The sequence below is a fragment of the Allokutzneria sp. A3M-2-11 16 genome (assembly GCF_024213555.1).
Lineage (GTDB): Bacteria > Actinomycetota > Actinomycetes > Mycobacteriales > Pseudonocardiaceae > Allokutzneria.
Genome location: NZ_JANAVO010000026.1, coordinates 1 through 42,277 on the forward strand (window position 1 = coordinate 1; position 42,277 = coordinate 42,277).

32 protein-coding genes and 2 pseudogenes are annotated in these 42,277 nt (G+C 70.0%); 26 read left to right on the plus strand and 8 right to left on the minus strand.

Annotation, left to right across the window (positions count from 1 at the left end):
* From NLX83_RS39040 to NLX83_RS39055, 4 genes and pseudogenes are all read left to right on the plus strand, one after another.
* Nucleotides 1-249 (plus strand): annotated as a pseudogene (locus NLX83_RS39040) (HNH endonuclease); the annotation flags it as partial.
* Between the two features lie 19 nt (nt 250-268).
* Nucleotides 269-811 carry an NUDIX hydrolase gene (locus tag NLX83_RS39045; protein ID WP_308209480.1) on the plus strand — a complete coding sequence of 181 codons (543 nt, stop codon included), beginning with the start codon at nt 269-271 and terminating at the stop codon, nt 809-811.
* A gap of 69 nt (nt 812-880) precedes the next feature.
* Nucleotides 881-1,153: a hypothetical protein gene (locus NLX83_RS39050; RefSeq protein WP_254240334.1), complete on the plus strand. Its 273-nt coding sequence runs from the start codon at nt 881-883 to the stop codon at nt 1,151-1,153.
* Nucleotides 1,150-1,380, plus strand: coding sequence for a hypothetical protein (locus NLX83_RS39055; RefSeq protein WP_254240335.1), 231 nt, complete (start codon nt 1,150-1,152; stop codon nt 1,378-1,380). The genes NLX83_RS39050 and NLX83_RS39055 overlap by 4 nt, the downstream gene beginning before the upstream one ends.
* On the opposite strand, the gene NLX83_RS39060 is transcribed toward NLX83_RS39055, so the two are convergent.
* From NLX83_RS39060 to NLX83_RS39075, 4 genes are all read right to left on the minus strand, one after another.
* Nucleotides 1,367-1,831: a DUF4352 domain-containing protein gene (locus NLX83_RS39060; protein ID WP_254240336.1), complete on the minus strand. Its 465-nt coding sequence runs from the start codon at nt 1,829-1,831 to the stop codon at nt 1,367-1,369. The two genes, NLX83_RS39055 and NLX83_RS39060, sit on opposite strands and share 14 nt — an antisense overlap.
* The gene (locus NLX83_RS39065) at nt 1,831-2,277 is read right to left on the minus strand and encodes a hypothetical protein (RefSeq protein ID WP_254240337.1); all 447 of its coding nucleotides are present in this window, start codon (nt 2,275-2,277) and stop codon (nt 1,831-1,833) included. Before NLX83_RS39065 ends, NLX83_RS39060 begins: the two co-directional genes overlap by 1 nt.
* A 90-nt stretch (nt 2,278-2,367) precedes the next feature.
* Entirely contained in the window at nt 2,368-2,769 is a 402-nt protein-coding gene (locus NLX83_RS39070; protein WP_254240338.1) for a VOC family protein, read from the minus strand.
* Nucleotides 2,766-3,593 (minus strand): helix-turn-helix transcriptional regulator, encoded by an 828-nt coding sequence (locus NLX83_RS39075; protein ID WP_254240339.1) that lies wholly within the window; start codon nt 3,591-3,593, stop codon nt 2,766-2,768. Before NLX83_RS39075 ends, NLX83_RS39070 begins: the two co-directional genes overlap by 4 nt.
* A 121-nt stretch (nt 3,594-3,714) precedes the next feature.
* Here NLX83_RS39075 and NLX83_RS39080 point away from each other — a divergent pair, with 121 nt between their 5' ends.
* The 9 genes from NLX83_RS39080 to NLX83_RS39120 all read left to right on the plus strand — a co-directional run bounded on the left by NLX83_RS39080 (nt 3,715) and on the right by NLX83_RS39120 (nt 14,422).
* A complete protein-coding gene (locus NLX83_RS39080; protein ID WP_254240340.1) occupies nt 3,715-4,674 on the plus strand; it encodes a ParB/RepB/Spo0J family partition protein in 960 nt (319 codons plus the stop codon).
* Nucleotides 4,675-4,862: 188 nt separating this feature from the next.
* Complete coding sequence (locus tag NLX83_RS39085) at nt 4,863-5,474, plus strand: NAD(P)-dependent oxidoreductase (RefSeq protein WP_254240341.1); 612 nt, start codon at nt 4,863-4,865, stop codon at nt 5,472-5,474.
* Nucleotides 5,475-5,909: 435 nt separating this feature from the next.
* Nucleotides 5,910-6,758, plus strand: coding sequence for a helix-turn-helix transcriptional regulator (locus NLX83_RS39090; RefSeq protein ID WP_254240342.1), 849 nt, complete (start codon nt 5,910-5,912; stop codon nt 6,756-6,758).
* 165 nt (nt 6,759-6,923) lie between these two features.
* Nucleotides 6,924-7,739 (plus strand): helix-turn-helix transcriptional regulator, encoded by an 816-nt coding sequence (locus NLX83_RS39095; protein ID WP_254240343.1) that lies wholly within the window; start codon nt 6,924-6,926, stop codon nt 7,737-7,739.
* A gap of 205 nt (nt 7,740-7,944) precedes the next feature.
* Complete coding sequence (locus NLX83_RS39100) at nt 7,945-10,638, plus strand: aldehyde dehydrogenase family protein (protein WP_254240344.1); 2,694 nt, start codon at nt 7,945-7,947, stop codon at nt 10,636-10,638.
* Nucleotides 10,635-12,335, plus strand: a complete 1,701-nt coding sequence (locus tag NLX83_RS39105; protein ID WP_254240345.1) for a thiamine pyrophosphate-binding protein — start codon at nt 10,635-10,637, stop codon at nt 12,333-12,335. The genes NLX83_RS39100 and NLX83_RS39105 overlap by 4 nt, the downstream gene beginning before the upstream one ends.
* Nucleotides 12,336-12,360: 25 nt before the next feature.
* Entirely contained in the window at nt 12,361-13,608 is a 1,248-nt protein-coding gene (fabF, locus tag NLX83_RS39110) for a beta-ketoacyl-ACP synthase II (protein WP_254240346.1), read from the plus strand.
* Nucleotides 13,605-14,030 carry an FAS1-like dehydratase domain-containing protein gene (locus tag NLX83_RS39115; RefSeq protein WP_254240347.1) on the plus strand — a complete coding sequence of 142 codons (426 nt, stop codon included), beginning with the start codon at nt 13,605-13,607 and terminating at the stop codon, nt 14,028-14,030. The genes fabF and NLX83_RS39115 overlap by 4 nt, the downstream gene beginning before the upstream one ends.
* Entirely contained in the window at nt 14,027-14,422 is a 396-nt protein-coding gene (locus NLX83_RS39120) for a MaoC/PaaZ C-terminal domain-containing protein (RefSeq protein ID WP_254240348.1), read from the plus strand. Before NLX83_RS39115 ends, NLX83_RS39120 begins: the two co-directional genes overlap by 4 nt.
* Before the next feature lies 1 nt (nt 14,423).
* On the opposite strand, the gene NLX83_RS39125 is transcribed toward NLX83_RS39120, so the two are convergent.
* The 3 genes from NLX83_RS39125 to NLX83_RS39135 form a co-directional block, all read right to left on the minus strand.
* Nucleotides 14,424-15,548: an HNH endonuclease signature motif containing protein gene (locus NLX83_RS39125; protein ID WP_254240349.1), complete on the minus strand. Its 1,125-nt coding sequence runs from the start codon at nt 15,546-15,548 to the stop codon at nt 14,424-14,426.
* A 279-nt stretch (nt 15,549-15,827) separates the two neighbouring features.
* Nucleotides 15,828-17,111, minus strand: coding sequence for an MFS transporter (locus NLX83_RS39130; RefSeq protein WP_254240350.1), 1,284 nt, complete (start codon nt 17,109-17,111; stop codon nt 15,828-15,830).
* The gene (locus NLX83_RS39135) at nt 17,054-17,818 is read right to left on the minus strand and encodes a response regulator (RefSeq protein ID WP_254240351.1); all 765 of its coding nucleotides are present in this window, start codon (nt 17,816-17,818) and stop codon (nt 17,054-17,056) included. The genes NLX83_RS39130 and NLX83_RS39135 overlap by 58 nt, the downstream gene beginning before the upstream one ends.
* Nucleotides 17,819-18,077: 259 nt before the next feature.
* On the opposite strand from NLX83_RS39135, the gene NLX83_RS39140 reads away from it, so the two are divergent.
* The 13 genes from NLX83_RS39140 (at nt 18,078) to NLX83_RS39200 (ending at nt 41,974) form a co-directional block, all read left to right on the plus strand.
* Nucleotides 18,078-19,853 (plus strand): fatty acyl-AMP ligase, encoded by a 1,776-nt coding sequence (locus NLX83_RS39140; RefSeq protein WP_254240352.1) that lies wholly within the window; start codon nt 18,078-18,080, stop codon nt 19,851-19,853.
* Entirely contained in the window at nt 19,850-24,463 is a 4,614-nt protein-coding gene (locus NLX83_RS39145) for a type I polyketide synthase (protein WP_254240353.1), read from the plus strand. The genes NLX83_RS39140 and NLX83_RS39145 overlap by 4 nt, the downstream gene beginning before the upstream one ends.
* Nucleotides 24,460-32,106: a type I polyketide synthase gene (locus NLX83_RS39150; protein WP_254240354.1), complete on the plus strand. Its 7,647-nt coding sequence runs from the start codon at nt 24,460-24,462 to the stop codon at nt 32,104-32,106. Before NLX83_RS39145 ends, NLX83_RS39150 begins: the two co-directional genes overlap by 4 nt.
* Nucleotides 32,103-33,674, plus strand: coding sequence for a beta-ketoacyl synthase N-terminal-like domain-containing protein (locus tag NLX83_RS39155; protein ID WP_254240355.1), 1,572 nt, complete (start codon nt 32,103-32,105; stop codon nt 33,672-33,674). Before NLX83_RS39150 ends, NLX83_RS39155 begins: the two co-directional genes overlap by 4 nt.
* 5 nt (nt 33,675-33,679) lie before the next feature.
* Nucleotides 33,680-34,513 carry a 3-hydroxyacyl-CoA dehydrogenase family protein gene (locus tag NLX83_RS39160; RefSeq protein ID WP_254240356.1) on the plus strand — a complete coding sequence of 278 codons (834 nt, stop codon included), beginning with the start codon at nt 33,680-33,682 and terminating at the stop codon, nt 34,511-34,513.
* A 25-nt stretch (nt 34,514-34,538) separates the two neighbouring features.
* Nucleotides 34,539-34,793, plus strand: a complete 255-nt coding sequence (locus NLX83_RS39165) for an acyl carrier protein (RefSeq protein WP_254240357.1) — start codon at nt 34,539-34,541, stop codon at nt 34,791-34,793.
* A complete protein-coding gene (locus NLX83_RS42175; RefSeq protein WP_254240358.1) occupies nt 34,790-35,863 on the plus strand; it encodes an acyl-CoA dehydrogenase family protein in 1,074 nt (357 codons plus the stop codon). The genes NLX83_RS39165 and NLX83_RS42175 overlap by 4 nt, the downstream gene beginning before the upstream one ends.
* Nucleotides 35,864-35,867: 4 nt before the next feature.
* On the plus strand, nt 35,868-36,893 hold the full coding sequence (locus NLX83_RS39175) for an HAD-IIIC family phosphatase (protein ID WP_254240359.1): 1,026 nt from the start codon (nt 35,868-35,870) through the stop codon (nt 36,891-36,893).
* Nucleotides 36,890-37,615 carry a 4'-phosphopantetheinyl transferase family protein gene (locus NLX83_RS39180; RefSeq protein ID WP_254240360.1) on the plus strand — a complete coding sequence of 242 codons (726 nt, stop codon included), beginning with the start codon at nt 36,890-36,892 and terminating at the stop codon, nt 37,613-37,615. The genes NLX83_RS39175 and NLX83_RS39180 overlap by 4 nt, the downstream gene beginning before the upstream one ends.
* Entirely contained in the window at nt 37,612-38,823 is a 1,212-nt protein-coding gene (locus NLX83_RS39185; protein WP_254240361.1) for an ATP-grasp domain-containing protein, read from the plus strand. Before NLX83_RS39180 ends, NLX83_RS39185 begins: the two co-directional genes overlap by 4 nt.
* The gene (locus NLX83_RS39190) at nt 38,820-40,367 is read left to right on the plus strand and encodes a LuxR family transcriptional regulator (RefSeq protein ID WP_254240362.1); all 1,548 of its coding nucleotides are present in this window, start codon (nt 38,820-38,822) and stop codon (nt 40,365-40,367) included. Before NLX83_RS39185 ends, NLX83_RS39190 begins: the two co-directional genes overlap by 4 nt.
* Entirely contained in the window at nt 40,360-40,800 is a 441-nt protein-coding gene (locus NLX83_RS39195; protein ID WP_254240363.1) for an ASCH domain-containing protein, read from the plus strand. The genes NLX83_RS39190 and NLX83_RS39195 overlap by 8 nt, the downstream gene beginning before the upstream one ends.
* Nucleotides 40,801-40,987: 187 nt before the next feature.
* A complete protein-coding gene (locus NLX83_RS39200; RefSeq protein ID WP_374118866.1) occupies nt 40,988-41,974 on the plus strand; it encodes a trypsin-like serine peptidase in 987 nt (328 codons plus the stop codon).
* A 54-nt stretch (nt 41,975-42,028) separates the two neighbouring features.
* Here NLX83_RS39200 and NLX83_RS39205 read toward each other — a convergent pair.
* Nucleotides 42,029-42,277, minus strand: a pseudogene (locus NLX83_RS39205) (HNH endonuclease); the annotation flags it as partial.

Sequence of the window (42,277 nt, forward strand, 5' to 3'; positions counted from 1 at the left end):
CCCAGGTGCACCGCGGTCGGCTGCCAGCAGCCCGCACACCGCTGCGACCTCGACCACTGCTGCCGCTACGACGGCACGAACACCACGGTGAAGAACCTGCGGCCGAAGTGCAGGCACCACCACCGGATGAAGCACGAGTCCACCTGGCGCTGCGAGAACCTGCCGGACGGGCGCCATATGTGGACCACACCGAGCGGGGACGGCTACGAGACGGAACTGGAGCCGATCGCTGAACCCGCGCCGTTCTAAGGCGCGGACAATCGGTGGCGTGAGCATCAGGACGGTGTCATCCAGAGTCGTGTACGAGAACCCGTGGCTGTCGCTGCGCGAAGACCGCATCGAACACCTCGACGGGTCGGACGGCCTCTACTCGGTGGTCGACAAGCCGGACTTCGCGGTGGTCATCCCGTTGGAAGACAACGGGTTTCACCTCGTGGAGCAGTATCGGTACCCGGTTCGGAGGCGGTCGTGGGAGTTTCCCTCCGGGTCCTTCCCGCCGGGGATCACCGGCGCACCGGAGGACATGGCGGTGGCGGAGCTGGCCGAGGAGACGGGGCTGGTGGCGGGGCGGATGGAGGAACTGGGCTACCTCCACTGCGCGAACGGGATGTCCGGGGTCGGCGCCCACGTGTTCCTGGCGACGGACCTGACCGGGGGAGAGCCGAACCGGGAAGCCACCGAACAGGACATGCGCCAGCAGTGGTTCCCCCGCGCGGAAGTGGAGCGCATGGTGCGCGGCGGGGTGATCACCGACGGGCCGACGCTCGCCGCCTACTTGATGTGGACCCTGCACGGCAGGGGCGCGGAGTGAGACGGCGGGACGGTGCGGTTCAATCTGCCGCACACCTGACGAACCGGGCTAGCTCAAGGAGATCGCGCCGTGAACGTGCCGGAGCTGGTGCGTCGCCTCCCCGAGCTGGGGCTGGCCGAGGACGCCATCGGGGCGGGGACGCTGGTCCACGACCGGCTGTGCATCGCCCAGGACCCGGAGTCGGGGACGTGGGCGGTCGGCTTCATCGACCTCAACGGGCGGCCGGGGCGGTGGCGGGCCTTCACCGAGGAGGCGACGGCCTGCTGGTACCTCTACGGGGAACTGGCGGCGGACCAGGTGTGGCGCGGGGAACTGGGGCGCGGGACGGGAGCGGGCCGGTGAAGGCGGTGCTGTTCGAGCGGAACCTGGTCCGGCTGGGCATCGAGCCGTTCGACCCCACCCAGAAGGCGGCGAACCGCTGGCACGTCGAGCAGGCGGGATCGCGGTGGCTGGTCCGCTACCTGGACGCCAGTGGCGCGCCCGCCTTCTCCGCCGACCTCCCGGACAAGGACGCCGCGTGCACGTACGTGCTGGGCAGGCTGGTCGCGGAGCGGCTCAGCCGAGGGTGACGGTGGCATCGGCGTCCGCGCCGGGGGCCCCGCGCGCGAGGAGCGCGAAACCGGCGGTTCCGGCGCTGTGAGCGACAGGGATCTCGAAGACGGCGAGGCCGGAGGCGGTGGCGCCGGGCTGGATCGGGCCGTCCGGGGTGTCGGGGCGGTGCCCGCTGAGCGGGGTCGGCGGGTGGGTCCGGCCGGAGGGATCGCGCAGCTCCAGCTGGAGCAGGGCGGAGAACTGCTCGGTGGTGCTCGCCCGGTTCGCGATCTCCACCCGCACCCCGACGTAGTGCTTCCCGTCGTCGGGCGGGAGCCCGTCCTCCGACGGGGCCAGATCGGTGAACCCGGCGGTCTTGATGGTGAAGTGCTCGTCGAACGGCGTGCCATGGCCGGTCCCGGACGGGGCGGGCTCCGCGCAGGCGACGACGAGCAACAGCAACAGGAAAACGGCGCCCCTGAACAACATCAGGCGTCTCCTACTCTGTCCATAGTAGACGTCCACTGTGGACGATCAGTGCCGCTCGGCAGCCAGAGCAGCACGACCGAGGTGACGGCGAAACCGATGTTGAGCAGGTGGAGCACCTGGAAGAGCGGCACGGCGGAGCCGATCACGTCGAGGACGAGCAGGGTGCCCGCGGCGAGCACGCACAGCGGGAACACGATCCTGGCCCAGGGCCGCGCGGTGCGCAGGGACGGCACGAGCGCGAGGTAGACCGCGGCGATGACGAGCCAGTGCACCGCCCGGTCCCACAGGGCCGGGTAGTCGGCGGAGGTCACCAGGCGCCTGCCGATCGTCAGGATCATCAGGGCGGTGACGATGCCGGTCAGCGCGGAGACGGCGGCGAGCGCCGCACCGCCCGGCGCGGTGCGCGGGCGGTGCGGCGCTGCCGTCCGGAGCGCGTTGGAACTCACGAGGACGCCTTTCCCGAACTTGGCAGGCTGCGGAAGCTAGCCAAGCCAACGGGATTCGTCACCCGTGGTGCGCGCGGTCGAACGCCGCGGTCAGCTGCCGCGGTAGGTGCCGAACGACCAGAGGTTGCCGTCGCGGTCGCGGAGGTCGAAGGTGTGCGAGCCGTAGTCGGTGTCGTAGGGCTTGCGCAGCACCTCGACGCCCTCGGTGGCCTCGGCCCGCTCCCACACCCGGTCGATGGTGGCGGCCTCGGCGGCGACCACGTACACGCCCTGCGGGCCGAGCGAGCCCCAGTCCCCGCTCTTGCCGCGGCTGCCGAACATGACGCCGCCGCCGTCGGGCCAGCGGGCCTCGGCGTGCACGACCACACCGGAGTCGTCGCGGTGCAGCACGGTCACGGTGAAGCCGAAGACCTCGGTGAGCAGGTGGACACCGGCGTCCACGTCGGTGAAGCCGACGCTGGGCCAGACGGTGGGAGGGTTGGGAGTACTCATGCCGGTGATCCTGCCGCGCTCCGGGCGGGCTCGTCTTGAAGGAATGGGAACTCGTCGAGCATCCACTGCCCGACGCTGCACCCCGCTAGCGCGCGCCACTCCCTGGCCAGGTGGGACTGGTCGGCGAAACCGCACCGGAAGGCGATGTCGGCGAGCTGGGGCGGGCTCGGGGAGGTGAGCAGCCCCCGCGCGGCCTCGAACCGGGCGATGCGCGCGGCCTGCTTCGGGGTGAGCCCGGTGGCGACGCGGAACCGCCCGGCGAGGTGGCGGCGGCTCCACCCCACGTGCTCGGCCAGCGAGTCCACCCGGACCCGCCCGCCGCCGCCGAAGATCACCCGCCACGCCTCGGTCACCTCGGGCGGCAGCGCCCCGCCCCGGTCGCCGAGCCTGCGCAGCAGCGCCTCGTCGAGCAGGGCGAAGCGGTCGGCCCACGCGGGGGTCTCGCGCAGCCTTTCGACGAGCAGCATCGCGCCGGGGCCGAACACCTGGCCGAGATCGATGATCCGGTCGAACAGCTCACCGGCGGGCAGACCGAGTAGCGTGCTGGAACCCAACGGTGTGAGCCCGTACTGCAAGCCCTCCTGCGGGCGGGACGCGTCGATCAGCGCCGGTCTGGTGTGCAGGCCGCCGACGAGGCCGTGCGCCGCCGCCGGGCTGACCAGTCCGTCCACTCGCAACGGTTCGTGCAGATCCACCACCAGCGTCAGGTGCCGCGACGGCAGGCCGCGGTGCAACCCGGTCGGGTTGGCGGGCACGTGGTAGCCGTGCGCGGACGAGACGAACGGCCGCAGCGGTTCGGGTGGGAGGTGGACGAGCACCGGCACCCCCCGATCATCCCCCCGGCCGCAGGCCCGCGCAGCCGTGCAAGTCAGGTGTGAGTCGCGTGCAAGCCCGGGGTCCTAGTTTCTCGCCCAGCAGGACAACCGCAAGGGTGAGGAACGTTTGATGGAGCGCGAGTTCGGTTCCCGGAAGGCCGTCGTGTCGCTGGTCGCGGTCGACGAGCTGCGTCCGTGCGTGGAGTCGCCCCGGGCGGCCGGGGAGAACCTGGACCATGTCCGTGCCCTCGCCGAGTCGGGGGCCGCGCTGCCGCCGATCCTGGTGCACCGGCAGACCAAGCGCGTCATCGATGGCATGCACAGGTTACGGGCGACCAAGGCCCGCGGCCAGGACCACATCGCCGTCACCTACTTCGACGGCAGCGACCACGACGCGTTCGTGCTCGCCGTCCGCGCGAACATCGCGCACGGCCTGCCGTTGACCGTCGCGGAGCGCTCGGGCGCCGCCGCGCGGATCATCGCCTCGCATCCGCAGTGGTCGGACCGGCGGATCGCCGCCGTGGTCGGCGTGGCCCCGGGAACGGTGTCCTCTCTGAGGAAGCGCACGGAGTCGGGGTCGGCGCGCGCCGAGGCGCGCGTCGGGCGCGACGGGCGGATCCGGCCGATCAACAGCTCCGAGGGGCGGTTGCTGGCGCGGGAACTGCTCACCGAGCGGCCGGAGGCCAGCCTGCGCGAGATCGCCAAGGCGGCCGGGATCGCCCCGTCCACCGTGCTGGACGTGCGCGAGCGGATGCGGGCCGGGCAGGACGTGCTGCCGGACCGGCTGCAGAACCGGGCCCGCCGCCCGGAACCGGTCGAGGCCGCGCCCCCCGTCGTGGACTGGGAGCCGGTGCTGCAGAACCTGCGCCGGGACCCGTCGCTGCGCTTCAGCGAGGTCGGGCGGCTGCTGCTGCGCTGGCTGGACTCCGGGCCGCAGCGGCAGGGCGAGCTCGCCAGGGTGATCGACAACGTGCCGCCGCACTGCGCCGTCGCCGTCGCCGGCCTCGCCCGCGCGGCCGCCTCCTCCTGGCGGGAGTTCGCCGACCGCCTCGACCGCAGGGCGGCCACCGCCACCAGGCACTCCTCCTGAGCTGAGCCCTCCGGCGCAGCCGGCTCGTCCGGCTTCGTTCGACCGTTCGGCCGAAGTTCTCCGAACGCTCCCCGTTCGCCTGTCCCACCGGTATGTGCGACACATTCCTCCTGGTCCGGTATGAGAAGGTCCCGGAGTCGGTGCGCGTCATTGGGACGAATCGCGGGCACCGGGAACAGGAGCGTGGAATGAGGCTGGTCGTTCTGGGGGCGAGCGGCGGGCTCGGCCGGGCGGTCGTCGAACTCGCCCTGCTCGACGGGCACTCGGTCACGGCCTTCGTCCGGGACGGCGCCGCCTTGGGGCCGCCGAGCGCCGGACTGTCGGTCGTCGTCGGTGACGTCCTGGACCCGGCGTCCCTGGAAGGCCTGTTCATCGAGGTGGACGCGGTCGTATCGGCGCTCGGGTCGCCGGGCAACGGGCCGAGCGTGGTGCGCTCCCTCGGCTGCCGCAACGTGGTCGACGCGATGGAGCGGCAGGGGGCGGGCATGCTCGCCGCCGCCTCGGTCGCCGCGGTGGAGCCCGGCGTGAACCCGATGGCGCTGACCTCCGCCATGGCCCACCGCCAGGTCCTCAAGGACGTCCGGGGGATGGAGGAGGCCATCACCGAGAGCACCCTCGACTGGGTGATTGTTCGCGCTCCCAAGCTCACCGACGGCCCGGCGACGGGCAACTACCGCTTCGCCAAGCGCAGGCCGCCGCTGGGCGGGGTGATGATCTCGCGCGCCGACATGGCCGAGGCGATGCTGTCCTGTGTGCACGGTCCCGGGCGCCGGTACGGCACGGTCGCGGTGGCCTACTAGCCCTCCACTGTGGATGGTCCGGCGGAAGGTCGGGGTCCGAACGGCCCGCAAACGTCGGCACGGATCACTTTCTCGATCCTGCACCGCGCATCAGCTTCTTCATTTCACTACGACCTCCGTTCGGCCCAGTGCCGCGAGCGCCGTCACCGGCGTGGTCCCCGCGCGGGGTCGGACCTGGTGATGGTGCTTCCCAACGCCTGTGTGGTCCACTGTGGACGGACAGGGTCGCGGCGGGCCGCCGGCCCGCTGCCTGCAGACGGCCGAGGGAAAGTTCTCCTCCGGACTTGACTGACACTTGTCCTCATTTGATCGTTTTCTGCTGTGCGGCAATACTTGTATGTGGATGTTTGATTTGCATTCAACGGATCGGATTTTCGACATAGGATTCCGTCAAGCACGTTGTCGCCCCTTGCGAGCCGCCCACGGGAGCAGACCTTGCAGACCATTGGCTACGGCGAGTTGGGACCGGTCAAGCCCTATCACGCCGTGGTCGTCGACTCTCCAGGATTCCGTTCCACCAGGCACGACCGCGAAGGTTTCGTGGAAATCATGTACGTGCTGGCCGGCAGCGGCCGGCACTATTTCGCCGACCAGCGCGATCCGCTCACGCCCGGGCTGCTCTACCTGCTGCTGCCCGGTATCCCGCACGCGATCGAGTCCAGCGGGCGGGAGCCGGTGCGCTTCGTCAACATCGCGCTGCCCTCGGCGACCTGGGAGTCCCTGCTCGACGCCGCGGGCGTGGCCGCGGCGATGCGCCACCCCGCGGGCTGGGCGCGGCGCCGGGTCCCGCCGGACCAGGCGGGCGCGGTCGAGGGCGAGTGCCTGCGCCTGGCGCAGGCCTACGAACGCACCCCCAGCGGCGTCGACCTGCTGCGTTTCGCCGCGACGATCTTCCCGCTGCTGGCGAGCAATCGGTTGGCCGCGACGGTGCCGGACTGGCTCACCGCGGCCTGCGCGGAGTTCGACCGGCGCCGGGACTGCTGGAACCAGGGCGTCGGCCTGCTGGTCGAGCTGTCCTCGGTCAGCCACGAGCACCTGGACCGGAGCATGCGCCGGTTCTTCGGCGTCACCCCCTCGCAGTGGGTGGAGCAGCGGCGCATGCGGCGGGCCAGGCTGCTGCTGCTCACCAGCGACCTGGCCATTGCCTCCATCGCCGTCGAGTGCGGCTTCGGAAACATCTCTTACTTTTCCCGCCGGTTTTCCGGCACCCACGCCATGTCGCCCCGCGAGTATCGGAACAGGAATCGTCCGCTGCTCGGTGACCCGGGAATTTTCACCGCCTGACTACAATCATGAGGCGATTATTAACCGCGCGTGAGCGCGGTTCGTTGGCGTTTCCGGGTCTGGTTGGCGGTGCAACTACTGATCAATCCAGTGCTTGTTCGGATCTCCGCTGTGAAGTTGTCTACAGATGCCTTGTGGCACATTCGGCGAGGGTTGGTGGAATCGATGTCACCGAGCACGGAGCAGCGCCGCAGCGAGCTCGGAGCTTTCCTGCGGATGGCCAGACGACGGGTGAGCCCGGCCGCCGAGACCGCCTCGGGCAGGCGCCGCCGCACGCCCGGGTTGCGCCGGGAGGAGGTCTCCGCCCTCGCCCGGGTCTCGCTCACCTGGTACACGTGGCTGGAGCAAGGGCGGGACGTGCGCGCCTCGGAGAAGGTGCTCGCCTCGGTCAGCGAGGCGCTGCGGCTGAGCCCGGCCGAGCGGGACTACGTGTTCCAGCTGGGGCGCCCGGCGGTGGCCGGGGCGGGCGCGCCCAGCGGGGTGGCGGCCGTCGCCGAGCTGGAGGCACTGGGCGCCGGCATCGGGGTGCCCGCCTGCGTGACCGACCTGAGGTGGAACGTGCTCACCTCCAACGCGGCCGCCGACTGGCTCACCGGAAGCGGCGGAACCGAGCGAAATGTAATGAGGTTACTATTCCTGAATGCCAGCGTGAGGTCCCAGATGTTGAATTGGCGAGAGGTTTCACGGGGGTTGGTGGCACGGTTCCGCTCCTCCTACGCGCTGTGTCCCCATGACGGTGAGTTCGTGGAGTTGGTCGCTCAGTTACGGGCGTCGTCGGAAGAATTCGATCACTGGTGGGGAGAGTGCGTCGTGGACGGCCGTTCGGCGTCGGTGATGCGTTTCCGGCACTCGGCGGTCGGCCGGCTGGATTTTCACTTCAACCTGTTGCGCAGCTTCGGCGGTGACGCGTACGTGCTGTTCTACGTCCCGGCCGACGCCCGGACGCGTGCGGTGGTCGAGTCGGTCGCCTCGGTGCGCTGACGGGTCATTCCCCGTACTAGTACCTTTTCCAACAGTAATCATTATCGAAATGTGACCGCTGGTAGATCCTTCGTATTCGACATTGACACCCGCTTCCGGTGGTGCTTACTCTCCCCGGTGCTCGGCCACATTGTGTGACCACCTTCTTCTTGTGCTCATCTCGGAAAGTGTCCTTCCATTTTCACGGAGAGTGGGGCCGGTAAACATGCTTGTCGACGAACACGACCGGAAGAGCTCCCGCGCCGAGGTCGGCGGACACTGCCGCGCGCTCGCCGAGGCGCTGCGCGGGCAGGGTGTGTCGGAAAAGGACCGGGTCGTGCTGTCGGCGCGCAATTCCGGCGACCTGGTGCACGCGCTGCTCGCCCTGATCGACATGGGCGTCTCGATCGCCCTGGTCGACCGGAGGCTCCCGCAGGCCGCCTGCGCGGAACTGGTCGCGGAGTCCGGGGCCCGCTGGTTCCTCTCCGACCACGAGGAGCTCGACGACTGCTTCGACCGGGTCCGGGTCGGCTGGATCCGGCTCGGCGACCTCACCGCGACGGCCGCGACCGCGGCGCACGAGGACGCGGAGCTGGACTTCGGCCGCTGGGCGGCCCGCAAGGACGGGCTGATCGTCTGGAGCTCCGGCAGCACCGGGGCGCCCAAGGGGATCGTCCGGTCCGGGGCGTCGGTGCTGGACAACGTCGAGCGCAGCCAGGAACGCATGCGCTACACCGAGTCCAGCCGCCTGCTGCCGCTGCTGCCGTTCACCCACCAGTACGGGCTGTCCATGCTGCTGCTGTGGTGGCGGGCGCGGGCGGACCTGGTGATCGCGCCGAGCAGGCGCATCGACCTGGCCGTCGAGCTGATCGCCCGGCACGCGGTCACCGTGGTCGACGCGGTGCCCGCGCTCTACTACACGCTGCTGCGGATCGTCGACAGCCGCCCGTCGACCCTCGCGCGCCTGGACTCGGTGCGGATGTGGTGCGTCGGCGGCGAACCGCTGAGCGAGCAGCTGCGGCAGCAGTTCGCCGAGCGGGTCGGCAAACCGCTGCTGGACGGCTACGGCAGCAGCGAGGTCGGCAACATCGCCCTGGCCTCGCCGGAGAACCCGGTCCACTGTGGACAGCCGCTGGCCGGGGTCGGGATCGAGGTCCTCGGCGAGGACGGCAGCCCGGTCCCGCCGGGCGTGATCGGCGAGATCGTGGTCAGGACGCCGGACATGATGGCGGGCGTGCTCGAACCGGGCGGGCGGGTCCGGCCGCTCGGGCGGACCGTGCACCACACCCAGGACGTCGGCACCCTCGACGAGCACGGCAACCTGCGGGTGCTCGGCCGCAAGTGGGCGGTGCACCGCTTCGGCCACACCCTCTACCCGGACGCCATCGCCGAGAAGGCGGGCGCCTGCGGCGTCCCGGTCCAGGTGTTCCCGGTGGCCGACGGCGTGCGCAGCACCCAGCTGGTCTTCGTCGTCGCCGACCCCGGCGGCCGTCCCTCGGCGCACTGGCGGCGGGTCATCAACAAGTACGTCGCGGAGTACGAGCAGCCCAACCGGGTGGTCGTGCTCGACGGGTTCCCGCTCACCAGCAACGGAAAAGTCGACCGGCGCGCGCTGCAGGACGTGGCCGCCGCGGCGGTCGCGCTGGAGGGCGTGAAGGGTGTGCTGCCGGTCAGCGGCGGGCACGCCCAGTCCGCCGTCGACACCTCGGCCATCCCGTTCCCCGAGCGCCTCGAACAGCTCTCGCTCGTGGTGAACCTGTTGCGGGAACGGCGTTCCGAGGTCATGGAGCTGCTCACGGAGGTGAGCAACTACAAGACCGCCTACTCCGAGATCGACGCGTCGATCGCCGCACTGGAGGGGGCCGCCGCCGAGGTCTCCCAGCACGCGCCGCCCCAGGTGGAGCAGATCAGCGTGCTCATGCCGTCGAACATCCCGCTCTACGGCTACGTGCTCTACCTGGTCGTGCCCAGCCTCTACTGCAGGCGCCTGGTCTTCCGGCCGTCGCGGCGGATCGCTGACCTGACCCGCAAGCTGCACGAGCTGCTCGGCGGCGTGCACGACCTGCCGATCGTGCTCAACGACCTGGACCAGCGCGAGTTCCTGGACGGCGACGGCGCCAAGTCCGACGTGCTGGTGTTCACCGGCGCCTACGAGAACGCCGAGAAGATCCGCACCGGGCTGCGCTCCGACCAGCTGTTCCTCTACTTCGGACAGGGCGTCAACCCGTTCGTCGTCGGGCCCGGCGTCGACATCCCGAAGGCGGTCGACGGCCTGCTGCGGGTGCGGATGCTCAACTCCGGCCAGGACTGCTTCGGCCCGGACGTGGTGTTCGTGCACGCCTCGGTCAGCGCGCAGTTCTGCAACCTGCTGTGCCGCCGCGTGGACGCGTTGCGCTTCGGCCAGTTCGACGACCCGACCGCCGACTACGGCCGCATGTTCTACCTGGACGCGCTCGACGCCTCCCTGGAGTACCTGCGCCGCAACCGCGAGTACCTCGCGGCGGGCGGGGAGGTGAACCTCGTCGACGACTGCCTGCGGCCCACCGTGCTGATCCACCCGGCCGACACCAGGATCGTGCCGCCCGAGCTGTTCGCGCCGATCTTCAACGTGGTGCCGTTCACCACGCAGGAATGGCTGCACTCGATGATCGAGCACCCGTACTACGCCGAGCGCGCCCTCGCGGCGACGGTCTTCGGCGCACTGCCCGAGACGGTGGAACTGTTGCGGCGCAGGCACGCGGTGAGCGTCGACGAGACCCTGATCGAGATCGAGAACGGCAACGCGCCCTTCGGCGGGCTGGGGATGCGGGCGAACTACGCCGCGCTCGGCAAGCGGCGCTACGCGGAGCCGCTGCTGCTCAGCAAGGCGGTCGCGGACCACCTGTCGGCGCCGGTGACCACCACCGGGCGGACGGCGTGACGGCTTCGATGACGGGTTCGGTGAAGGGCTCCTGGCGGGCCGCGGTCGCGGTGCTCGGCGAGGCCGGGGTGAGCGAGATCTTCGGGCTCCCCGGGGACGACCTCGCCGCCCTGGAGGCGATCGCGGAGTCGGAGATCCGGTTCCTGCTGTGCCGCGACCAGCGCAACGCCGTGTTCATGGCGACCGGCTACGCGATGCAGTCCGGCGGGCTCGGGGTCGCGTTGGTGGGCAAGGGGCCCGCGGTCACCAACACGATCACCGGCCTGCTGGAGGCCGCGTGCTCGGCCGCCCCGGTGCTGCTGCTCTCCGGTGGCACGCCCGTCGAACACCGGGGCAGCGGCGCGTTCCAGGAGCTCGACCAGCTCTCGATCGTCCGGCCGATGGTGAAGTGGGCGGCCAGGGTCGACCACCCCGCGCGGCTGGTCCCGATGCTGCGGCGGGCGATCCTGGTCGCCCGCACGGGTGCGCCGGTCTACCTCGAACTGCCGGATCACCTGCTGGCCGAGGACATCCCGGTGCGGCCGGAGGAGATCTCGGGGGTCGAACACCCCGACTCCGTCACCGTCGCCGAGGATTCCCCCGCGCTGCGAGCGCTTCGCGCGGCCACCAAGCCGATCGTCCTTGTGGGCGGGGGAATGCGGCACCGCAACCGGGGTGCGCTCGTGGAGCGGTTCGCGCAGACCTTCGGTGCCGCGGTGCTGTGCACGGCCAGCGGACGCGGCGCGGTGGACGAGTCCTTCCCGCTGTTCTGCGGGCTGTCCGGGCTGTACCTGCCGACGGAAGCCACGTCGCTGCTCGCCGACGCCGACTGCGTGATCACGCTCGGCAGCAGGCTTGAGGAGACCGCGGTTTTCCAGTGGCCGCACCGCATCGGTGCCGAGGTTCCGGTCATCCAGGTCAACACCGACGCCGCCGAGTTCGCGACCGGCTACGGGGGTCCGAAGGTGCTCGCGGACGGCCGCGAGGTGCTGCGCGCCTTCCTCGCCCACGGGCCCGTCGAGCCGCGCGCCTCGGACTGGCTGGGGCGGGTTCTTCAAGTGCACCAAGACATCCTCGGCGCGCACCAGGCGTTGCTGCGGACACAGCGCGCGCTGCCGGAGCTGCACATCGCGGAGGTGCTCGACGCACTCGACGCGGTGCTGCCCGCTGAGCGAATCCTGGTGCAGGAGAACGGTTTGCAGGACATGTGGTCCTACCGGTTCCCGATGTACCGCTGCTCGGGGGGAGCCGGTTCGATCGTCCCCTCGGAGCAGACCAGTCTGGGCTTCGGCGCCGCGGCGGCGCTCGGGGTGCGCAGGGCGGCGATGGACCGTCCGGTGGTCGCGTTCGTCGGAGACGGTGCCTTCGACATGGTCGACTCCGACCTGACGACCGCGATCGCCCACGGGGGTGGGCTGTTGTACGTGGTGCTGCGCAACGGCGGCTACGGCTGGCTCCAGGCACAGCTGGACCAGAAGACGCCCGCGCTGCCCGGGTTCACCTTCGCCGAACCGGCGTCGGCCGGGAGCGCCGCGCCGGATCTGCCGGGGCTGCACCAGATCACCGTGACGGACAAGACGGAGTTGATCGCCGATGTGACCGAGGCGTGGAAGCAGTGCGAGGCGGGCCGCGTCGTCGTGCTCAACGTCCCGGTGCGCAGGGAGGACGCGCTGTTCGGCGCGGGTGGTGACTTCCCCGATCAGCCAGGACCGGCCTGAGACCGGTCCGGAAGAGGAGCCGACGATGTCAACACAGGACACGCGGGCCGTGATCACCGGGTGGGGCGCGGTGACGCCGGTCGGGCTCACCGTGGACGAGACCTGGCAGGCGCTGCTCGCCGGGACCAGCGGGATCGGCCGGATCGACCGCATCGACACCACCGGCCTGCCCACCGACCTCGCTGGGGAGGTCAAGGGCTTCGAACCGAAGAAGTACCTGGAGCACAAGCAGATCCGCCGGATGGACCCGTTCGCGCAGTACGGTTTCGCCGCCGCCACCGAGGCGTTGCGGATGGCGAAGCTGGACATCGACGACGCGAACTCCGAACGCGTCGGGGTGCTGCTCGGCAGCGGTTACGGGCCGATGGCGTCGATGTCCGCGCACACCCTGATGCTGCACGAGCAGGGCGCGCGCAAGGTGAGCCCGCTCGTCCCGGTCATGTGCGCGATCGACAGCGCCCCGGGCGAGATCAGCCTCGCCTACGGGGTTCGCGGCCCGACGAGGGCGATGAGCAGCGCGTGCGCGTCGGGAACGGACGCGCTCGGCGAGGCGCTGCGGTGGATCCGCGCGGGCGTGGTCGACGTGGTGATCACCGGTGGCGCCGAGCACATCCTCACCAGGATGGACATGGCGGCCAGCGGGAACGCGAAGGCGTTGTCCAGCAGGATGGACGCGCCCACCGAGGCGTGCAGGCCGTTCGACGAGGACCGCGACGGCTTCGTGATGAGCGCGGGCGCCGGGGTGATGGTGCTGGAGTCCGAGCGGCACGCGCTGGCCAGGGGAGCGGTGGTGCTGGCCGAGGTGGCCGGTTACGCGTCCACTTCGGACGCCTACCACTGGACCGCTCCGCACCCGGAGGGCCGGGGCACCCGCGCGGCGATGCGGGGCGCGCTGGCCGACGCGCGGGTGGAACCGTCCGATGTGGACTACATCAACGCGCACGGCACCAGCACCGTGTTCAACGACCGCGCCGAGCTCGACTCGATCTGGGCCGTCTTCGGCGATCGGACCGCGGAGATCCCGATCAGCTCGACCAAGTCGATGACCGGCCACATGATCGGCGCGGCCGGTGCCGTTGAGGCGATGGTCGGCGGCCTGGTGATCAACCACGGTGTCGTCCCGCCCACCATCAACTGCCACCGGCCGATCGACCCCAGGGTGAACTTCGTCGCGCACCAGGCCCAGGAGCACGCCGTGGACGTGGTGATGAGCAACTCCTTCGGCTTCGGCGGCCACAACGCGGTGGTCGTGCTGCGGCGCTGGCAGTCGTGAAAGGCTTGCGGCTGGCCCCGTTCACCACCCGGGTGGGGCGGGACCGGGTGCGGCGCTTCGCGTTGGCCGTCGGGGAGCAGCGGCCCAGCCACGTCGACGTCGCCGCCGCCCGCGCCGCCGGTTACCCCGACCTGCCGCTGCCGCCGACGATGCTGTTCGGCATCGAGGTGGAGCACCGGGGTGATGAGGTGCTGGAGGCGATGGGGTACGACCCCAATCGGGCGCTGCACACCGAGCAGCGGTTCACCTACCACGCCGACGTGTTCGCGGAGGAGGAGCTCGTCTTCTCCTCCGTGATCACCGACGTGTACAACCGGAAGGCGGTCTCGATGGACTTCGTCGTGCAGGACACCTCGGTCGCCCGGGACGGCGTTGTCGTGGTGGAATTCCGCCACGTGCTGGCGATCGGGGACGCTTCTTGACCACCACGGACACCATCCCCTCGCTGACCGTCGCGCCCATCTCCCGGGAGACCCTGGCGTTGTACGCGGCGGCTTCCGGGGACGACAACCCCATCCACCTCGACCCGCACGTCGCCGTGGCGGCCGGGCTGGACGACGTCATCGCGCACGGGATGCTGTCGATGGCTTATCTGGCAAGGGTCGTCACCACGTGGATGCCCCAGCACCGCCTGCGGTCCCTGCGCGCCCGCTTCGTCGCCCCCACGCCGATCGGTGCTCAACCCACGTGCACCGGCCGGATCGCCGATGTGTCCGATGTGGACGGAGAGCGGCGGGCTCGTGTGGTGCTGACCGTGCGCTTGTCCGATGGGACCACCACTGTTCGCGGCGAGGCCGTCATCGCCCTGGAGTGACTTAGAAGGGTGCGGGTTCGGCGATGGGTTGGATCTCGGTTTCGTAGGTCTTGCCCCTGGGTGTGGTCCACCTGTGTCGTCCGTCGTCCAGGTTTTCGCACTTCCAGTTGGATTCGTGCTTCATCCTGTGGTGGTGGCGGCACTTCGGGCGGAGGTTGTCGACCGTGGTGTTGGTCCCATCGAAGGGACAACAGTGGTCGATGTCGCAACGGTGTGACGGCTGGTTGCAGCCGACTGCGGTGCAGGTGGGGTAGCGGGCCTGGAGGAGTTCACGCATCTGTGCGGTGGGCCTGTAGGTGGTCTTGCCGATCTGTTCGGCGATGCCGGTCATCGGGTCGGTCTTGATCCATTTCCAGACACCGTTGGCGGCAGCCGTGCGTGCGACTTCGGCGGGGATGGGTCCGTATCCGGCGAGTTCAGCGGGGTCGTCGGTGAGGCCGAGTGCGGTGGTGAGGGGCATGGTGATGTGCACACGCACCTCACCTTGCGGTGTAGCGGTTTCGTTGCCCAGTACGAGGTCTGTGGCGACGTCGGCGCGTTTCTGGTCCAGGGTGCGATCGTCTTTGGGCAACGCCCGCGCGATCCGGTCGATACGGTCGAAGGCCAACGCCGCGTCAACAGCGGACATGACCAGGCGCAAACTCGCCATGCCGTCGTCGAGGACGAATTTCTCCACCAACCGCTGCTTGCGCTTCTCCTGGTGGCGGCGGAGGGCGGCTTCGGCGTCGAGTTTGTGGATGTAGCGCTTGGCATACCGTTGGGTGGCGGGGTGGTTGTTGACGGCGGCGTGCGCGATCAGGGCGGGTTCGGCAGTGGTCACGTCGACTGCCGAGAGGACGCTGAGTTGGTCGACGATCATCAATGCTTTGCCTTCGTCGAGGCGACCATCGGCCAACGCTTCCAACACACCGGGCCGCGCGACCAGGTCGAGGGCTCGGCCGAGGAGTCGGTTGCCTTTCACCTGCGTGATGTGCAGCAGGGGCATCAGAATGTCGGCCGCGTACTGCTGATCATGCGGACTGAGCTGTTGGAAGAAGGCGGCCACGAGTTCGTCGAACTTCGCGATCGCAGCACCGATTCCGATGTAGGAGTCGAGGATTTGGTCTTCGATATCGACAGGGGGCATACTCCCATTTTAGCTGGTCAGGATGGGTGATCATGGCTCTAAGGAGTGAACTTCCCAAGCCCCCCAACGATTCCAGCGAAAGCCAGGCGCCGAGCAAAGCCAATTCCCAGCTACCGCAAGGTAAAGCTGGAACGGTCGGCTTTACCTGGGGTGCGCGTGCCATACGCTCATCGCGAGGGCCGGGGTTTCATCCCGTGCCCCTGAGAGGCCCAAGGGCACGCGCAAGGGGTCCCCAGGTCAAGCCGACCCCACGCTGGAAGCCCAGCAGCCCAGAAACCCCTACTTCACGTTACGCACGAAGAAGATCAGCGCCGCCCCAACAGCCGCACTGACCGCGGCGGCGACGAACAACGCCGTGTAGTTCTGGTACCCGTCCGACCCGATCCCCAACGCGAGCGGCGCCACCGCGGGCGCGAGTGAGTTCGGCACGGCGGTCGAGAGGTTCAGTATTCCCATCCCGTGCCCGGCTTCGCGCCGTTCGTCGGGCATCGTCTCGATCGCGAGCGCCACGTCCGTCGGGATGAAGATGCCGCCGGAGATGCCGATGACCGTGGCACCGATGAGGAACTGCGCGTAGTCCCCGCTGAAGGCGATCATCAGCAGGCCGCAGACGATGCCGAATCCCGATGCCAGCACGAAGACGCGGCGTTTGCCGACGCGGTCGGAGATGTAGCCGAAGACGTTGCCGAAGACGATCAGCCCGCCGCTGAGCACGAGCATGGTCTCGAAGACGGCGTCGGCGAGCTCCTCGTCGGCCATGCCGAGGCGGTCGGAGAGGAAGTACGGCTGGTAGGACATGGCGCTGGCGATGGCCATCCAGATCAGGAAGCGGCACAGCCACACCCACGCGAAGTTGGGGTGGGCGCGCACGTCGAACCAGTAGCTGCCGATGACCTCGCGGAAGGTCAGCGGTTGGACATCGGCGCGGTCCAGTCGCCGGTCCGGCAGGATGAGCACGAAGACGACCACGGTCGCCAGCGCCACCAGGGCGGGCACCATGAACATCCAGAACGAGGATTCGCCGACCCCCTGGACGAAGAACGCGCCGACGGCGGGGCTGGCCTGTTGCAGCGCGCCGACGAAACCGGAGATCCGCGCGCGCTGGCGGTCGGGGAACTGGTCGGGCACGACCGCGGCGAGCGGGGAGCCCGCGGCGTTGAGCGCCAGTTTCGTCGCGGCCCAGCTGATCGTGATGAGCAGCAGGGATGTCGCCGAGGCCATCACGACGGTGGTCACGGTGGCGACGGCGAGGCCGGCGAGCAGCCACGGCTTGCGCATGCCCCACCGGCCGGTGGTGCGGTCGCTGAGCCTGCCGAAGAGGGGGTTGGCGGCGAAGCCGAAGAGGGAGCCGATCGCCAGCACGGTGGCCAGCGAGGTGACCTTGCCCTCCGGGTCGATCTCGGCGATCCGCAGCGCGAGGGTCACGCTGGCCGGGGTGGTGAGCGCCATGTGCAGGCCGAGGTTGGCCGCGCCGAACCAGACGACGAACACCCACCGGGGCCACTTCAGCCTGCCTGGAACGATCTCCGGTGCGCCGGGCGGTTCCGGACGTGTGGTCGCCATGAGGTGGGCTCCTCCCCTGGGGGTCTGCCCCAGAACGCCTCCGGCTCGCGGAGTCGGACCAGGCCGATCTGGTGGGCCAGCAGCGCCGCCTGCACCCGGTCCCGCAGCCGCAGCTTCGCGAGCACCCGCGACACGTGCGACTTCACGGTGGCCGGGGTCAGGTGGAGCGCGTTCGCGATTTCCTGGTTGGAACCGCCCTGGGCTATTTTGCGCAACACCTCGATCTCGCGCGCGCTGAGCGCGGAGAGGACCTGCTCGTACAGTGCGGTGCTGGCCAGCGGGACGAGTTCGAATGAGTCCAGCAGGCTTCTCGTCATCGCCGGGCTGATGACCGCATTACCGGCCGCGACGCTGGTGACCGCGCCGATCAGCTCAATCCTGCCGACGTCCTTGAGCAGGTATCCGCTGACCCCGGCTTTGAGCGCCCGGAACAGGTGTTCGGACGAGTCGGAGTTCGTCAGGACGATCACGTGCGGCACCCGGCGCAGGAACAGCCGCAGCGCCTCGATCCCGTCCATCCCCGGTAGCCGCACATCGGTGATCACCAGGTCCAGCTCGTGCTGATCGAGCAGCTCAAGGGCCTGCTGGGCGGTACCGGCCTCGGCGGCGAGGTGGACCTCCGGCGCCCCGCCGAGCGCGAGCGCGAAGCCCTGCCGGACCAGCTCCTCTCCGTCGACGAGCATCGTGGAGATCTTGCGTGGCGCCATAATTTCCACTCCTTCCGCTCGCCCGGACCCGAAATAGGGGTGTTTTTTCTACCCCGCAACCGCGCTGGCCGAATGACATGCAGGCTATCCGAATGTGGAAATCGTCGGATCATCCTCGGGTGTCAGGGGCCGGTCCTACTTTGGTCGCAGTCGTCCGGGCTGATCGGGGCAACCGCCACGGTACCGGTGGCCGATGGTCTTGCGCATTCTTTCCTCCCTAATCTTCCGGCACATTCGTGACCCGCATCGGGGAGTGTGTATGAAGAGCGCAGAAAGCGCGGATCCCTCGGCATGGCACACGTTGTCCGACATGTTCCGCTCGCGCGCCGACGCCGAGCCGGACCGCCTCGCGTTCACCTTCCTGGACTCCACGCTCGTCGAGACGGGCGCGCTGACGCTGCGCGAACTGGACCGGAGGGCCCGTGCGATCGCGGTGCGGCTGCGCGCGGACGTCCCGGTCGGCGGGCGCGCGCTGCTGACCTACCAGGCGGGGCTGGACTTCGTGACCGCTTTCGTCGGCTGCCTGCACGCGGGGGTGGTCGCGGTGCCGGTTCCGGCGCTGGAGTCCGGTCGTGGTGAGACCAGGAACCGCCGCGTCTCGGCGATCGCGCGCAGCAGCGGGGCCGAGGCGGTGCTGTGCGCGGCCTCCGGGCACGAGCGCGCCGTGGAGTGGTTGCGCGAGAGCGGGATCGACGCGCCGGCGATCGCCACCGACGAGGTGGGCACCGATCTCGCCGAGTCCTGGCTGCCGCCGGAGATCGACGCGGACTCCCTCGCCTACCTCCAGTACTCCTCCGGGTCGACGGGGGAGCCGAAGGGGGTGGAGCTGACCCACTCCAACGTGATCACCAATCTCGCGCTGATCCGGTCCAACGGCACGATCGAGGGCGACGACCACGTGCCGCCGTCGGTGCAGTGGCTGCCGCTGTTCCACGACATGGGCCTGGTCAACGGCGTGCTCCAGCCGACCTACGAGGGCTACGACGTGGTCCTGATGTCGCCGTTCGGGTTCGTGCAGCGGCCGGTGAGCTGGCTGCGGGTGATCACCAAGCTGGGCGAGGCGATCAGCGCGGCGCCGAACTTCGCGCTCGACCTGTGCGTGCGGCGGGTCACCGACCGGCAGCGCGAGGAGCTGGACCTGAGCGGGCTGCGGATGGTCGCGCTGGGCGCGGAGCCGATCCGCGCCGAGACCCTGGACCGCTTCTGCGCCGCCTTCGAACCGTGCGGTTTCCAGCGCAAGGCGCTGTTCCCCTGCTACGGCCTGGCCGAGTCCACCGTGATGGTCAGCGGTGGACCCGCGTGGCGCGAGCCGGTGATCCTGAGCGCGGACGCGCAGGCGCTGGAGCTGGGCCGGGTCAAGGAGGCCGAGCCGGGGGCGCGGGCGCGGCGGCTGGTCGGCTGCGGGCAGGTGCACTCCTCGATCCGGTTGGTCGTTGCGGACCCGGCGACCGGGGAGCCCGCCGAGCCCGACGCGGTCGGCGAGATCCTGGTCTCCGGGCCGAGCATCGGCAGGGGCTACTGGAACGCGCCCGAGCAGACCGGCCGGACCTTCGGCGCGAAGGTCCCCGGCGAGGGCGATCGGGAGTTCCTGCGCACCGGCGACCTCGGGTTCGTCCACAATGGACAGCTGTTCATCACGGGCAGGCTCAAGGACGTCATCATCCTCGACGGCCACAACCACTACCCGCACGACATCGAGTCCACCGCCACCACGGCGCACCCCGCCCTGCGGCCGGAGTTCTGCTGCGCGTTCTCCGTCGACGACGGCGAGCAGGAGCGCCTGGTGGTGCTGGCCGAACTGGCGAGCGGGCACCGGGTGAACGAGACCGGCGAAGGCGGCGATCGGATGCACGCGGTCGAGGACGTCCGCGGCGTCGTGCGCAAGGCGATCACCGCCGAGCACGGCGTCGCGGTGCACGAGGTGGTGCTGCTGCCGACCGGATCGCTGCCGTTCACCAGCAGCGGCAAGCTCCAGCGGCGGGAGTGCGTGCAGCGCTACGAACGCGGCGACCTGCCTTCGGCGGTGTGGTCATGACGAGCACTCCCGAGATCGGCGCCTGGCTGACGCAGCGGGTGGCGGTGGCCGCGGGCATCGACCCGGACTCCGTCGACCCGGCCGTCGCCTTCGACGCTTACGGGCTGACCTCCACCGAGGCGGTCAGCGTGGCGGGCGAGCTGGAGGAGTGGCTGGAGGTGGAGCTGGCGCCGACGCTGCTCTACCGGTACCCCACGATCGCCAAGCTCGCCGCTTTCCTTGGCGGACAAGAGGATTCGGCGCCAGAGGCCCTCGTCGCGGGCGATGACGAGAACGACCCGGTGTGCGTGGTCGGGATGGGCTGCCGGTTCCCCGGTGGCTCGAACTCGCCGGAGTCGTTCTGGCGCAACCTCCTCGACGGCCGGGACGCGGTCTCGGAGGTCCCTGCTGACCGGTGGGACGCGGACGCGCACTACTCGGCCGATCCCGGCGCGCCCGGCAAGTCCTACACCAAGCTCGGCGGCTTCGTGGACGACCTCGCCGGTTTCGACGCCTCGTTCTTCGACATCCCGCCGCGCGAGGCGCTGCGGATGGACCCCGAGCACCGGCTGCTGATCGAGGTCGCATGGGAGGCGATCGAGGACGCGGGTATCCCGGTGGACCGCTTGCGCGGCAAGCAGGTCGGTGTCTACGTGGGCAAGCTGGCGAGCAGCCAGTACGAGAGCGTGCAGCTGGACGCGGAGGGCGCGGACTGCCTTGACGATCCGTATCTGGGCCTCGGTTCCGCGGCCAGCGTCGCGGCGGGGCGGCTGGCCTATCTGCTTGACCTGCGCGGCCCGGCTGTGGTGGTGGACACCGCATGTTCCTCTTCGCTGGTTGCCGTGCACATGGCGGTGCGCGGCGTGCTGGCGGGTGAGTGCGAGCTCGCTGTTGTCGGTGGGGTCAGTGCCACGGTGCACCCGGAAAGCGTTCGACAGGCATGCAAAATGCACATGCTCGCCAGGGATGGACGGTGCAAGACCTTCGACGCGGCGGCCGACGGCTTCCGGATGGGCGAGGGCTGTGGGGTCGTGGTTCTGGAACGACTGAGCCGGGCGCGGGCGAACGGGCACCGGGTGCTCGCGGTGCTGCGCGGGTCGGCGGTCAACCAGGACGGCGCCAGCAACGGGCTCACCGCCCCCAACGGCGGCGCGCAGGTCGCGGTGATCGGCGAGGCGCTGAGCCGGGCCGGGGTGGCGCCGGACAGCGTCGGCTACGTGGAGGCGCACGGTTCGGGCACGCTGCTCGGCGACTCCATTGAGATGCAGAGCATCCAGAGCGTGTTCGGCTCGCGCGCGCAGTCCCTGGTGGTCGGCGCGGTGAAGACCAACATCGGTCATCTCCTCGGCGCGGCGGGGATCGCGGGGTTGATCAAGGCGGTGTTCGCGGTGCACGAAGGCGTTGTGCCGCCCAACCTGCACCTGGCCGAGCGCAACCCGACGATCAGCTGGGACCGGTGCCCGGTCGAGCTGCCCGAGGCACCGATGTACTGGCCGGAGATCGAGGGGCCCCGCAGAGCGGGTGTCAGCTCCTTCGGCTGGTCGGGAACCAATGCTCACGTCGTCGTCGAACAGCCGCCGTCCACTGTGGACACGTCGGAAGACGCCGGGCCGCACCTGCTGTTGCTGTCCGCGGCCACGCCCAGCGCGCTCGGCGAGGCGGCCGACCGGATGCGCGAGCACCTGCACGAGCGCAAGGAACTCGACCTTTCCGATGTCGCGTTCACGACGCAGACCGGGCGCCAGGCGATGGACTGCCGGGCCGCGGTGGTCAGCCCGGATCGCGCGCACGCGCTCGGGGAGCTGCGGCGGATCGCCGCCCGGCCGCCCGCCGACCGCGTGCGGCGCGGAGGCGCGACCCCGGTGTCGTTCCTGCTGCCGGGAACCGGGGATCACTACCCGGGCATGGGTTTCGGGTTGTACGAGAGCGAACCGGCCTTCCGCGACGCGGTCGACGAATGCGTCGGCCTGCTGGAGGGACCCCTGCGCGAGCAGGTCCGGTCGATGGTGACGGCTCCGGCGCAGCGGTCGGGCTTCTTCGGTGCCTCGCGCCAGCCGACCGAGTCGCTGGACGTGGCGCACGCCGCTGTGTTCACAGTGGACTACGCCTGCGCGAAACTGTGGCAGCACTGGGGTGTCACGCCCACCGCGCTGCTCGGGTACAGCCTCGGCGAGTACGTGGCCGCGTGCCTGGCCGGGGTGTTCTCGCTGGCGGACGCGCTGCGGTTGGTGGTGTGCCGGGCGAAGATCATCCAGGCGGCACCGACCGGCGTGATGCTGGCCGTCGCGCTGCCGGAGGACCAGGTGCGGCCCCGGCTCGGCGGGCTCTCGCTCGCCGCGGTCAACGGCCCGCACACGTCCGTGGTGTCCGGCCCCGCCGACCTCGTCGCGGCCCTGGAGGAGCGGCTGGCGCGGGAGGACGTGGCCTGCCGCCGCGTGCCGACCAGCCACGCGATGCACTCGGCGATGCTCGAACCGCTGCGCGACAAGGTGATCGAGCTGCTGGCGTCCGTGAAGCCCGGAGCACTGCGGATTCCCTTCATCTCCAACGTGACCGGCACGTGGATCACCGAGGAGCAGGCGGGTGATCCGCGCTACTGGGCGAACCACATGTGCCAGACGGTGCGCTTCGCGCCGGGCCTTGAGGAACTGCGCGAGGGCGTGCTGCTCGAGGCCGGTCCAGGTCAGCTGTCCAGCCTGGCGACGCAGATCCTCGGCGCGAACCGGGGCGCGCGCATGCTCTGCGTGCCGACGCTGCGGCCCGCCTTCGACGACGGGTCCGATCGCGAGTTCCTGCTGCGGACCGCCGGGCGGATGTGGAGCAGGGGCGTCGAGATCGACTGGCGCGCCGTCCACCGGGGCACCCGCGCTCTGGTGCCGCTGCCGACGTATCCCTTCGAGCACGTCAGGTTCTGGCCGGAAGGCACCGGCAAGGTGGTCCGGGCGAGCCAGCCCGACAAGCTGCCGAGCCGGGACGACTGGTGCCACGTGCCGGTGTGGACGCAGATCCCGGCGCTGCCCGGTGGACGGCAGCACACGTGGCTCGTCCTCGCTGACGAAAGCGGCCCCGCGGCGGAGCTCGCGGAGCGGCTTCGCACGGACGGAGCGGCTGTCACCGTTGTGCGGCAAGGAGAACAGCTCGATTCGACGGGGTGTACGCGTGTTGTCTACGGCTGGAACACGGGTTTCCGGGGACTGCTCGACGTCGTGCGCGCCCTTGGCCGGACCGTTTCCGAGCCGGTCGGTGTCTTCGCGCTGACGTCGGGTGCCTTCGAGGTGGTCGGCGGAGACGGCACCACGCCGGAGGAGGCTGTGCTGGCCGGTGTGTGCCGCACGGTCGAGCCGGAGTTCCCCGCGCTCACCTGCCGCGTGATCGACTTGCCCGAGACCGGTGCGCTGGAGTCGCTGCTGGCCGAGCTGCACGCGAGCAACCCGGCCGACTGCGTGGCCTACCGCAACGGAACGCGGTGGGTTCGCGACTGGTCCAAGCTGCCCATCGGCCCGGCGGACGGTCCGTGGCGCCAAGGCGGCAGCTACCTGATCACCGGTGGTCTCGGTGGGCTCGGCTTCGGCCTCGCGCGCCAGCTCGCGCCGTACAAGCCCCGCCTGACCCTGCTCGGCAGGTCTGCGCGTCCTGATGACGAGCGCGTGCGGGAGCTGGAGTCTCTGGGTGCCGAAGTGCTTGTCCTGCAATGCGATGTGGCCGATGTCGCGGCGCTGGAGGCAGCGGTCGGCCAGGTGCGGGAACGATTCGGCGAGCTGCACGGTGTCGTGCACACGGCGGGTGTTCCGGCCAGCGGGCTGATCCAGCTCACGGAGTGGTCGGACGCGGAGCGGGTGCTGCGCCCCAAGGTCGCGGGAACCCTTGCGCTGCACGAGGTTCTGCGTGACGCGCCGTTGGACTTCCTGGTGTTGTACTCGTCGTCGGTCGTGGCGATGGGCGGACTGGGGGAGAGCGACTACAGCGCGGCGAACTCCTTCCTCGGCTCCTTCGCCCAGCAGGCGCGGCGCCGTGGTTTCCCCGCCACAGCGGTGGATTGGGGTCCGTGGCGGCACGACAGCTGGCAATCCGAACGGCTGGCCTCGGCACCCGATCTGCGGCTGCACATGCGGGAGCTGCGCGACCGGCACGGCATCACCGAGGAGGAGGGCTTCGACCTGCTGACCCGCGTGCTGGCCAGCGGTCTGCCCGAGGTGATGGTGGTGCCGCGGGATCTGGCCGAGCTGACCGAGGAGTGGGCGACGGTCACCGGCTCGGGCGAGGCGGCCCCGGTGCTCCAGAGCTTCCCCCGGCCCGCCCTGCGCAGCCCGTTCGTCGCGCCGAGGACCCCGCTGGAGCGGCAGATCACCGAGGTGTGGCAACGGTATCTGGGGGTGGACGAGGTGGGGGTGGACGACGCCTTCTTCGACCTCGGCGGGAACTCGTTGATCGGCCTGACCATCGTCGGCGCGATCAAGAAGGAGGTCGGCGCCCCCCTCACTGCGGCCGATCTGTTCGAGGCACCGACCCCGGCCACCCTCGCGGCCCTGCTCGCGCGGCGCCTGGAGGGCGAGGCCGAGCCCGAGGTGGACGCCTCGCGCGGGGAACGCCGCCGTCAGATGGCAGCGGCCGGGCGAAGGAGGCGTCGGTGACTGAACACGCGGGGAACGAACAGCTCGATGACGGCATCGCGATCGTCGGCATGGCGGGGCGGTTCCCCGGCGCACGCGACGTCGGGCAGCTGTGGCGCAACCTCTGCGACGGCGTGGAGTCGATCACGCGGTTCACCGATGAGGAGCTGCTGGCCGCCGGGGTGACGCCGCAGGAACTGGCCGATCCGGGTTATGTCAAGGCCAATCCGGTGCTCGACGACATCGAGCTGTTCGACGCGGGCTTCTTCGGGATCGCGCCGACCGAGGCCAAGCTGATGGACCCGCAGCAACGGGTGTTCCTGGAGGTCGCGTGGTCCGCGCTGGAGGCGGCGGGCTGCGATCCCGGGCGGTTCCCGGGCGCCATCGGGGTTTTCGCGGGCGCGGCGATGAGCACCTACCTGATCGACCGGCTGCTCACCGATCCCGACCTGGAGCGGTGGGCCAGCCTCACCCAGGTCGTGCTGGCCAACGACAAGGACTCGCTGAGCACGAGGGTGGCGCACGCCTTCGACCTGCGCGGCCCGAGCTACTCGGTGCAGAGCTACTGCTCGACCTCGCTGGTCGCGGTGTCCCAGGCGGCTTCGAGCCTGCTCGGCGGGGAGTGCGATGTGGCGCTGGCGGGCGGCGTCGCGATCTCCGTGCCGCACCGCGTCGGTTACCAGTTCCAGGAAGGCGGGATCTCCTCGCCGGACGGCAGTTGCCGCGCGTTCGACCGCACCGCCGAGGGCACGCCGACCGGCAACGGCGCGGCCGTCGTGGTGCTGAAGCGGCTGGCCGACGCGCTCGCCGACGGTGATCACGTGCACGCGGTGATCCGGGGCTGGGCGGTCAACAACGACGGCGCGCTCAAGGCGGGCTACACGGCTCCGGGCGTGCGCGGCCAGGCCGCCGTGATCGCCGAGGCGATCGCCAACGCCGGGGTGGACCCCGCGACGATCGGCTACGTCGAGGCGCACGGCACCGGGACCGCGCTCGGCGACGCGGCCGAGATCGCCGCTCTCACCAAGGCTTTCGGCCCGATCGAGCGTTGCGCGATCGGGTCCGCGAAGACCAACCTCGGCCACCTCGACCGGGCCGCGGGCGTGACCGGGCTGATCAAGGCGGCGCTCGCCGTCGAGCACGGGGTGATCCCGCCGAGCCTGCACTTCACCGAGTCGCGGGTCGATCTCGGTCCGTTCGAGGTCCAGCGGGAGCTGGGGACGTGGCAGGCGCAGCCGCGCCGCGCCGGGGTCAGCGCGTTCGGCATCGGTGGCACCAACGCCCACGTCGTGCTGGAGCAGGCGCCGTCGCGCCCGGTGCTGCCGCCGCGGCCGGGCCCGCACGTGCTGCTGCTGTCGGCGCGTTCCGAGGCCGCCGTGGACGAGCGGGCGGCACAACTGGCTTCGTACCTGCGAAACTCGCCCGGAGTGGACCTGGCCGACGTCGCCAGGACGCTGCGCGATGGGCGGGCGGAGTTCGAGCACCGCCGGGCCGTTGTCGCCACCGATGTTGCTGATGCCGTTGCCGCGCTTGAAGATCCGGACCGCGTTCGCGGTGCCGGAGGCTCGGGGCTCGTCAAGTCGTGGCTGGCGGGCGAACAGGTTGAGTACAGTGTGGACGGTTCGCTGATCCCGCTGCCCACGTATCCGTTCCAGCGCGAGCGGCACTGGGTCGACTCGCCTGGTAGTGCGCGGAACCCGGCCGACTGGCTGCGTGTGCCCCGCTTCGATCCCGCGCCGGTCCGCAACCCCGCGGCTCCCGAGGGCCCGTTCCTGATCTTCTGCGATCGGACCGGTCTGGGCGAGGAGCTGGCCGATGCCCTCGCGCCGCACGGAGACGTGCTCAAGGTGTGGCCGGACGGGCACTGCACGAACCGCGGCGAAGACGAGTGCAGCCTGCGACCCGACGAGCTCGACGACTACGTCCGGCTGCTCGATTCGCTGCCCGCCATGCCGCGGACCATCGTGCACCTGTGGGGCGTCACGGGCGTCGAGGACACCGTCGACCAGCAGCTGCGCTACGGCTTCCACAGCGTGATCACGCTGGCCAAGGCGTTGTCCGGTCGGGGCAGCGCGCGGCTGGCCGTCGTCGCGGACGGTCTGCACCGCGTGGACCCCGCGGACCCGGTGAGCCCCGGCAAAGCGGCTGTGCTCGGTCCGGCCCTGGTTGTGCCGCAGGAGTATCCCGGGTTGAGCTGCCGGACGATCGACGTGCGGTGTTCGGTGGAGGACCTGGTCGCGGAGCTGGGGTGGGCGGGCACCGACACCCGCATCGCGCTGCGGCACGGTCGGCGGCTGGTGCAGCGGTTCGTGGCAGCGCCCGTGCTGAACAACCCGATTCCCTTGAAGGACAACGGTGTCTACATCCTCACCGGTGGCCTCGGGAAGGTCGGCAGGCGGATCGCGGCGGACTTCGCGCGTCGGCTGAGCTCGCCGAAGCTGGTGCTCACCGGGCGGCGCGGGGTGGCCGACGACCTCCGGGAGCTGGAGGACGCGGGTGCCGAGGTCCTGGTGCTCGCGGCCGACGCCGCCGATCCGGACGCGATGGCGAACGTCGTGCGCGCCACGCGGGAGCGGTTCGGCGCGATCAACGGTGTGGTGCACGGGATCGGCCTGACCGCGCCCGAGGAGTTCCACCCCATCGAGACGATGACGCGGGAGAACGCCGAGGCGCACTTCACCGCGAAGATCCACAGCCTGCTCGCGCTCGATCGGGCGCTCGACGGGGAAGAGCTGGACTTCTGCGTGCTCCAGTCGTCGATCTCGGCGGTGCTGGGCGGCCTGGGCTTCGCCGCTTACGCGGGGGCCAACGCGTTCCTCGACTCCTTCGCGCAGTCGCGGCGCGGGTGGATCAGCGTCAACTGGGACAGCTGGCGGGAAACGCTGGCCGACAGCGGCATCGGTGACTCGATGCGCGAGCTGTCGATGTCCTCGGACGAGGGTCTGCGCGCCCTGGAGTCGGTGCTCGCCAACCCCGCGCCGCAGGTCCTGATCGCCCTTGGCGCGCTTGAGGAACGTCTGGACCAGTGGGTCCGGGACCTCGGCACGGTCGCTGGGCCGGTACAGGGCCTGCCCAGCGACCGTGCCGAGCTGGAACGGCGGATGAGCGCGCTGTGGCGGCAGGTGCTCGGCGTCGACGAACTCGGCCTGGAGGACAACTTCTTCGACTCCGGCGGCAACTCGCTCATGGGATTGCAGCTGGTCAAGCGGATCGGCACGGAGTTCGGCCGGATGCTGCCCGCCGCCGCGCTGTTCGAGGCGCCCACGGTGCGGGCGATGGTGCGCTACCTCGAACCGTCGATGGAGTCGGAGTCAGTGCCAGAACGACCGCGGGTCGCTGCGGGCGGGGAGATCGCGATCATCGGGCTGGCCGGGCGTTTCCCCGGCGCCGACGACGTGGACGGCTTCTGGCGCAACCTGTGCGACGGCGTCGAGTCGATCAGCTTCTTCTCCCGCGAGGAACTGATCGCCTCCGGAGTTCCCGCGGCCGTCGCGGATTCCCCGGACTACGTGCCCGCTCGCGCCGTTCTGTCCGAAGTGGACACTTTTGACGCGGCGTTCTTCGGTTTCAGCCCGCGCGAGGCGGAGCTGACCGATCCCCAGCACCGGCTGTTCCTGGAGACGTCCTGGACCGCGTTGGAGCGCGCGGGCTACGCCACCCCCGACTACAGCGGCCGGGTCGGCGTCTTCGGCGGCTGCAACCTGAGCACCTACCTGATGCGGCTCGCCGAGCTGTGGGACGGCGAGATCAACGACTACGAGGCGGTGATCGGCAACGACAAGGACTCGTTGACCACGACCGTCTCCTACAAGCTGAACCTGCGCGGGCCGAGCATGGCGGTGCAGACGTTCTGCTCGACCTCCCTGGTGGCGACGCACATGGCCGTGCGGAGCCTGCGGGACGGCGAGTGCGACATCGCGCTGGCGGGCGGCGTGTCCGTGCGCGTGCCGGACCGGGTCGGCCACCGCCACCAGGAGGGCGGCATGGAGTCGCCGGACGGGCACGTGCGCACCTTCGACGCGGCGGCGCGGGGCTCGATGTTCGGTGACGGGGTCGGTGTCGTCGCGCTGAAGCGGCTGGCCGACGCGCTCGCCGACGGGGACCACGTGCACGCGGTGATCAAGGGCTCCGCGGTGAACAACGACGGCTCCGGCAAGGTCGGCTTCACCGCGCCGAGCGTGAGCGGTCAGGCCGAGGTGGTCCGTGCCGCGCTGCGCGATGCCGGGGTGGCGCCGGAGACGATCTCCTACGTCGAGGCGCACGGTACCGGGACCTCGCTCGGCGACCCGATCGAAGTGGCCTCGCTGACCAAGGCGTTCGGCGACGCGCCCGCGCGCGGCTCCTGCGCGATCGGCTCGGTCAAGACCAACGTGGGCCACCTGGACCGCGCCGCGGGTACCTCGGGGCTGATCAAGGTCGCGCTGGCGTTGGAGCACAAGCGAATCCCGCCGAGCCTGAACTTCACCGAACCGAACCCGGAGATCGACTTCGAGCACAGCCCGTTCACCGTGATCACCGAGCTGCGCGAGTGGGCCGCGAGCCCGCGCCGGGCCGGGCTGAACTCGCTGGGCATGGGCGGTACCAACGCGCACGTGGTCCTGGAGGAGGCGCCCGAGCCCCGTCCGACCACCCCGGGCCGGGAACACCAGCTGATCACGTTGTCCGCGCGGACCGAGACCGCGCTGGCCAAGGCCGCCGCGAACCTGGCCGAGCACCTGCGCGCCTACCCGGGCGCCGACCTCGCCGACGCCGCCCACACGTTGCAGGTCGGCCGCCGCACCTTCGAGCACCGGATGCTGGTACCCGCGGTGGACCGGGACCAGACGATCGCGGCGCTGGAGGGGCGGGACCCGGGGCGGGTGCTCGGCCACACCACCGCGCACACGGAGCGGCCGATCGGGCTGATCTTCGGCGGCGTTGGGGAGCAGTACCCGGGGCTCGCCGCCGATCTCTACCGCGAGGAGCGGGTCTTCCGCGAGGTCGTCGACGAGTGCTGTTCGGTGCTGGAACCCTTGCTGGGAACGGACTTGCGGACTGTCCTGTTCGCGGAGGACAGCACGCCGGACCTGGACCTGGCAGTGCTCATGGGCCGCGCTCCCGCGGCGGAGCAACAGGCGCTGAGCGCGACCGTGCTCGCCCAGCCGGGCGTGTTCGTGATCGGCTACGCCGTGGCGGAGCTGCTGCGGTCGTGGGGAGTCCAGCCGGATGCCATGGCCGGGCACAGCATCGGCGAGTACGTGGCGGCCACCGTCGCCGGAGTCCTGTCGCTGCCGGACGCCCTGCGCCTCGTCGCGCACCGCGCCCGGTTGATCGACGGTCTGGAAAAGGGCGCGATGGTCGGCGTGTCGGCCTCCGCGGAGACGCTGACGCCGTTGCTGGGCAAGGATGTCAGCCTCGCCGCGATCAATGCCCCTGAGCTGACTGTCGCAAGTGGACCGGTCGAGGCGGTGGCCGAGCTGGAGCGCGTCCTCGCCGACGTGGGGATCGCGCACCGCAGGCTCGACACCACGCACGCCTTCCACTCCACGATGCTGGAGGGCATCGCCGCCGAGCTGACCGAGTGGGTCCGCTCGGAGATCACCCTGTCGCCGCCGAGGTTGCGCTACGTCTCCGGTGTCACCGGCACGTGGGCCAGGGCGGGGGACGTCACTGATCCCGGGTACTGGGCGCGGCACATGTGCGGCACGGTGCGCTTCGCCGATGCCGTCGAGAAACTGCTCGACGAGCCGGATCGGCTGCTCGTGGAGGTCGCCCCCGGTCGTTCGCTCGGAACGTTTGTGCGGCAGTACAAGGACTGCCCGGTGCTGGCCACGTTGCCCGCCCGGTACGACAAGACGACGGCTTCGGCGACCGTGCACGAGGCGGTCGGCAGGATGTGGCTGCTCGGCGCGCGGGTGGACTGGGCGGCCTACCACCAGGACGAGACCCGTCGCCGGATTCCCCTGCCCACCTATCCTTTTGAGCGGCAGCGGTACTGGATCAACACCGACGCGCGGTCGACCCTCGCCGCGCTGCCCCGGCTCGATCCCGCCGACTGGTTCTGCCTGCCGACGTGGCGGCAGACCGCGCCTTCCCCGCTCCCGTCCACTGTGGACAAGTGGATGGTGCTCGGTGACGGCGGCATCGGTGAGGCCGTGCGGCGCAGGCTGACGGAGCTGGGCGCGGAGATCGTCGAAGCATCGCCGCGGTACGTGCTCGATCTGCGCGGACTGGACGGTCCGTCGCTGGAGAACAGCTACTACGAGCCGATCCGGCTGGCGAAGACGCTGACCAACGCGCGGCTGGTTCTGGCTACTACCAAGGCGTTCGACGTCACCGGCACCGATCCGGTCGAGCCAGGCCGTGCGACGGCGGTCGGGCCCGCCAAGCTCCTCCCGATCGAGCTGGGGATTCGCTGCACCTTGGTGGACCTGGCCGACCCGGCGCGCGGCGTGGACCAGCTGATCGGTGAAGCCCTCGCGGAGGACGGCGAGGACATCGTCGCCTGGCGCGGCGGACGGCGGTGGGTGCCCGCGTTCGAGCCGGTGAAGCTCGCGGAGTCGAACCCGTTGCGCGACGGCGGTGTGTACGTGATCACCGGCGGTCTCGGCGGGATCGGCCTGGCCATGGCGCAGCGGCTGGCGGAGACGGTGTCCGCCCGCCTGGTGCTGCTCGGCCGGACCCCCGCGGAGCCCGACAGCCTCCAGGACCTGCGCGCGAAGGCGACCGCTGTGGTGACCCACGCGGTGGACGTCGCCGATCGCGAGGCGCTTCGCGGTGTGATCGCGGATGCGCACGAGCGGTTCGGCCGCATCGACGGCGTGATCCACGCCGCCGGTGTCCCGGGCATCGGGTTGCTCCAGATGCGCACCGACGAGGCGCTGGGAACCGCGCTGCGGCCCAAGGTCGACGGCACGGAGGCGTTGCTGGCCTGCCTCGACGAGCACGAGCAGCGACCGGACTTCGTCGCCCTGTTCTCCTCGATCGCCTCGGTCACCGGCGGCGGGCCCGGCCAGGTCGACTACTGCGCGGCCAACGCCTACCTGGACGCGTTCGTGCGCTCCGGGCGGGATCAGCGGATCGTCGCGATCAACTGGGGCGAATGGCAGTGGAACGCCTGGAGCGAAGGGCTTTCCGGCTACGACGGGGCCACCCGCGAGTACTTCGTCCGGCACCGCGAGCGGTTCGGCATCACCGAGGACGAGGGCTGGCAGGCATTCCTGAAGGTCCTGGGATCGCAGCACGACCAGGTGGTGGTGTCCACACAGGACTTCCGCGAGATCGCCAAGCTGGCCAAGGACTTCACCGTTGACACGGTGCTCGGCGGCGACGAAGGCGCGCGGCACCCCCGTCCGGCGCTGGTGACCTCCTACGAGGCGCCGCGGACGCCGACCGAGAAGCGGGTCGCCGAGCTGTGGGGGCGGGCGCTGGGCGTCAACGAGGTCGGTGTGCACGACAACTTCTTCGAGCTGGGCGGCAACTCCCTGCTCGGCGTTGACCTGGTCGGCCGGATTCGCGCGGAACTGGATGTGGCCTCGCTCTCGCCTCAGGTCCTCTACCTCGCGCCCACCGTCGCACAGCTCGCCGGGCTGATCGACGGCGAGGACGTCGGGGACGCCGATGGCAGGCGGGACCGGGGTGCGCGCAGGCGCAAGAGCGTCCTGAAGCGGGGGAAGAAGTCATGAGCGAACTGGACGGGGCGATCGCGGTCGTCGGGATGGCCGGCCGCTGGCCGGGCGCGAACGAGCCCGCGCGGCTGTGGGCGAACCTCGCCGCGGGGGAGCGGACCATCGCGTCCACTGTGGAGGGTGTAACCGACTGGGACGCGGAGTTCTTCGGGATCTCCGAGGAGGAAGCGCGGATCATCGACCCGCAGCACCGGCTGTTGCTGGAGTGCGCCTGGGAGGCGATGGAGTCGGCGGGGCACCCGCCCGGCACCGACTCCGGTGTGACGAGCGTGTTCGCGGGCTGTTCGTTCCCCTCCTACCTGGTGAACAACCTCGCCACCGACCCGGAAGTGCTTGCCGCGCATGACGAACTGGAGCTGGTGCTGGCGAACGAGCGGGACGCGCTGACCTCGCGGTTGGCCTACCAGCTCGACCTGCGCGGTCCCAGCGTCACCGTGCAGACCTTCTCGTCGACGTCTTTGGTCGCAGTGCACCTGGCATGTCAGAGCCTGCTCACCGAGGAGTCGGACTTCGCCTTGGCGGGCGCCGCCGCGATCCGGGTTCCGCTGGAGCCCAGGCCCGGGATCTGCCGGAGCTTCGACGCGGCAGCCGATGGACGGGTGATCGGTGACGGTGTCGCCGTGGTGGCACTGAAGCGACTCGCCGACGCGGTCGCTGACGGAGATCACGTGTGGTGCGTCATCCGCGGCACGGCGGTCAACAACGCGGGCTCGGCGCGGCCCGGTTATGCGGCGCCGGGAATGGCGGCCCAGGCCGAGGTGATGATCGAGGCGCTGGCCGCGGCGGAGCTGTCTGCCGAAGATGTGTCCTATGTGGAGGCTCATGCCACCGGCACACCCCAGGGCGATGCGGTGGAGCTGGGCGCGCTCGAACGTGCTTACTGCCCAAGGGAAGACACGTTGCTCCTTGGCTCCTGCACGGCGAACCTCGGGCACCTCGAAGGCGCCTCCGGGGTGACCGGCCTGATCAAGGTCGCGTCGATGCTGCACAACGCGTTCCTGCCGCCGCAGATCGACTTCGACACGCCGAGCCCGGCGTTGGTGGCCGCGCCGAGCCTCCGCGTGAACACCGAGGCGACGAAGTGGACGCGCGGCGACGGGCCTCTGCGAGCCGGTGTCAGTTCCGTCGGGCTAGGCGGGGTGAACGCGCATGTCGTGCTGGAGGAGCCACCGCAGCGCCCCGTGCGGTCAGCTGAGGAGCTGGCGGGCCCGCACCTGATCCTCTTGTCCGCCAAGACTCCTGCCGCACTGGAAGAAGCGGCTGTCCGGCTGCGGGACCACCTCGTGGCTGAGCCCGAGGTCGAGCTGTGCGATGTGGCGTACACCCTCCAAATAGGACGAAACGCTTTCAAGTGCCGGCGTGCGCTGCTCTGTACCGACCGCGCGCACGCCATCGAGCTATTGACCACGCCCGGACCGGCTCCGGACGTGGCTGAGTCGTGGCTGGCTGGCGAGGCCGTGGACTGGCGTGCCTCGCACGACGGCCGCACGCGGCTGCGCGTGCCGCTGCCGACTTACCCGTTCCAGCGGCGCCAGTGCTGGGTCGGCCCAACCGAGGAAAGGTGACCTGGATGAGCAGGGTCGGAGTGATTGGCGCCGGTGTGATGGGCACCGGCATGACGCAGAGCCTCGTCGAGCACGGCCACGACGTGGTGCTGGTCGACCGCACCGACGAGGCGCTGGAACGCGCGCTCGCGGAGGCGGAGAACTACCGGCGGTTCGGTTCGCTGCTGGGCCGGGTGGCACCGGAGATCGAGGGCAAGGTGACCTCGGGCACCGACTTCGAGCTGCTCTCCGATGTGGACTTCGTGATCGAGAACGTGACCGAGGACTGGGCGGTGAAGCAGGAGGTCTACCGGACGCTGGACCAGGTCTGCCCGCCCCGGTGCGCCTTCGCCGCCAACACCTCGGCGATCCCGATCACCCGCATCGCCGGGGCCACCTCGCGGCCGGACCGGGTGCTGGGCATGCACTTCATGAACCCGGTGCCGATGAAGCGCAGCGTCGAGGTGATCAAGGGCTGGCACACCTCGGAGGAGACGATCACCGAGGCGATGGAGCTGCTGAGCAGCTTCGGCAAGGAAGGCATCCTGGTCAAGGACTCGCCCGGCTTCGTGTCCAACCGGGTGCTGATGCTGACGGTGAACGAGGCCGTGTACCTGGTGCACGACGGCGTGGCCTCGGCCGAGGACGTCGACAAGCTGTTCCGGTCCTGCTTCGGCCACCCGATGGGGCCGCTGGAGACCGCCGACCTGATCGGCCTGGACACGATCCTGCTCAGCGTCGAGGTGCTGCACGAGAGCTTCGCCGACAGCAAGTACCGCCCGTGCCCGCTGCTCAAGCAGATGGTCGACGCGGGTCTGCACGGCCGCAAATCCGGCCAGGGCTTCTACACCTACCGATAGCACCTACCGACAGATGGAGGACGACATGGCGACCACTGCGGCCCGGGAGAGCATCCGGGGATTCGTCTGCCCGCGTTTCCCCGGTGTCGAGCTCGACGACGACCAGGACATCTTCGCGCTGGGCTTCGTGAACTCGCTGTTCGCGATGGAGCTGGTGATGTTCGTGGAGCGCGAGTTCGACGTGCGGGTGCCGAACGAGGAGCTGGACCTGGCGAACTTCCGCACGGTGCGGGCGATGTGCGATCTGGTGGGGCGCTTGGCCAAGGTGAGCGCCCCGTGACCGAGTTCCGGTCCTTTGTGGACCGTGTGGTCCGGCCGAACGCCGAGGACTTCGACCGCGCCGGGGAGATCCCGGCGTGGGTGCTGGAGGAGGTCTCCGCCGCGGGCTACTGGGGCGCGGTCCTCGACGGCGACATGGTCCGGTTCGGCGCGCTGCACGAGGAGATCGGCCGCGGCTGCTCCTCCCTGCGGAGCCTGCTCACCGTGCACAGCATGGTGTCCTACGCGGTCGACCGCTGGGGCACGGCGGCGGCCCGGGAGAAGTGGTTGCCACAGCTGGCTTCCGGTCGCGTCCTCGGCGGCTTCTGCCTGACCGAGGCCGAAGCGGGCAGCGACTGCGCGGCACTGGTCGCGACGGCCGTTCCGCACGAAGGCGGCTACCGGATCAACGCGCGGAAGAAGTGGACGACCGGCGGGCAGATCGCCGGGCTGCTGCTGGTGTTCGCGCGCACCGAACGCGGGCTGTCGGCGTTCGTGGTGCCAGGAGACGCGCCGGGTGTCAAGCGCACGCCGATCGGTGACGTGCTCGGCACCCGGGCCAGCATGATGGCCGACATCGAGCTGGTCGACTGCGAGGTCGGCGCCGACTCCCTTGTGGGAGCGGAGGGAATGGGCCTCGCGGTGATCACCGGCGCGCTCGACATCGGCCGCTACAGCGTCGCCTGCGGCTCCGTCGGGATCACCCAGGCGTGCCTGGAGGCGGTGACCGCGCACTGCACCGAGCGGGTCCAGGGCGGCTCCGTGCTCGCCGAGCACCAGCTCGTGCAGAAGATGATCACCGAGATGGCGGTGAACGTGCGGGCCGCGCGGCTGCTCTGCGTCGAGGCGGGGGAGTCCAAGGACCGCGGCGACCCGGAGACGATCATCGCCACCTGCGTCGCCAAGTACTTCGCCTCCACCACGGCGATGCGCGCGGCGGGCGACGCGGTCCAGCTGCACGGCGCGGTCGGCTGCGCGGACGGGCACCCGGTGTCGCGGTACTTCCGCGACGCGAAGGTCATGGAGATCATCGAGGGCAGCACGCAGATCCAGGAGCTGCTCATCGCGCGTGACGCCCTGAGAGGGAGGTGAACCGGTGCGCGGCAAGGTGAAGTGTGTCATCTGGGACCTGGACAACACGGTCTGGGACGGCGTGCTGCTGGAAGGCGACGAGCTGGTCCCGCGGCCGGTCGTCGTCGAGACGATCAAGGCGCTGGACGAGCGCGGCGTGCTCAACTCCGTCGCCAGCCGCAACGATCCCGAGGTCGCGATGGCGCGGCTGGAGCGGTTCGGGCTGGCGGAGTACTTCCTGCACCCGCAGATCGGCTGGAACTCCAAGTCGCTGTCGATCAAGAAGGTCGCCGAGGCGCTCAACCTGGGCGTCGACGCCATGGCCTTCGTCGACGACCAGCCGTTCGAGCGCGAGGAGGTCGGCTTCGTCTGCCCGGAGGTGCTGTGCGTGGACGCCGCCGACGTGGCGGGCATCCTCGACCGGGAGGAGTTCACGCCGAAGTTCATCACCGACGAGTCCAAGCTGCGGCGCGAGATGTACCGCAGCGCCATCGAGCGGACCGCGGTCGAGGAGTCCTTCACCGGCAACAACGAGGACTTCCTCGCCACGCTCGGGATGGTGTTCACCATCAGCGAGGCCGGGGAGGAGGACCTGCAGCGCGCCGAGGAGCTGACAGTCCGGACCAACCAGCTCAACTCCACCGGCGTGACCTACTCCTACTCGGAGCTCGCGGAGTTCGTCAGCTCGCCGGACCACCTGCTGCTCACCGCGCGGCTGGAGGACCGCTACGGCAGCTACGGCCAGATCGGCCTCGCGCTCGCCGAACGGGGGACCGACGTGTGGCAGCTGAAACTGCTGCTCATGTCCTGCCGGGTGATGTCGCGCGGGGTCGGGACGGTGCTGCTCAACCACGTGATGCGGCTGGCGCAGGAGGCCGGTGCGCGGCTGGAGGCGGAGTTCGTGCCGACCGACCGCAACCGGGTGATGTACGTGACCTACCGCTTCGCCGGATTCACCGAGATCAGACGTGGGGAAGGAGATGTGGTCGTGCTGGGTGCCCCGGAGACACCGGTGCAGGAACCCCCGGCGTACCTGACCGTAAAAGTATGACCGGATTCGAACACCTGACCGGCTCCGCGCGGGCCAGTCCCGTGTCGGTGGCGGTGTGGCGGGTGGAGCTGGACCAGCCCGCCGAGGTCACCGGGGCCGCGCGGGCCTGGCTGAGCCCGGACGAGCTGGAACGCGCGGAGCTGTTCGCCACGCCCCAGGGCCGGGACCGCTACGTCGTCGCGCACGGGGCGCTGCGGGACATCCTCGCCCGGTACCTCATCCGGGCTCCGGGCGAGTTGCGGTTCCGGCGGGGAATGCACGGGAAACCCATGTTGGAGGGGGAAGAGCTGGCGTTCAGCCTCGCGCACTCGGGGCCGTACGCACTGGTGGCCGTCAGCAGGCGCGCGGAGGTCGGAGTGGACGTGGAGGTCGTGACAGATCGCCCGGAGCCGTTGTTCTTCGCGGGCCGGTTCTTCACCCCGGCGGAGTTCGAGGACCTGCGCTCCAGCCCGCTGGAGGAGCGCTCCCGGGTGTTCTTCGAGTACTGGACCCGCAAGGAGAGCTACCTCAAGGCCATCGGCATGGGGCTCGACCAGCCGCTGGAGACCTTCCAGGTGCTGGCCGGGAGCGGGGACCGGCCCGTGTGCGACCAGGGCGGGAACCCGCTCGGCTGGACCGCCCGCGACCTGCGGCCGTGGGCCGGGGTGGCGGGCGCGGTGGCGGTGCGGGGATTATCAGTGGTGGCGCGATGCCCGACGTGGCGGCCGGAGGAACGTACATGAGACGGCTGCGAGTCCTGCTCTCCGACGGTTCCGGGGTGACCTCACGACAGGTCGCCACCGCGCTCGGGCGGGCGGGGCACGAGGTGGAGGCGGTGAACCCGCCCGGTCCGACCCTGATGGCCGAGACCCGGTGGGTGAACAAGCTGCACCCGGTTCCCTTTCCCGGCGACGATCCGCTCGGCTGGTGCGACGCGGTGGCCGAGATCGTCCGAAGTGGACGGTTCGACGTGCTGCTCGCCACCCAGGAGCAGGTCGCCGTGCTCACCGTGGAGGCTTCGCGGTTCCGCTCCCTGGGCGTCGGTCTCGCGGTCCCGGAGTTCGCTTCCCTGCAACGGGTCCAGGACAAGATCTCCGCCGTGTCCACGTTGCGGGCCGCCGGGTTGCCGCAGCCGCCGAGCCAGGTGGTGCGCAGCGCTTCGGAGCTGCTCGCGGTCGAGCCGCCGGTGTACGTCAAGGCCGCGGTGAGCACCGCGAGCAGGGGAGTGCACTTCGCCGATTCCGCCGCCGCGCTCGAAGCTCTCGCCCCGAAACTGTCCTTTGAGGACGGTGCGCTCGTCCAGCAGCCCGTCGACGGCAGGCTGGTGATGGTGCAGTCGGTGTTCGATCGTGGGCGGCTCGTGGCGTGGCACGCGGCGGAGCGCGTTCGGTCGGACCGCAACGGCGGGGGCACGCACAAGCTCGGGCTGTGCCTGCCGGAGGTCCGCGACCACCTCGTCCAGCTCGGTGATCACCTGAAGTGGCACGGCGCGCTGTCCATGGACGCCGTGTACACATCGGACGGTCCGTTCTACATCGACATCAACCCCCGCATCGTGGAGCCGATCAACGCGTCACTGTCCGGAGTGGACCTCGTGGGCGCGCTGCTGCGGATATCGCTCGGCGAACACCCTGAGGTGCAAGAAGATCCCGTGCCCGGCACCGCCACCCACCAGCTTCTGCTCGCCGTGCTCAGCTCGGCCGCCGAGGGGCGCCTGGCGATCGCCCGGGAGCTGTGGCAGGCGATCACGCACACCGGCTCGTACCGGGGCAGCGTCGAGGAACTGCTGCCGCCACGGGGTGATCTGCGGACGGTCGTGCCCCTCGTCTTCGTCGCGGGCAAGCTGCTCTACTCTCCGGGCAAGGCGCGCAAGACAGTGAGCGGGGCGGTCGGGAACTATGCGCTGACCGCTCAGGGCTGGCGCGATCTTCAGGCGCGGTACCGGTCATGACAGCCGTCCTGGTCGTCCTTGAGGGTCCGACAGAATCGTTGGACTGGCTGACAAGCGCGGCGGCCGAGCGGGGAATGCGCGTGCACTTCCCGGACGCGCGGTTGTCCCGCGGCGATTCGCCCCCGTCACCTGTGCGGCAGGCGCTGCTCGACGCGTCCCTCGGTCGCAGTGCCCTGGCATACGATCCGCCGCTCGCGGTCTCGCGGCTTCGTTCCGCGCTCCCCGGGCTGCGTTCACCTGCCGCACGCCGGTGGGCCGCGGGGCATTTGGCGTTGGCACACCTCGGTTCCGGTGCGATATCGGAGGGCCTGGAGGTGCTGCGCGCCTTCGACGACGACCCGGTTCTGTTGCGGTGTCAGCAGATGCTGGCTTCGATGCCGGGCATGCCGGGGTGTGATCTTCCCTCTTCGCTCGATCCCGGTTTGCACGCCGTCGCCGCGTTCCGGTCGCCGTTGTCTGCTGTCGAGCACGCTTCGCAGGCGTTGAGTTGCAGCTCGCTGTTGCCGGTCGCCCCGGCTGTCTACGCCTGTGCTCTCTTGGCTCTGGTGCACGCCGATGAGGTTTCGTTGGCGCGCTGCCACATCGACGATGCTCTTGAGGAGGCTTCGCGGCACGGGTGGGAGACCGCCCGCGTGGAGCTGCTCGCGGTGCGCGCGCAGTTGGCTCTGCGTATGGGAGATCTCGACGCCGCCGAGCGGGACGCCACGGCTTCGCTCTCCGGGGAACCCGTGCTCTCCCACGGGCTCGGTGTCCTGGTCGACGTGCTGGTCGCGCGTGGTCAGCTCGCCGAGGCCGCGAAGCTCCTCGTCCGCGCCGACCTCCGCGGTCCGCTTCCTGTGGAGTGGCGGTACAACCACCTCCTGGAGGCGCGCGGCAGGCTTCGCGTCGCCCGCGGCGATGTGCGCGCCGGGCTGGACGACTTCCTCGAATGCGGTCGTCGGCTCGCGGAGTCGCCGACGTTGAGCACGTGGCGCTCGTCCGCCGCTCTCGCCTTGGCTTCGCCTGATCTCGCTTTGGAGGAACTGGAACTCGCCCGCGCCAGCGGCTCTCCCCGTGCTGTTGGCATCGCACTGCGCACCGCCGCCCTGCTGTCCGTCGACCCGCTGCCGCTGCTGGCCGAGTCCGCTTCGCTGTTGGAGTTGTCTCCCGCTGTCCTGGAGTACGGCCACACCCTCGTGGAGTACGGGATCGCGTTGCGGGAGAAGGGAATGCTCGGTGAGGCCCGGGAGACGCTGCGCCGCGCCCTTGACGTGGTCCAACGCTGCGGTGCCACCGTGCTCGCCGAGCGCGCGCACGCCGAGCTGCTGCGCAGTGGTGCCCGCCCGCGCCGCTTGGCCCAGTCCGGCCGCGAGGCGCTCACCCCCGCCGAGCGCCGCACCGCCGAGCTCGCCGCCGCCGGTCGCACCAACCGCGAGATCGCCGAGGCGCTCTTCGTCACCCGCCGCGTCATCGAGGGCCATCTGACCAGCGTCTACCGCAAGCTCGCCGTCACCGGCCGCACCGCCCTCGCCGATGCGCTTCGCCTAGAGTGCCGGAGTGGATGAGTTGCCCCAGGAGTACGCGTCGCTGCCGATCGGTGAGTTCGCTTTCCCCGGCCCGCTGCGCGATCGGCTCGTCGCGGCGATCGTGGCCGGGGAGAAGACCACCACCAGCTGCCTGCACCTTGAGTTCACCGACGACGAGCTACCCCAGGTCGGGCAGCGCGAGGTCGTGATCGACTCCGACGCCCGCCCCGTCGCGGTGATCGAGACCACCGAGATCCGCGTACTGCCGCTCGGCGAGGTCGATGCCCAGCACGCGATCGACGAGGGCGAGGGTTTCCTCGGCGTCGAGGACTGGCGTGTCGGCCACGAGGAGTTCTGGCACAGCTCGGAGTACCGCTCGGCGATCAGCCAGCCCCAGTTCACCGTCACCGACGCGACTCTCGTGGTAGCGCAACGCTTCCGCCTCGTCGAGGACCTGCGGCACGCGCTTTAGCGAGCGTCTGGAAACCGGCGCGTTACGCCCACGGCAAGATTTTGAACGTTACGCCCCGAAGCGGAAATCATATGAGTGATACCCGCAGATCGTAGGAGTGTTCAAGCCGTGTTGGCGACGCTACCGTACTGCTCCCGCAATGACCCCTGTCTGTCGTTGTGCACGCCGATCTGAGAGATGGTGAACTGTGAAGCGGAAGCTTCGATTAGTCGGTGCAGCTTTACTTGGTGGAGTTCTCGCGGCTGCCGTACCAGGTATTTCGGCCAACGCCGACACGGAGCCTCGTATCGCAACGCATTCGGCCGCGACCACTGCGGCCGAGGAGCGGCGAGTTCTTGATTACTGGACCGACGAGAGAATGCGGACCGCTGTCCCGATGGAGCAGCTCGTCAAGCCGCAACACCTTTCGGGGAAGGGCCAGTCGCCTGGTGTCGGACTCGACAACGGTGGCCCGGCCGAGTCCGTTCCGGAAACCCTGCCGGTTCCCATGGCCGACCAGCTCGGTGCTCCATGGGGTGGTAGCGGCGCAATCGTGAAGACCACCGGCCGGGTGTTCTTCACCATGGGCGACCGCAACGGTGCTTGCTCCGGTTCTGCTGTCACCAGCGCGAACAAGGACGTTGTCATCACCGCTGGGCACTGCGTGAAGTACCAGGGTGCGTTCCACACCAACTGGGTCTTCGTGCCCGGCTACACCAATGGCAGCCGTCCCCATGGAACGTTCGCCGCGCGGAAGCTCGTCACGACCCCTCAGTGGCAGAGCAACGAGGACATCAACTACGACGTCGCAGCTGCCGCTGTGAATCCCGTGGATGGTCGCCATCTCACCGACGTCGTCGGTGGGCAGGGTGTTCTCTTTAACCAGCCGCGCAACCAGAAGATGCATGCTTTCGGATACCCCGCGGCCGATCCGTACGACGGTGAACGCTTGATCTACTGTAGTGGGACTACGTTCCCGGACCCGTTCAAGCTGACGAACGACCTGGGTATGAACTGCAACATGACTCCGGGCTCCAGTGGAGGACCTTGGTTCCTCGGTTTCAATGAGGGAACAGGTCTCGGTAAGGTGAACTCGGTCAACAGCGTCAAGATGATCCTTCTTCCCTGGGTGATGTTCGGCCCGTACTTCGGCAATGACGCCAAGAACGTCTACAACACCGCGGTAAGGTCCTGATTTCGATCGACCACGTGTCGGCCTGGGAAGCATGACGCGCTTCCCGGGCCGCACTTAGAACGGTGCGGGTTCGGCGATCGGCTCCAGTTCGGTTTCGTAGATGTCCCCGCTGGGTGTGGTCCACACGTGGCGCCCGTCCGGCAGGTTCTCGCAGCGCCAGGTGGACTCGTGCTTCATGCGGTGGTGGTGCCTGCACTTCGGCCGGAGGTTCTTCACGGTGGTGTTGGTGCCGTCGTAGCGGCAGCAGTGGTCGAGGTCGCAGCGGTGTGCGGGCTGCTGGCAGCCGACCGCGGTGCACCTGGG

What these genes read in the sequence shown, in the direction of transcription:
- NLX83_RS39060 (WP_254240336.1), bottom strand. Translation starts at nt 1,831, where the DNA reads ATGTTGTTCAGGGGCGCCGTTTTCCTGTTGCTGTTGCTCGTCGTCGCC.
- NLX83_RS39070 (WP_254240338.1), bottom strand. Translation starts at nt 2,769, where the DNA reads ATGAGTACTCCCAACCCTCCCACCGTCTGGCCCAGCGTCGGCTTCACC.
- NLX83_RS39080 (WP_254240340.1), top strand. Translation starts at nt 3,715, where the DNA reads ATGGAGCGCGAGTTCGGTTCCCGGAAGGCCGTCGTGTCGCTGGTCGCG.
- NLX83_RS39085 (WP_254240341.1), top strand. Translation starts at nt 4,863, where the DNA reads ATGAGGCTGGTCGTTCTGGGGGCGAGCGGCGGGCTCGGCCGGGCGGTC.
- NLX83_RS39095 (WP_254240343.1), top strand. Translation starts at nt 6,924, where the DNA reads ATGTCACCGAGCACGGAGCAGCGCCGCAGCGAGCTCGGAGCTTTCCTG.
- NLX83_RS39100 (WP_254240344.1), top strand. Translation starts at nt 7,945, where the DNA reads ATGCTTGTCGACGAACACGACCGGAAGAGCTCCCGCGCCGAGGTCGGC.
- fabF (WP_254240346.1), top strand. Translation starts at nt 12,361, where the DNA reads ATGTCAACACAGGACACGCGGGCCGTGATCACCGGGTGGGGCGCGGTG.
- NLX83_RS39125 (WP_254240349.1), bottom strand. Translation starts at nt 15,548, where the DNA reads ATGCCCCCTGTCGATATCGAAGACCAAATCCTCGACTCCTACATCGGA.
- NLX83_RS39130 (WP_254240350.1), bottom strand. Translation starts at nt 17,111, where the DNA reads ATGGCGACCACACGTCCGGAACCGCCCGGCGCACCGGAGATCGTTCCA.
- NLX83_RS39135 (WP_254240351.1), bottom strand. Translation starts at nt 17,818, where the DNA reads ATGGCGCCACGCAAGATCTCCACGATGCTCGTCGACGGAGAGGAGCTG.
- NLX83_RS39140 (WP_254240352.1), top strand. Translation starts at nt 18,078, where the DNA reads ATGAAGAGCGCAGAAAGCGCGGATCCCTCGGCATGGCACACGTTGTCC.
- NLX83_RS39145 (WP_254240353.1), top strand. Translation starts at nt 19,850, where the DNA reads ATGACGAGCACTCCCGAGATCGGCGCCTGGCTGACGCAGCGGGTGGCG.
- NLX83_RS39155 (WP_254240355.1), top strand. Translation starts at nt 32,103, where the DNA reads ATGAGCGAACTGGACGGGGCGATCGCGGTCGTCGGGATGGCCGGCCGC.
- NLX83_RS39160 (WP_254240356.1), top strand. Translation starts at nt 33,680, where the DNA reads ATGAGCAGGGTCGGAGTGATTGGCGCCGGTGTGATGGGCACCGGCATG.
- NLX83_RS39165 (WP_254240357.1), top strand. Translation starts at nt 34,539, where the DNA reads ATGGCGACCACTGCGGCCCGGGAGAGCATCCGGGGATTCGTCTGCCCG.
- NLX83_RS39180 (WP_254240360.1), top strand. Translation starts at nt 36,890, where the DNA reads ATGACCGGATTCGAACACCTGACCGGCTCCGCGCGGGCCAGTCCCGTG.
- NLX83_RS39185 (WP_254240361.1), top strand. Translation starts at nt 37,612, where the DNA reads ATGAGACGGCTGCGAGTCCTGCTCTCCGACGGTTCCGGGGTGACCTCA.
- NLX83_RS39190 (WP_254240362.1), top strand. Translation starts at nt 38,820, where the DNA reads ATGACAGCCGTCCTGGTCGTCCTTGAGGGTCCGACAGAATCGTTGGAC.